Origin of the sequence: Rhizorhapis suberifaciens, assembly GCF_014200045.1 — a bacterium.
Taxonomy (GTDB): domain Bacteria; phylum Pseudomonadota; class Alphaproteobacteria; order Sphingomonadales; family Sphingomonadaceae; genus Rhizorhapis; species Rhizorhapis suberifaciens.
This window is the reverse complement of sequence record NZ_JACHOV010000003.1, coordinates 250,152-307,822: the sequence shown is the minus strand read 5'-3', so window position 1 is coordinate 307,822 and position 57,671 is coordinate 250,152. Positions and strand designations below refer to the sequence as shown.

At 59.6% G+C, this 57,671-nt stretch carries 49 protein-coding genes and 1 tRNA gene (1 of these 50 only partly in view); 28 read left to right on the top strand and 22 right to left on the bottom strand.

Going from position 1 to position 57,671, the window contains the following annotated elements; all coding sequences use genetic code 11:
* Positions 1-335: 335 nt before the first annotated feature.
* From HNQ99_RS05640 to HNQ99_RS05575, 14 genes are all read left to right on the top strand, one after another.
* Complete coding sequence (locus HNQ99_RS05640; protein WP_184474652.1) at positions 336-2,759, top strand: TonB-dependent receptor; 2,424 nt, start codon at positions 336-338, stop codon at positions 2,757-2,759.
* 16 nt (positions 2,760-2,775) lie between these two features.
* Positions 2,776-3,825, top strand: coding sequence for an SMP-30/gluconolactonase/LRE family protein (locus tag HNQ99_RS05635; RefSeq protein ID WP_184474651.1), 1,050 nt, complete (start codon positions 2,776-2,778; stop codon positions 3,823-3,825).
* A 110-nt stretch (positions 3,826-3,935) separates the two neighbouring features.
* Positions 3,936-5,021, top strand: a complete 1,086-nt coding sequence (locus HNQ99_RS05630; protein ID WP_184474650.1) for an SMP-30/gluconolactonase/LRE family protein — start codon at positions 3,936-3,938, stop codon at positions 5,019-5,021.
* A 498-nt stretch (positions 5,022-5,519) separates the two neighbouring features.
* Positions 5,520-6,155 carry a TetR/AcrR family transcriptional regulator gene (locus HNQ99_RS05625; protein WP_184474649.1) on the top strand — a complete coding sequence of 212 codons (636 nt, stop codon included), beginning with the start codon at positions 5,520-5,522 and terminating at the stop codon, positions 6,153-6,155.
* 411 nt (positions 6,156-6,566) lie between these two features.
* Positions 6,567-7,964 (top strand): long-chain-fatty-acid--protein ligase, encoded by a 1,398-nt coding sequence (locus HNQ99_RS05620; protein WP_184474648.1) that lies wholly within the window; start codon positions 6,567-6,569, stop codon positions 7,962-7,964.
* A 23-nt stretch (positions 7,965-7,987) separates the two neighbouring features.
* Positions 7,988-9,496, top strand: coding sequence for an acyl-CoA reductase (locus HNQ99_RS05615; RefSeq protein WP_184474647.1), 1,509 nt, complete (start codon positions 7,988-7,990; stop codon positions 9,494-9,496).
* 163 nt (positions 9,497-9,659) lie between these two features.
* Entirely contained in the window at positions 9,660-12,092 is a 2,433-nt protein-coding gene (locus HNQ99_RS05610) for a TonB-dependent receptor (protein ID WP_184474646.1), read from the top strand.
* A 98-nt stretch (positions 12,093-12,190) separates the two neighbouring features.
* Complete coding sequence (locus HNQ99_RS05605; protein WP_184474645.1) at positions 12,191-12,955, top strand: SDR family NAD(P)-dependent oxidoreductase; 765 nt, start codon at positions 12,191-12,193, stop codon at positions 12,953-12,955.
* A gap of 122 nt (positions 12,956-13,077) precedes the next feature.
* Entirely contained in the window at positions 13,078-14,061 is a 984-nt protein-coding gene (locus HNQ99_RS05600; protein WP_184474644.1) for an LLM class flavin-dependent oxidoreductase, read from the top strand.
* Positions 14,062-14,149: 88 nt separating this feature from the next.
* Complete coding sequence (locus HNQ99_RS05595; protein WP_184474643.1) at positions 14,150-15,064, top strand: TIGR03620 family F420-dependent LLM class oxidoreductase; 915 nt, start codon at positions 14,150-14,152, stop codon at positions 15,062-15,064.
* A gap of 44 nt (positions 15,065-15,108) precedes the next feature.
* Positions 15,109-16,098: an NADP-dependent oxidoreductase gene (locus tag HNQ99_RS05590; protein ID WP_184474642.1), complete on the top strand. Its 990-nt coding sequence runs from the start codon at positions 15,109-15,111 to the stop codon at positions 16,096-16,098.
* A 185-nt stretch (positions 16,099-16,283) separates the two neighbouring features.
* Positions 16,284-18,212 carry a DUF3604 domain-containing protein gene (locus tag HNQ99_RS05585; protein WP_221232580.1) on the top strand — a complete coding sequence of 643 codons (1,929 nt, stop codon included), beginning with the start codon at positions 16,284-16,286 and terminating at the stop codon, positions 18,210-18,212.
* Positions 18,213-18,252: 40 nt separating this feature from the next.
* Positions 18,253-19,161 carry a peptidyl-prolyl cis-trans isomerase gene (locus HNQ99_RS05580; protein ID WP_184474641.1) on the top strand — a complete coding sequence of 303 codons (909 nt, stop codon included), beginning with the start codon at positions 18,253-18,255 and terminating at the stop codon, positions 19,159-19,161.
* Positions 19,158-20,150 (top strand): HupE/UreJ family protein, encoded by a 993-nt coding sequence (locus tag HNQ99_RS05575; protein WP_184474640.1) that lies wholly within the window; start codon positions 19,158-19,160, stop codon positions 20,148-20,150. Before HNQ99_RS05580 ends, HNQ99_RS05575 begins: the two co-directional genes overlap by 4 nt.
* A 180-nt stretch (positions 20,151-20,330) precedes the next feature.
* On the opposite strand, the gene HNQ99_RS05570 is transcribed toward HNQ99_RS05575, so the two are convergent.
* Complete coding sequence (locus HNQ99_RS05570; protein WP_184474639.1) at positions 20,331-21,287, bottom strand: IS630 family transposase; 957 nt, start codon at positions 21,285-21,287, stop codon at positions 20,331-20,333.
* 181 nt (positions 21,288-21,468) lie between these two features.
* Positions 21,469-21,543 (bottom strand) — tRNA-Thr (locus tag HNQ99_RS05565).
* A 125-nt stretch (positions 21,544-21,668) separates the two neighbouring features.
* Here HNQ99_RS05565 and HNQ99_RS16760 point away from each other — a divergent pair.
* The gene (locus HNQ99_RS16760) at positions 21,669-21,794 is read left to right on the top strand and encodes a hypothetical protein (RefSeq protein ID WP_281376768.1); all 126 of its coding nucleotides are present in this window, start codon (positions 21,669-21,671) and stop codon (positions 21,792-21,794) included.
* Between the two features lie 50 nt (positions 21,795-21,844).
* Positions 21,845-24,322: a DNA topoisomerase (ATP-hydrolyzing) subunit B gene (gene gyrB / locus HNQ99_RS05560; protein WP_184474638.1), complete on the top strand. Its 2,478-nt coding sequence runs from the start codon at positions 21,845-21,847 to the stop codon at positions 24,320-24,322.
* Between the two features lie 44 nt (positions 24,323-24,366).
* Here the strand turns inward: gyrB and HNQ99_RS05555 are convergent, their stop codons facing one another.
* The 5 genes from HNQ99_RS05555 to HNQ99_RS05535 form a co-directional block, all read right to left on the bottom strand.
* Positions 24,367-26,106, bottom strand: a complete 1,740-nt coding sequence (locus tag HNQ99_RS05555) for an ATP-binding protein (protein WP_184474637.1) — start codon at positions 26,104-26,106, stop codon at positions 24,367-24,369.
* A complete protein-coding gene (locus tag HNQ99_RS05550) occupies positions 26,106-26,663 on the bottom strand; it encodes a YfiR family protein (RefSeq protein WP_184474636.1) in 558 nt (185 codons plus the stop codon). Before HNQ99_RS05550 ends, HNQ99_RS05555 begins: the two co-directional genes overlap by 1 nt.
* Positions 26,663-28,444, bottom strand: a complete 1,782-nt coding sequence (locus HNQ99_RS05545) for a TonB-dependent receptor plug domain-containing protein (RefSeq protein WP_184474635.1) — start codon at positions 28,442-28,444, stop codon at positions 26,663-26,665. Before HNQ99_RS05545 ends, HNQ99_RS05550 begins: the two co-directional genes overlap by 1 nt.
* 357 nt (positions 28,445-28,801) lie before the next feature.
* The gene (locus tag HNQ99_RS05540; RefSeq protein ID WP_184474634.1) at positions 28,802-29,218 is read right to left on the bottom strand and encodes a DUF6165 family protein; all 417 of its coding nucleotides are present in this window, start codon (positions 29,216-29,218) and stop codon (positions 28,802-28,804) included.
* On the bottom strand, positions 29,218-30,120 hold the full coding sequence (locus HNQ99_RS05535; protein ID WP_184474633.1) for a glycosyltransferase family 9 protein: 903 nt from the start codon (positions 30,118-30,120) through the stop codon (positions 29,218-29,220). Before HNQ99_RS05535 ends, HNQ99_RS05540 begins: the two co-directional genes overlap by 1 nt.
* 149 nt (positions 30,121-30,269) lie before the next feature.
* Here HNQ99_RS05535 and HNQ99_RS05530 point away from each other — a divergent pair, with 149 nt between their 5' ends.
* From HNQ99_RS05530 to nikE, 4 genes are read left to right on the top strand one after another with little or no spacing between them, the layout of a single operon-like run.
* Positions 30,270-31,052: a TIGR04290 family methyltransferase gene (locus HNQ99_RS05530; RefSeq protein WP_184474632.1), complete on the top strand. Its 783-nt coding sequence runs from the start codon at positions 30,270-30,272 to the stop codon at positions 31,050-31,052.
* Positions 31,053-31,079: 27 nt separating this feature from the next.
* Positions 31,080-32,048, top strand: a complete 969-nt coding sequence (locus HNQ99_RS05525; protein ID WP_246414554.1) for an ABC transporter permease — start codon at positions 31,080-31,082, stop codon at positions 32,046-32,048.
* Positions 32,045-32,833: an ABC transporter permease gene (locus HNQ99_RS05520; RefSeq protein WP_184474631.1), complete on the top strand. Its 789-nt coding sequence runs from the start codon at positions 32,045-32,047 to the stop codon at positions 32,831-32,833. Before HNQ99_RS05525 ends, HNQ99_RS05520 begins: the two co-directional genes overlap by 4 nt.
* Positions 32,830-34,401 (top strand): nickel ABC transporter ATP-binding protein NikE, encoded by a 1,572-nt coding sequence (nikE, locus tag HNQ99_RS05515; protein WP_184474630.1) that lies wholly within the window; start codon positions 32,830-32,832, stop codon positions 34,399-34,401. Before HNQ99_RS05520 ends, nikE begins: the two co-directional genes overlap by 4 nt.
* Positions 34,402-34,517: 116 nt before the next feature.
* On the opposite strand, the gene HNQ99_RS05510 is transcribed toward nikE, so the two are convergent.
* From HNQ99_RS05510 to sseA, 4 genes are all read right to left on the bottom strand, one after another.
* The gene (locus HNQ99_RS05510; protein ID WP_184474629.1) at positions 34,518-35,291 is read right to left on the bottom strand and encodes a TorF family putative porin; all 774 of its coding nucleotides are present in this window, start codon (positions 35,289-35,291) and stop codon (positions 34,518-34,520) included.
* A 323-nt stretch (positions 35,292-35,614) separates the two neighbouring features.
* Positions 35,615-36,913: a mechanosensitive ion channel family protein gene (locus HNQ99_RS05505; protein ID WP_184474628.1), complete on the bottom strand. Its 1,299-nt coding sequence runs from the start codon at positions 36,911-36,913 to the stop codon at positions 35,615-35,617.
* Complete coding sequence (metC, locus tag HNQ99_RS05500; protein ID WP_407692302.1) at positions 36,910-38,151, bottom strand: cystathionine beta-lyase; 1,242 nt, start codon at positions 38,149-38,151, stop codon at positions 36,910-36,912. The genes HNQ99_RS05505 and metC overlap by 4 nt, the downstream gene beginning before the upstream one ends.
* Entirely contained in the window at positions 38,139-38,990 is an 852-nt protein-coding gene (sseA, locus tag HNQ99_RS05495; RefSeq protein ID WP_184474626.1) for a 3-mercaptopyruvate sulfurtransferase, read from the bottom strand. Before sseA ends, metC begins: the two co-directional genes overlap by 13 nt.
* Before the next feature lie 272 nt (positions 38,991-39,262).
* Here sseA and queF point away from each other — a divergent pair, with 272 nt between their 5' ends.
* The 3 genes from queF (at position 39,263) to HNQ99_RS05480 (ending at position 43,453) form a co-directional block, all read left to right on the top strand.
* A complete protein-coding gene (gene queF / locus HNQ99_RS05490) occupies positions 39,263-39,709 on the top strand; it encodes a preQ(1) synthase (protein ID WP_184474727.1) in 447 nt (148 codons plus the stop codon).
* 140 nt (positions 39,710-39,849) lie between these two features.
* Positions 39,850-42,129: a glycosyltransferase family 4 protein gene (locus HNQ99_RS05485; RefSeq protein ID WP_184474625.1), complete on the top strand. Its 2,280-nt coding sequence runs from the start codon at positions 39,850-39,852 to the stop codon at positions 42,127-42,129.
* A gap of 40 nt (positions 42,130-42,169) precedes the next feature.
* A complete protein-coding gene (locus HNQ99_RS05480) occupies positions 42,170-43,453 on the top strand; it encodes a glycoside hydrolase family 130 protein (protein ID WP_322790319.1) in 1,284 nt (427 codons plus the stop codon).
* A gap of 1 nt (position 43,454) precedes the next feature.
* Here the strand turns inward: HNQ99_RS05480 and HNQ99_RS05475 are convergent, their stop codons facing one another.
* Positions 43,455-44,135 (bottom strand): YggS family pyridoxal phosphate-dependent enzyme, encoded by a 681-nt coding sequence (locus HNQ99_RS05475; RefSeq protein ID WP_184474623.1) that lies wholly within the window; start codon positions 44,133-44,135, stop codon positions 43,455-43,457.
* 79 nt (positions 44,136-44,214) lie between these two features.
* On the opposite strand from HNQ99_RS05475, the gene HNQ99_RS05470 reads away from it, so the two are divergent.
* Positions 44,215-44,739 (top strand): thiamine phosphate synthase, encoded by a 525-nt coding sequence (locus HNQ99_RS05470; protein WP_246414544.1) that lies wholly within the window; start codon positions 44,215-44,217, stop codon positions 44,737-44,739.
* 107 nt (positions 44,740-44,846) lie between these two features.
* On the opposite strand, the gene HNQ99_RS05465 is transcribed toward HNQ99_RS05470, so the two are convergent.
* The 6 genes from HNQ99_RS05465 to HNQ99_RS05440 all read right to left on the bottom strand — a co-directional run bounded on the left by HNQ99_RS05465 (position 44,847) and on the right by HNQ99_RS05440 (position 50,675).
* Complete coding sequence (locus tag HNQ99_RS05465; RefSeq protein WP_407692303.1) at positions 44,847-45,761, bottom strand: ParB/RepB/Spo0J family partition protein; 915 nt, start codon at positions 45,759-45,761, stop codon at positions 44,847-44,849.
* Positions 45,762-45,766: 5 nt separating this feature from the next.
* A complete protein-coding gene (locus HNQ99_RS05460; RefSeq protein ID WP_184474620.1) occupies positions 45,767-46,549 on the bottom strand; it encodes a ParA family protein in 783 nt (260 codons plus the stop codon).
* Positions 46,546-47,181, bottom strand: coding sequence for a 16S rRNA (guanine(527)-N(7))-methyltransferase RsmG (gene rsmG, locus HNQ99_RS05455; protein ID WP_184474619.1), 636 nt, complete (start codon positions 47,179-47,181; stop codon positions 46,546-46,548). Before rsmG ends, HNQ99_RS05460 begins: the two co-directional genes overlap by 4 nt.
* Positions 47,178-49,028 (bottom strand): tRNA uridine-5-carboxymethylaminomethyl(34) synthesis enzyme MnmG, encoded by a 1,851-nt coding sequence (gene mnmG / locus HNQ99_RS05450; RefSeq protein WP_184474618.1) that lies wholly within the window; start codon positions 49,026-49,028, stop codon positions 47,178-47,180. The genes rsmG and mnmG overlap by 4 nt, the downstream gene beginning before the upstream one ends.
* A gap of 86 nt (positions 49,029-49,114) precedes the next feature.
* Positions 49,115-50,401: a tRNA uridine-5-carboxymethylaminomethyl(34) synthesis GTPase MnmE gene (gene mnmE / locus HNQ99_RS05445; RefSeq protein WP_184474617.1), complete on the bottom strand. Its 1,287-nt coding sequence runs from the start codon at positions 50,399-50,401 to the stop codon at positions 49,115-49,117.
* 25 nt (positions 50,402-50,426) lie between these two features.
* Positions 50,427-50,675, bottom strand: coding sequence for a DUF6489 family protein (locus tag HNQ99_RS05440; protein WP_184474616.1), 249 nt, complete (start codon positions 50,673-50,675; stop codon positions 50,427-50,429).
* A gap of 158 nt (positions 50,676-50,833) precedes the next feature.
* Between HNQ99_RS05440 and HNQ99_RS05435 the strand changes: the two genes are divergently transcribed.
* Positions 50,834-51,535, top strand: a complete 702-nt coding sequence (locus HNQ99_RS05435; RefSeq protein ID WP_184474615.1) for a dienelactone hydrolase family protein — start codon at positions 50,834-50,836, stop codon at positions 51,533-51,535.
* A gap of 5 nt (positions 51,536-51,540) precedes the next feature.
* Positions 51,541-52,515, top strand: coding sequence for a quinone oxidoreductase family protein (locus tag HNQ99_RS05430; protein WP_184474614.1), 975 nt, complete (start codon positions 51,541-51,543; stop codon positions 52,513-52,515).
* 50 nt (positions 52,516-52,565) lie between these two features.
* Here HNQ99_RS05430 and HNQ99_RS05425 read toward each other — a convergent pair whose 3' ends face one another.
* The 4 genes from HNQ99_RS05425 to hemE all read right to left on the bottom strand — a co-directional run bounded on the left by HNQ99_RS05425 (position 52,566) and on the right by hemE (position 56,190).
* Positions 52,566-53,285: a YjbE family putative metal transport protein gene (locus HNQ99_RS05425; RefSeq protein ID WP_184474613.1), complete on the bottom strand. Its 720-nt coding sequence runs from the start codon at positions 53,283-53,285 to the stop codon at positions 52,566-52,568.
* Between the two features lie 23 nt (positions 53,286-53,308).
* Positions 53,309-54,565, bottom strand: coding sequence for a transcription termination factor Rho (rho, locus tag HNQ99_RS05420; protein ID WP_184474612.1), 1,257 nt, complete (start codon positions 54,563-54,565; stop codon positions 53,309-53,311).
* Between the two features lie 153 nt (positions 54,566-54,718).
* Positions 54,719-55,162, bottom strand: a complete 444-nt coding sequence (locus HNQ99_RS05415; RefSeq protein WP_184474611.1) for a CopD family protein — start codon at positions 55,160-55,162, stop codon at positions 54,719-54,721.
* Entirely contained in the window at positions 55,159-56,190 is a 1,032-nt protein-coding gene (gene hemE / locus HNQ99_RS05410) for a uroporphyrinogen decarboxylase (protein WP_184474610.1), read from the bottom strand. Before hemE ends, HNQ99_RS05415 begins: the two co-directional genes overlap by 4 nt.
* 410 nt (positions 56,191-56,600) lie before the next feature.
* Here hemE and HNQ99_RS05405 point away from each other — a divergent pair, with 410 nt between their 5' ends.
* Positions 56,601-57,431 (top strand): pyruvate, water dikinase regulatory protein, encoded by an 831-nt coding sequence (locus HNQ99_RS05405; protein WP_184474609.1) that lies wholly within the window; start codon positions 56,601-56,603, stop codon positions 57,429-57,431.
* Positions 57,431-57,671: the 5' end (the start) of a Maf family protein gene (locus HNQ99_RS05400; RefSeq protein WP_184474608.1), read on the top strand. It continues 353 nt past the right edge of the window; the window shows 241 of its 594 coding nt (coding positions 1-241); the start codon lies at positions 57,431-57,433; the stop codon falls past the right edge of the window. The genes HNQ99_RS05405 and HNQ99_RS05400 overlap by 1 nt, the downstream gene beginning before the upstream one ends.

Here is a 57,671-nt window from a genome sequence, read left to right as displayed (position 1 = left end):
ATCGCCGCCACCGCGTCGAGTTCCGGTCGGTAGACGCCTTTGGCAACGAGTTTGCGTTTCATCCTCTCAATACGAACAGAATTGAACCGCCGCCTCGGCTTTTTGGCTCTGGACGATCCTCGACTTGGCAAAGGGGAGCGCGATTAAAACAGCGGTTCAATTAATCTGCTAGACCGTAGAGCTGCGTCACATATTGTCACTGACTGCCACTGAATAAAGCCAGCGGGACTTCGGATCGCGTCCACTGGTGTAAATATAAACAAGATCAGGCATCGTGGACAAAGCGTGTCCACAGCTTGATTGAAGCGGCACACAGTCGCACTAGGGGAGATGTCATGAAGAACTGGAAGCATGCGGCAGCTGCAACGATCTGCGGGAGCCTGTTCGCATATGCCGCGCCGGCAATCGCTCAGGGCTACACTGTTTCTCAGGGCGATCCGAGCATCGGCGACATCGTGGTGACCGCGCGCAAGCGCCAAGAGTCGCTCATCGACGTGCCCGTCGCGATCACCGCGGTAAGCGGCGCCGAACTGGAAAAGCGCGGCGTCAATTCGATGGATGGCCTCGCCCGCCTCGTGCCCCAGCTGATCGTTGCCGAAAGCGCCACCGGCGGGGGCGGCAGCATTGTGATCCGGGGTATCAGCGGCTCGGACGGCAACCCCTTTGCCGACCAGGCGGTGTCGTTCAACATCGATGGCGTGCAGGTGGCGCGCGCCACCGTTCGCCGCATGGGACAGATGGACATGCAGCAGGTCGAAGTTCTGAAGGGGCCTCAGGCGCTGTTCTATGGCAAGAACAGCCCCGGCGGCGTCATCTCCATCCGCACCGGCGATCCGACGAAGACATTTGAGGGCAAGGCGTCGGTTGGCTATGAGTTCAACGCCCATGAGTGGCGCGGCGAAGGCTATGTCGCCGGTCCGATCACCGAGGATCTCGGCTTTCGCATCGCGGCCTATGGATCGAAGATGCGCGGCTGGGTTCGCAACACCACGCCGCGCAGCGAGATCACCGCGCCCAGGCATCAATATGCGCCAAGGTCCGAGGAATTCCTCGTGCGCGGGACATTGATGTGGGAGCCGACGGACAATTTCGACGCCCGCCTGAAGGTCACCTATGGCGAGATCCATAGCGACGGGTTCACGTCCAATCTCCAGCTTGTGGCATGTCCGGGCGGTGCCCCGCTGTTGCCCCAGGTCGACAATTGCCGCGCCGATGACCAGGTTTCGATCGGCGCTCGGACGGATAACTTCGCCCTGCGCCATCCGCCTTTTGGCGAAAACGATGGCCAGCTGAGAGGGGATAGCAAACAGGCGCTGGTCAGCTACGAAATGAACTATCGCCCGAGCGACGTGTTGACGCTTACCTCGGTGACCGGTTTGTTTTATCAAAAATCCGATGACTTCATTAACGTGACCGCGACCTATTTGCCGGCAAACATGGTGGCATCTCATCCAACGTTGAGCTTCACGGAACTTTCGGAAGAACTTCGCCTCACCAGCAATTTCGACGAGCCTGTCAATTTCATGATCGGCGGTCACTTTCAGACGAGCAAGGCCAAGCAGGCTTTGAGAGCCTTTTTCAACGGAACGGCTTTCACCACGGTGCCGCCGCTCATTCCATTGCCGATCGCGAACAACGTATCCGAGCAGAAAGGCCGCGCCTATTCGGCGTTCATGCAGATGCAGTGGGACATCACCGAGCAGTTCGAACTGTCAGCGGGTGGTCGTTATTCCTACGAGAAGAAAAGTCTGCCGGTCGCCGAAACCGGACTTGCCGTTGATCCGACAACCGGGCTTCTTCTGCCCCGGGTGCCGATCCTCGCCCAGGGTTCCAAAGACAGCTGGAACGACTTCTCGCCCGAAGTCACGCTGTCATACCATCCCGACCGGAACCTGAACATCTACGGCTCCTACAAGCACGGTTTCATCTCCGGCGGCTATAACGGGGGTGCGGCCAACCCAGTCCTCCCCGTCGATTACGACCAGCAGACCGTCAAGGGCTTCGAGGCAGGCGCCAAGGCGTCCCTGCTTGGTGGCGACCTCCGCACGAGCCTGTCGCTCTATACCTATGAGGTAAAAGGCCTGCAGGTCACGATCAGCACGGGCACTGGCTTCCAGGAGCTCAAGAATGTCGGCAAGGTGCGGAGCAAGGGCGGGGAATTCGACTTTTCCTACCGCACGCCGTTGGAGGGGCTGAGCCTGCGCGGCGCCGTGGCCTATAACAAGGCGCGCTACCTGGACTATTTTGCGAACTGCTACCGGGGCCAGACCAAAGCGCTCGGCTGCTCATTCGTGCCCGTTCCAGGGGGCCAGCCGGGGCAGGCGATGTCCGCTGCTCCCGGCCAAAACGGATCTTTGCAGGATCTGGCGGGCGGACAAGTGGTTCGCGCACCGGAATGGACGGGCAATGTCGGCTTTGACTATGACATGCCGGTCGGCGCCGGAATGAAACTGGGCCTTTCGACGAACATGACGTTCAGCGCCAGCTACTTCTCGGACCCGAGCTCCACTCCATATGCACGGGTACCTAATTACCAGCTGTTCGACGCAACGCTGCGCCTTGCAGAGCAGGATGATCGCTGGGAGATCGCGCTGATTGGCCGTAACCTGACCGATGAATATTATTGGGCCAGAGCCAGCGGTGTTCCCTTCACCGGCACGGCGCCGGGCAACGAAACCGGGCCTGCCGTACTGGCCGATTACCAGGGGTCCGTCAGCCGCGGTCGCGAAGTCATGCTGCGCGTATCGACCAGGTTCTGATGGTGAGGACCAGCTGATGGTGAACGCGGCCAAGTTATTGATGATCTCCGCCTGCGCGATTTGCGCAGGCGAAGCTGCGGCACAGGCCCCGTCGAAAGCGGGGCCGACATCCTATCCCACTCTCACCTATTCCACGGCCAGCCGCGCGCCCGCAATCCCGCCGGCCGAGGCCGGTCTCCAGACGATCGTCGCGCAACCCTGGTTCGCCATGACGACCAGCATGCCGGCGTTCGGCGGGATGGATCAGGACCTCTTCATAGAGGGTCCTCTGTTCGATGCGCAGGGCAACCTCCTGTTCGTCGAGGTGCAGGGCGGCCGGATCATGCGGCTTTCGCCCAAGCAGGAGCTGACGATGATCCTGCCGAAGAATGAAGGCCATTCCTCTGGCCTGGCCGTTTTGAAAAACGGCCGTATCCTCGTGGCAGGTGGCGGAGGCAATATAGTCTCGATCCGTCAGGATGGTTCGGACAGGCAGGTCATCGTCGATGCCAGGGCGGGCTACAAGCCCAACGACCTTGCCATGGACAAGGAGGGCGGTTTCTACTTCACCGACTTCAAGGGCAACAATACCGACCGCACAGGTGGGGTCTATCATGTCGCTGCGGACATGAAGACGATCACCCCCATCATGACCCGCATGTCGGAGCCCAACGGGATCGCGATCAGCCCGGACGGCAAGACATTGTGGGTCGGCGAGGTAGGGACCGGGATTCTCCATCGCATCAATCTGGTCACGCCGACGCAGATTGCGCCCGTCGTCGCCACCACCATGCGCTACCATTTCACCGGCGCGACCGTGGATTCGCTGCGAACCGACAGCGACGGCAACGTCTATGCCGCGCTTGCGGGCGAAGGCCGGGTCATGGTGTTCAATCCCAAGGGCGTGCCCATCGGCCAGATACTGATCCCCGACCGCGAACGCGGCGAGTTGCTCTTCACCACCAGCATGGCGATCAAACCCGGCACCCGCGAACTCTATATCCTGTCGAGCGATTATCCCGGCCGCGCGGCCAAGATCCATCGCGCCGGCGCCTTTGCCAAGGCCGCAGCCCCGACCGGCCCCTGAGACGCGATATGCCGTGACGCTTTCGATGCTAAGTTCGCGCTATGAAAACAGTGGTTTTCCATCCTGCGAAAAGCGCGCCCCTGAGATTGAGCGATGGACGGGAGAGTTGCATGAACAAGGTTCAGGCGTTGATAGGCGGATTATTTGTCGGTCTTCTGGGACTGGCCTGGCCCGGCATTGCCGCCAATTCGACCGAGGATAGCTGTCCCCCCTCGGGCGACCTTGAATTCCTGTGTGGGATCCAAAGCCCCGAAGATTTGGCAGCTCTGCCAGGTGGGCGATGGATCATCGCTAGTGGGATGCGTCTTGGAGCCGGGCTTTACCTCGTCGATGGGACGACTAAACAATGGGAGCGGTGGATCGCGCCGGCCGGCGCCAAGGCCCGCGAACCTTTTGACCAATGCAAGGTTCAGCCAGCGGCCGACGATCTGGCAATCCACGGCATCGCCCTTCACCAGCGCGAAGGCGGACATGCGACCCTCTACGCAGTCAACCATGGCGGAACCAATCCAGGCGTCGGGGAAAGGATCGAAGTCTTCGACGTCGACACGGCACGCGGCAAGCCGACCCTGACCTGGGCGGGGTGCCTCCCTTGGTCCGACCAACTGGTCGCCAACGCCGTTGTCGCAGCGTCCGACGGGACCGTTTACGCGACGGTGATGAACCATTCGGGCTATACCATACGGGATTGGTGGACAGGCGTTCCGAAGCGGACCGGAGCCGTCTACAAATGGACCCCCGGCAGCCCCGCGTTCGAACGTATGGCGGGGACCGACCTGGTCGGCAATAACGGCATCGAAGTGTCGGCCGACGGCAAGACAATATATGTCAACAGCAAGAGCGCGATGACCATCGGCGATGGCGCCATTACGTCCTTTACCACCACCAACCCCGCCCGGAAGCTGAGAAGCGTCGAGATCAAGGGCGGCTTGCCTGACAATATTCACTGGGTGGACGGGCGCCTTATCGCCGCCGGAGCGCGGACCGACGCTTGCGCGGCGGCGGCGAACGGCATGCCTTGCACGAAAGGCTATCATGTCGAGGCAGTGGATTCCGAGACGCTGGCAGTGACGTTCCTGCACAAGGCGCCAGCCGATCCGCAATTTTCTGGCGTCTCCTTTGCACTTCCTGTCGGCAAGACCCTCTGGGTCGGCTCGTTTAGCGCCAACAAGCTTGGCTATCGGCCGATGCCATGATGCGGATTGTGTAAGACGGCTCGGCGTCGAAGCACGGTCGTGCTGGTCTACCCTACGACCAGCCGCGCGCCCTTGATCCCGCCGACCGAGGCGGGCCTTCAGACGATCGTTGCCGAACCCCGGTGTAGCATGACGACCAAGACGCCTGGGTTCGGCGGGATGGACGAGAATCTTTTCATGGAGTCCGGTTTCCGGCACCCGCGAGATCTGTACCCTGCCCAGCGATCATGACGGGGCGCCGGGCCAAGATCCATCTGCGCCAGCGCCTTCGCCAAGGCCGCAACCCCGCCCGGACCCTAAACATGCCATGGGACGACGGCCGAGTGCCTACCCGATGGACAATGTGGGTGTCGCCGTAGTATGAAGGCTTAGCGAAAACTGCTGGGGCGAACTTCGACGTGTCGGGTGGTGAATCCGTGACAGATTAACGGCCAACGTAGCCGATGAAGAACGCGCCGGGCCAGAGCTGAGAATGCTGCGGCAAACGGAGCAATAGATATGAGAGGACGCCCCCATGGTTGCGCCGAACGGAATTTATCCGATTCGTTGCTGATGGCTGCCGAAAGTCAGTTGCGCGATAAAAGCCATCTCGATCTGACGTCTCGCGAGATAGCAGAAGCGGCGGGAACGCATGCTGGAATGGTGAACTATTATTTCCAGGGGAAGGACGGACTATTATTGGCGCTGCTTAAGAAAGCCGCCAAGGCCGTTGACCAGCATCTGGCTGAGATGGAAGCCGACATAGAGAGCAACGACGACGATCCTACCGAACGCATCGTGCGCGGCCTCATCGATGCCTATCACCAAAATGTGGCGATCATTCCGTTCGTTTATATTGAGCTGTTCCGCACCGGTACGCCGGTTAGCACGTTCTATTCGGAGCAACGCGAGTTCAATTCGGTTCGTATTGAGAAGATGATACGCAAACTCATCGCCAAAGGCATCTACCGACCGGACCTCGATGCCGTGGCCGCAACCTGGATGCTGTTGGTTCTGGTGATTGGCCCGACAATTCCGATCTGCCCGATGCACCAGCATGGCGCTGCGATCGGATCCTTGTCAACCGAGGTTTGGATCGAGAATATAGTGCGCATGTTGCGCAAGGAACTGCTCGCGAAAGTCACGGAGCGCTAAGGCGCGTTCCAACCCGAGTACATCGGGCCAGCCTCCCCATGCTTTTTTTGCGCGTTTTAGCTTCGCTGGCCAGCGGCTCCGAGTCATCCGATGATTGGCTGGGCCGAACTATTTTTCCATCTGATCCAAAACCGCGCCAAGGTCCGACCAGATTATCTGCCATTGACGTGCTTCAGCCGCTGCGAATGGCAACGCTGATGCTCAATAAGCCCAAATTATCAAAGACTTCCACGTTATTCACGGTCGATTGAACGAGCGACGTGGAAAAGTGAAGCGCGGTTAAAACGGCGGTTCAATTAATCTGCTAGACCGTATGAGCGCTGCGTCACATATTGCCACTGAACAAAGTCTAGGCGTGGCGATCAAAGTCTCGCCGACTGATGTAAGCATCAACAATATTAGGACGGAATCGTGACGGCGACACTCGAGAACTTGTACGAAAATCCGGAAAACTTCGTTCGACTCAGCAGCGATGAGCTTTATGCGCTGGATTATGATGAAGTATCCAAAATTCAGCTTCATCATTTTCAGAAGCGTTTCGAGATGTTGCGGCCGCAATTGAAGGCACTGGACCGGTTGGCCGACGATGTCGAGATCGAATCCATTACCAGCTTCGATGATCTGGCGAGCCTCGGCTTTCCACATACCATGTACAAATCCTATGCCACCGGGGATGTCGACAATGGTCGCTATGACCGCATGACACGCTGGTTGCAGGGGCTGACCACCCACGATCTTTCCGCCGTCAATCTTGACGGCGTCGAGACGCTCGACGACTGGCTCGACGCCATCGAAGCGCAGACGCCGCTCCGCCCGGCCGCGTCATCGGGCACCAGCGGCAAGATATCGCTGTTCCCGCGCAGCACGGTGGAGGTGCCCTTCTTCCTGGAGCATGTCCTGCGCATGTATGGCCCCCATCAAGATATGGTGGCCAGCGGAAAATATCCTTACATCTGCGCCTACCCCGGCCGTAGTGGCCGGCAGGGCACGGCGATCATGCTGGATCTGCTGCGCAACCAGATTTACGGCGGCCGTGACGACATGATCATCACTCTGAGCGACGGTTTCGCCGGCGCCAACGAGTTGTGGCTTGCCGGCAAGCTGCGCCGCGCCGAAGCGCTTGGCGAGAAGCTGGAACTGACCCCGCGCGAACAGGCGCTGGGGAGGGAGATTGCCGCCAAGGCCAAGGACAGCACCAAGCGCTGGGACGACTTCATCGAACGCGCCGTGATCGCCCAAAAGGGCAAGACCGTGATTTACAACGGCTTCTGGGTGCAACTCTACCAGATCGCGCTGGAATGCATCAAACGCGGCGTCAAGGTCGAGTGGGCGCAGGATTCGGTCCTCGTCGCCGGCGGCGGCACGAAGGGCTACACCTTCCCCGAAGACTGGATGGATACGATCCAGAGCGTGTTTCCGTTCAAATATCCGAGCCAGATCCGCGAAGTCTATTCGATGACGGAGACGAACGCGGTATCGTTGCGCTGCGACGAGGGGCATCTCCATCCGCTGCCATGGGGGATTCAGCATGTCTCCGACCCGGAAACGGGGTTGGCTCTGCCACGCAAGGGTGTCCAGAGGGGCCGCATGCTGGTCATGGACCTGCTGGCGAGCACCTATTGGTCGGGCACCGCAACGGGCGACGATGTGACGATCAACTGGGATGGCGGATGCGGTTGTGGACGCAATGGTCCCTATATTCTCAATGAAATCAAGCGCCTCGCCGACACACGCGGCGGCGATGACAAGATCACCTGCGCCAAGACGCCGCAGGCCTTCGATCGACTTGAAGAATTTCTCACGGCCTGACCCGCCAGGACAAGGAATTTGTGATGCTTGAATATACCATCCCGCTCATCATTCGCGGCCGGATCATCGAAGACAATCTGGTGCGGTTCGAAGCACGTCGCGGCGTGGTCGCGTTTGAGACGCCCGACGTCAATAAATATATCGATGAGATTGTTCTGAAAGACCCGTCAAAGATCGGTGATCTTTACGACGTGTCGCTCGAGGAAATCATCGACTATCTGGTCGAGCTTGGTCCCCGCCTTTCGCCGGATACCAACCCCGACATCGCCCAGTCGTTGGACATCGCGGTACACACGTCGGGCCTGAAGCGCGAGCAGCTTTATGGTCAATTTGCGGCGCTGAGCGCGACCCTTAATCGCGAATTCCTGATGGATATCGTCGAACAGAATATTGGGTCCCGTTATCTGGAAGGGTGGGACACATACAGGCTCCATGACCGTGAGATCGCGGTGCGCGCCTTTGGCAGCCGGATCGTTCATCTCAATGCCGGCAATTCACCGCTGCTGACGCTTTTTGCGGTCATCAACGGCTCCATCCTGCGCTGCGACAATATCATCAAGAGCCCGTCTAACGATCCCTTCACCATGTCCGCGATCGTCAAGACCATGATCGAGATGGCGCCCGATCATCCCCTGACACGGCATTTCACCGTCGGCTATTGGAAAGGCGGCGATGTGGAATTCGAAAAGCGTCTTTATGGCGGCGGTGCGATCGACAAAATTGTCGCTTGGGGCGGGATGGCCTCGATGAAGAGCATCCGTGGCTATATTGGGCCGGGCCTCGACCTGATCGCGCTCGATCCCAAGATCAGCGCTTCGATCATCGGCGCCGAAGCGCTGGCTTCGGAAGACTCGATGGACGAGGCGGCGGAAAGACTCGCGATGGATTTCGGGTTCTACAATCAGGAAGGCTGCGTCAGTTCGCGCGTCGCCTATGTCGTCAGCGGCACCGAAGACGACGATATCGATCACCTCAATAAATTCGGCAAGAAAGTGCTTGCCGCGCTCAAGGCGCTGCCGTCCAACCTGAGCACCCCGCATCCCTCATTCGATGCGCATCTGAAGGATGAGATCGATGGCATTCGCTACAGCGATTCCTATCGCGTCTTCGGCTGCAAGGACAATGAAGGCGGCGTGATCGTCTCGCAGACGAACGACCCGGTGGATTTCCGCGACCATCTCGCCTGCCGCGTGGTCAATCTGGTGCCGCTGGACCATGTAGACCAGGCGCTCGACCACATCACCGTCCACACCCAGACGCTCGGCGTCTATCCGGCGTCGCTGAAAACCGAAATCCGGGATCGCTGCCTGCTGCATGGCGCTCAGCGCATAACCGATCTCGGCTGTGCGGTTGCCGAGGGTATGGCGAACCCGCACGATGGGATCGAGTTGCTGCGGCGCATGGCGCGCTGGGGCCTGATGGAAACCTTCACACCCGAGGTGATAAAGACAGGCGCGGGCTTTGCGATCAGCGATGCTCAACGCAACAGTGAAAGCGCTCCTGCCGAAGATTTAATATCAGAAACACATTAAATGCCATAATAATACCGATATCATTACTACTGCATAATATAGAACTATTTCAGTATATTGATTCACGTCAAGCTACCATACGAAGGCTAACTGCTGGATGTCCAAGTAGCCTTGAATAGAAACCAGTAAAAACTGGATCTGACAATGAAGAGGGAGGATTTCAATGAGTATATCGACCAGCAGATCGGCTCTTCTCGTTACATGCGCGCTCGTTGTCGGCGCGCCGAGTATTGCCAATGCACAGCAGGCCGTCCCCATTGCCAAGGCAGAGGCCGTCTCCAAAGGCTCCGGAGATATCATCGTCACCGCACGCAGGCGTGACGAAACGTCGATAGCCGTCCCCGTCGTGCTGACGGCGGTGACGGGTGCGGAACTTCAGCAGCGCGGGATTAACAACCTCGATTCCATTGCCCAGTTGGTTCCCAGCCTGACGCTTTTGGATTCGGGCGGAAGCAGGCAAGGCGGCACAATCGCGATGCGCGGCGTTGCCGGGCCCGATACCAACCCGCTCGGCGATCAGGCGGTATCCTTCAACATCGATGGTGTTCAGGTGGCAAAGTCGTCCGTTCGCCGCTTGGCTGTCATGGACCTGCAGCAGGTCGAGGTGCTCAAGGGGCCGCAGGCACTGTTCTTCGGCAAGAACAGCCCGGGCGGCATCATTTCAATGCGCACGGCTGATCCGACGTCAAATTTCCAGGCCAAGGGATCGGTCGGCTATGAGATCAACGCGCGTGAATGGCGCGGCGACGGCTTTATTTCCAGCCCGCTGACCGACACGCTTGGGGCGCGCCTTGCCTTTTACGGTTCGGACATGCGCGGGTGGGTGAAGAAGATCGTCCCGGCGGACAGCATCCTCCCACCGATCGATCGTTACGGTCCGCGCAGTCGCGAATTCGGGCTACGTGGCACGTTGAAGTTCGATCCGACCGACGCCTTTAGCGCCCGCCTCAAGGTTGCCTATGGCAAGGTCAAGGGCGCAGCTACCAACGACAATGGTCAAATGGTAAATTGCCCATTTGGTACGACGCAGCTGGTCGGAGTGATCAGCGACTGCAAGGCTGACAACCGGATCGCTCGCACCGATAATATCGGCACTCTTTTTACGCCATACGAGCCGCATTTTCGCGACGGCCAGACTTACGCTATTCAGGAGCAGACGCTCGCCGGGCTGGAGCTGAACCACAAGCTCAGGGATACGATCGACCTGACCTCCGTGACCGGCTTCTACAGGAGCACGTTTAAGGACGTCGAGGTTTACGGAGCTTATCCTGTCGTTCCTCTCCTGCAGTTCGGCGTCGCCTTCGGTCTGCCGGACGTGGCGGTTTACGCCGAGCTCAAGAACCGCGAGATTTCCCAGGAAGTTCGGGTGAACAGCCACTTTGACGGGCCGCTGAATTTCACGGTCGGGGGAATCTACTCCGACACTCGGTCGTCGATCTTCACCCATACCATTCTCAACTATAGCGGCCCAACCGAGTTGCTTCACACCTACACGGAACAGCACGGCATCGCCTATTCTGCATTCGGCCAGGCGCGATTTGACTTGACGCCGCAACTCGAGCTGTCGGCGGGCGGACGCTATTCGCATGAAAAGAAGACGCTGGCCGTCACGCTGGCGGATTTCACCCGTGGGCTCAACACTCCGATGTCCCCCTATACACCAGCGGTGGACAATATTTCGTTCAACGATTTCTCGCCGGAGCTCACCGCTACCTACCGACCAACGGACAGGCTGACCGTTTTCGGATCGTACAAGCGCGGCTTTCTGTCGGGTGGTTTCAATGGCAGCGTGGGGAACTCAACCCTACCGCTCAATTATGGTCCGCAAAAGATTCGGGGCTTCGAAGGTGGTGTGAAAGCGTTGTTGTTTGACGGTGCGCTGCGCGTCAATCTCTCGGCGTACACCTATAAAGTGCCCGGCCTTCAGATTACTGCTTTCGATCCGTTCACTGGCATAAACACCATTCGCAACGCCGGCGGGGCGCGGACCAAAGGCATCGACTTCGACATGAACTATCGCAGCCCGATCGAAGGATTGACCTTGAGAGGTGCCATTAGCTACAATAGCGCGCGCTATATCAGCTATTTCGGGCCGTGCTGGCTGGGGCAGTCGCAGGCGCAGGGCTGTAATTACCGCGCAACCGGCAACGGCAATGCCCGCCCGATCCTGCCGGGCGAGAACGGCAACAACCAGAATCTGGCCGGGCGGCAAGTCATCAACGCGCCCGAATGGTCGGGTAACATGAGCGCAAGCTACGAAACGCCGCTTGGGTCGGCGCTGAAACTTGGCCTTTCGGGCGGCGTGACCTTCGCCAGCAGCGTGCCCACCGATGCCACTCTCAACCGCGACGCATATTCACCCAAGCACGCCCTTCTCGATGCGACCTTGCGGATTGCCGACGCCAAGGACGCGTGGGAGTTGGCGCTGATTGGTCAAAATCTGAACAACAAGTTTTACTGGACCAATACACAACCCCAGCAATTCACGGGAGGGGCCTTCGGCACCGCGGCCGGCGGCGCGCGGCCGGATATTTACGCTGTTCCCAATCGGGGGCGGCAGATCATGGTTCGTCTTACCGTCGCCTTCGGGCAATAATCGTTGGCGTTGCGGGGTGCCGGTCAAAACCTGCTTGATCAGGGTTTGATCGGCATCCGGCATCAGGGGTTTTGATTGTACATGGATAGAGGAATAGGATGACCGGTTTACTTGAAAGCAAGACAGCCCTTGTAACCGGCGCATCCGGCGGCATCGGGCGCGCAATTGCTCAGCGTCTGGGCGCCGCTGGCGCCACCGTTGCGGTACATTTCAACAGCGGCGAAGATCGTGCGCGCGAAACGGTCGACTTGATCGAGCAGGCGGGCGGCAAGGCATTCACCCTGCAAGCGGACCTGATGCGCGTCGCCTCCATCGATGCGCTGTTCGATCAACTTGACAGCCAGTTTGCCGACCGGGGGCTTTCGGGCCTCGACATCCTTGTTAACAACGCAGGCAAAGGCAATGGGGCGTCGATCGCGGAGGTCGACGAGGCCCTGTTCGATTCGATCGTGGCGGCCAATATGAAGAGCACTTTCTTCGTCACCAAGGCCGCCTTGCCACGGATCCCCGCAGGGGGCCGGATCATCAGCATCTCTTCGATGGTGTCAGTCACGGCCACGCCGCAGGGCATCGTCTATTCTCTGGCGAAGGCGGCCGTGAATGCCTTTACCCGATCGCTGGCCGCCGAACTCGGCCCACGACACATCAGCGTCAACGCGATCGCGCCGGGCGCGACGGATACAGCGCTTATGGCGCCGATCATGGCAGATCCGGCGATGGCGACATGGATCGAACAGATGACCGCGATGGGCCGCATGGGGCATCCCGACGAGATCGCCGCGGTCGCGTTCTTCCTCGCTTCGCCGGAGGGCGGATGGATAACCGGGCAGACCATTCAGGCGAGCGGCGGAATGCGTCTTTAGGGCATCGGTGATGATCAAGCGCGAGTTGCCTCCAACGGCGCATGCTTTGAGCAAGTAACTTAGTCATTGGAATGTCGGCTTTGACGCATTTATCACCGGCAACACATAATGGGGACGACCTGATGCCAGGCAAAGTGACCTTTGGTTACCACTACGACTTCCGCAATCCGCAGCAGTGGTACAAGCCCTGGGAGCATGTCTACGCAGAGACGATCGATGTTGCCGTCTGGAGCGAGCAGGCCGGTTTCGAGTTCGCGTGGGTGCCCGAGCATCATCTCTTCAGTGACGGCTATATGCCCTCGCCGCTTGTGGCGCTCGCGGCGATCGCCGCGCGCACGAAGACCATCAAGATCGGCACATGGGTTTCGCTCGCCCCGCTGTACCACCCGACACGCTTTGCCTCCGATTGCGCGGTGCTCGACATCCTCGCCAACGGGCGGCTCGAGCTCGGCCTTGGCATCGGCTATCTGCCCCAGGAATATGCGGCGATGGGCGTTGACTTCACCAAGCGTGGCGCCCTTTTCGACGAATGGCTGGAGATCGTCACTCGCCTCTGGGCGGGCGAAACACTCGATTTTGCGGGGAAGCATTATCAGCTGGACGGCGTCCGCATGATGCCGCCGGCCCCGCGCGGCCGTGTCCCGATGTACATCGGCGGCTTTGCCCCGAAGGCGATCGAACGCGCCCTGACCTATGGCGACGGCTATGTCGGCACGCCCGACGGGGCCGACATCTATGTCGAAAAACTGCGTGCGACCGGCAAGGATATCAGCCAGGGCAAGGTGCGGATCGGCGATCTGTTCGCCGTGGTCGCGCACGACCCGGAACAGGCGATGGAGGAACTGGCACCCTATTACTACCACGTCTTGAAAGTCTACGCCGAGTTGGGCGGCGAGGGCATGGAGGCGATGACCCTGGAAGAGTTCAAGACGTCCGGCAGGATGCAAGTCATGACGCCGGAGGCCGCGATCGCCAAGTACAAGGCGATGCAGCAGCGCATGCCGCTAGAGCATGTCTCGATGATCATGCCGCCGGGCATTTCTGCCGAGCGCTTCATACCCTATGCGCAGCTGTTCGCGGACGAGGTATTGCCGGCGTTCAGCTGAACGCGCGTGTTCAGGTGAATATCGAGAGACGGCAGGACGGATTTGACGAAGCGGGTCCGCTCTCGCGCAGTCGTACAGGAGAATGTGAATGAATCTCGGCAAACTTGCAGTTTGGGCCCATATCGATGGACCGATCAGCTTTTTCGAGAATGAAAAGTCTGTCGAAATGGGACAGGCCTCAGCCGAGCGCCTCGCTCGCTTCGCCCGCCATGTCGAGGAACTTGGCTATGACGCGATCTGGATGCCGGGCGGCTTCGGGCGCGACCCGCTGATCGCCTCGTCCTGGCTGCTGGCCAATACAAGCAGGCTGCACGTCGCGACCGGTATCGTCAGCATCTATACGCGCGATCCGATCGCTATGCGCGGCGCGGCCGATGCGCTGAACGAGCAATCGGGGGGACGCTTCATCCTGGGCCTGGGCGTTTCCCATCGCGAGACCGTGGAAGACCGGCGGGGGCATGAATATGGAAAACCCATCCCCACGATGCGGGCCTACCTCGATGCCATCGCTGAGGCGCCCTACATGGCCGCGGCTCCCGCCAAGCCGACCACGATAGTTCTGGCCGGTCTGCGCGAGAAGATGATCGCGCTGAGCGGAGAGCGGGCGCAGGGAACGCATAGCTACCTCGTGACGACCGAACATACCGCGCACGCGCGCGCGATCCTCGGTCCCGATAAGCTGCTCTGCGTGGAGCAGCCGCTGGTGCTGGAGAGCGACCCCGCAAAGGCACGGGCGATCGCTCGCGGCGAGGTTGAATATTATCTTTCGAAGCCGAACTATCAAAACTCCTGGAAGGCCCTCGGATTCAGCGACGAGGATCTTGCCAATGGCGGCTCCGATCACTTCGTTGACTCGATCGTCGGCTGGGGCGACGAGGCTGCGCTGCGCAAGCGCATCGACGAACATCTGAGCGCAGGCGCCACCCAGGTCTGTATCAAGGCGGTGGCGCCGGACGGCGGCACCGACATGCGCCTCCTCGAACTGCTCGCGCCCGGCGTGTAGCTTTTCATCGGGCAGATGACGCAAAATAACATGGAGTAAGGCCTGTGCGTGCAGTTACTGCAGATTTCGTCAACACTTCCGAGTCGCCTCGTATTTCTGAAATAGAGCAGCCACGGATCTCAGAAGACGAAGTACTCGTAAAAGTTGCTTATGCCGGAATGAATGCGGCCGACTGGCAGTATTCACAAGGAATGACGAAGGCCATCCCCGCCGGCAATCTGAATATCATGGGTTTTGAGGCCGCAGGCGTGGTTGCGAGCGTCGGACGTAATGTCACGAACTTCCGTGAAGGAGATCGCGTCATGTTCGCGCGAACTCGCACAACCGGGGAGGCGGGGACTTTTGCCGAATATGTCGCTGTCCCTGCCGATCTGGCACGTCGCGTTCCAGGTGGAACGTCGTTGGCTGATGCCGGGGCGACACCCATTTGCTTCCTGACCTCCTACATCGCACTGTTCGCGGATGATCTGGGCAATGCAAAACCGGGCCAGAAGATATTGGTGCATGGTGGCTCCGGCGGCGTGGGCAGCTTCGCCATTCAGCTTGCGAAATTCGGCGGGCTTTCGGTGGGCGCAACCGGACGGGCCGCCAATCGGGAATATATGACGGAGATGGGCGCCGACTGCGCCATCGACTACACCGATCCAGCGAAGGGCATCGTGGCCCAAACGCGGGAATGGGCCCCGGATGGGGTCGATATCGTGTTCGATGCCGTACGGCAAAATACCCTGCCTGACGCGCTCGACGCATTGAAGCCGGGCGGGACACTGGTCAGCATATCGACCGGGCTGGACCAGAGCAATCTGGACGAGCAGATGCGTACGTCGCAAGCGCTCGGGTTTCGGCACGTGCGCTGCTTCGCCCATTGGCCGGAACGGGTTGGAAAAGTGCCGTTGGTCGAGATTCTGGAACGCCGCGGCATTCGCATTCCTCCGGTCGAGGTGGTGGAGCTCGCCGACCTCCAGTCCGCGATAGAGCGGCTGAAGGGTGGACATAACCGGGGAAAACTCGTGTTGAAGATGGCAAGCGAATGACCTTCGCGGCACGCGACAAGGCTGTTCCCATGAATGTTCTGATTTGTAGCGGATGTTGACGGTTTATGATCTTCGCATAGGAGCGGCCCCCTATTAAGATGCTGGGCCTACAGAAGCAGGGCAAGGAGCTTCATCACTAATGATGGCATCCCCGAGCGCCAGTTTTGGAATGGGAGGAAATACTCATGGTCCAACGCAAGTCAGCTGTGATGTACGGCGCGTGGGTCGCCTGTGCGACCATTTCTGCTGGACTGTTGCTTGCCGGTGGGAAGGCGCTGCTGGCGGAACCAAGCGGCGGCAAAATCGGCGGAACGGCTGCCATCTCGTCAGACCCCGCTACACGGCCTTATTCACCGCCCGTACGTTTCGCTAACGAGGATACGAACCTTTATTGGGGTAATACGCATCTCCACACCAACAATTCCATGGACGGTGTCATTCTGGGCGAGGCTACCACCACTCCGGAGGAGGCCTTCCGATTTGCGATGGGTCAGGAAATCGTCTCCGCAAGCGGTATGCCCGCCAAACTCCGTCACCCCCTTGATTTCCTCGTCGTGTCCGATCACGCTGAGCATCTCGGTGTACTTCCCAGACTCGCCAAAGCGGATAGCGCGACGATCGATTGGCAACCGGGCCGGCAATGGAGCGAATTCCTGCATTCCGGCGACCCCAAGAAAATATTCAGCATTTATTCACAGTTTCATTCAGCGGTCAAAGTGCCCGCCGAGTTGACACAGTCAATATGGCAGGATGTTGCAAAGACCGCAGACCGGTTCAATGATCCGGGCCGCTTCACGGCCTTTATCGGCTATGAATGGTCGTCGACGCCATCGGGCGACAATCTGCATCGCAACGTCATCTTTCGCGACGGTGCGGCCAAGGCCACGCAAATGCTGCCTTTCTCCGCGCTCGACAGCACGGATCCGGAAAAACTCTGGGCGTTCCTGAGGGCGTATGAGGCCAAAACCGGCGGCGAGGTGCTGGCGATCCCGCATAATGGGAACATCAGCAACGGGCGCATGTTCGCACCCGAGACCTTCACCGGTCAGCCGCTTACAGCTGCCTATGCACGCGAACGCGCGCGGTGGGAGCCGGTCGTCGAAGTCACCCAGCTGAAAGGCACGAGCGAAGCGCATTCCACCCTGTCCCCAACCGACGAATTCGCCAATTTTGAAATCTGGGATCTCGGCAATTTCACTGCGACCGCGAAGCAGCCCTGGATGCTGCCCTATGAATATGCACGCCCGGCCTTGAAATCTGGCCTACAGTTCGAGCAGAAACTGGGGGTGAATCCATTCAAGTTCGGGCTGGTCGGCGGCACCGACCAGCATAATGGGCTCACCACTACAAGCGAGGACAATTTCATAGGACAGTTCCGCAATTCCGAGCCATCGGCTGACCGGTACAGCCGCGCCATGGCTCCGGTGAAGAATGTCCGTGAAAATTGGCGGCTGGGCGCGTCGGGTCTTACGGCGGTATGGGCAAAGGAGAACACGCGTGAGGCGATCTTTGATGCCATGAAGCGGCGGGAGGTCTATGCGACCACCGGTTCGCGGATACAATTGCGTGTCTTTGGCGGGTGGAACTTCGCGAAATCCGACGTGCAGCGGCCCGATTATGCCCATATCGGTTATGAGAAGGGTGTGCCGATGGGCGGCGACCTGATACGCCACGCCAAGGCCAAGGCCCCGAGCTTCATGATCGCGGCCGCCAAGGACCCCGACGAAGCCAATCTCGACCGGATCCAGGTGATCAAGGGATGGCTTGACGCAAGAGGCCAGGCACATGAAAAAATATATGACGTCGCTCTGTCGGATGGCCGCAAGGTGAATCCGAGGACCGGTAAGGCGCCGCCGGTGGGCAGCACGGTCGATGTGGTCAATGCAACCTACACCAACAGCATCGGCGCGCCCGAACTGGCCACCGTCTGGAGCGATCCGGATTTCGATCCCGGCCAGCGCGCCTTCTATTATGTGCGGGTGCTGGAAATCCCCAAGCCGCGCTGGACCGCCTATGACGCCAAGTTCTTCAAGATCAAAATGCCCGCCAACATACCGATGACCGTGCAGGATCGCGCCTTCAGCTCGCCCATCTGGTACAATCCCGGAAGATGAGCGAAATAGAGCGCCGACCGTTCGGTACACAGCGATAGATATGGCTTATATCATCAACCGTTTGCGCCGCGAACCGCTCGTCTGGTTCCTGGTTGCCGGGGTCATGCTCTTTGGCCTCCATGCCGTGGTCAGCCAGGGCGACGACGATGCAGCTTCGCGGGTGATCCGAGTCGATCGGAATGGCCTGCTCCAATTCATGCAATTGCGCGCGCGCTCGTTCAACGATCGCGGTGCCACGGCAATGCTCGGCCAGATGGCGCCCGAAGAGGTGTCCTCCCTCGTTGACGACATGGTGCGTGAGGAGGCGAAGTATCTTGAGGCGCTGCGGCTCGGACTCGACAAGGACGACTATGTCATGCGTCGTCGGCTGACCCAGTCACTGGAATATGTGGCTGATGGGGCTGGGGCTGACCAGCCGCCTCAGCAGGAGCCTGCGCTGAAGCACTACTACGAAGCAAACCGGGCGCGCTACACCGCTGAACCGTCCATCACCTTTTCCCATATTTTCTTCAGCGCCGATGCGCATGGCTGGGACGGTGCCGAGCGCATGGCCAGGCAGGCGCAAGGCGGATTGAACGCCGGACCTGATACATCGGCAGCTCTTGCGGGAGACCGCTACCTGTATCTGAAGGACTATTCCGAGCGGAATCCCGACCTGATCGAAAGCCATTTCGGCAAGGCGTTCGCACGGAACCTCTTCACACTGAAGGCGGACGAAAAGCACTGGCAGGGCCCCCTCCGCTCGGAACAGGGATACCATCTTGTCAGGATCGTCGCCAAGGACGAGGGCCGCAGCCTGTCGTTCGCGGAGGCAAAGCCGATGGTAGCCGAAGATGCGGCGAAGGACGCAGCGCAGGGGCGGCGCGATGCTTTCGTCGAAGCCTTGCTGAAGCAATTCAGGGTGGACGTCAGCCGCGATGTTCAGAAGCTGATGACACCGGCGAAATGAAAGCGATACACGCGCTGCTGGCGCTCGCCTGCCTGATCTGCATGACCGGGATCGCTCGTGCGCATGACGCCTTCCCCCTGCTGTTGACCGTGCGGCAAGCGGGCGAGCAGCTTTACACGGTCGGCCTGACGCTGCCGCCCTCCATTTCCGGCCGTCTTGCGCCTGAGCTGCGCATGCCGCCGACGTGCAAGCGCCTTGCCGGACAAAGCGCCGGTGCCGGCCCTGCACTCTTCAAATGTGCGCAAGGCCTTGGGGGACGGGAAGTTCGGCTCGCATATGCCGGCTCAGTACCATCTGTTCCCACGCTCGTAAGAATCAGCTGGCAATCGGGCGAGACGCGCTCGTTGGTTCTGGCGCCGGGGCGGACAGACGTTATTCTGCCGCAACCCGAGAGCGCAGCAGGGGTGGCGCAGCAATATTTGGGCCTCGGAGTCGAACATATCCTGTCGGGATATGATCATCTATTGTTCCTCGTCTGCCTGTTGTGGCTGGCGGGCACGCCGCGCCGGATCCTCGTGACGATAACCGGATTCACGCTGGCCCACTCGGTCACGCTGGCGCTTTCGGCGCTGGGCGTCCTGTATGTGCCCGTTCCACCGGTCGAAGCGTCAATCGCGCTCAGCATCGTCTTTGTTGCGCGAGAGATTTTCAAGGGGCGCCGCGACACATTGAGTTGGCGCTATCCTATCGCCGTATCGAGCAGCTTCGGCCTGCTTCATGGTCTCGGCTTTGCCGCGGTGCTTGAGCAGATCGGCTTGCCCCAAACCGAGATCGTTACTGGTCTTCTGTTTTTCAACCTGGGCGTAGAGGTTGGTCAGCTGCTCTTCGTCGGTACTTTATTCGGGCTTTATCTGGCGCTTCGCCATCTGCGCTCCCGATGGGTCCACGACATCGGCAATAATGACCGCTTCCGCCACACATCCTCCATTGTTGTTGGCGTGCTCGCCTCCTACTGGCTGGTTGAACGAACCGCGGGCTTCTTCTCGTGAGAAACGCGCGATCGCCCGCAATACGCGCGAAACGCAGCTCTAGGCTACCAAGCCCCCCCTCGACCAACCTTGGCAAATCGTTGGAGAGCAATCTTAGCCCATATGTTGGCGGGATGGATATCATCACGCCGAAGCCCGCGCCTCAATCCCCTGCGGAGCATGCGCTAGAGCATCGTGCGATTAATCTGCAACATAACCGGCTTCTTTGAGGTAATTCCAGCATTCGTCGGGCGAGTAGAGTTCGCAGATTGAGCCGACGGCCTGCCATAAGGCGTCGATGGTCCGGGCCTTGGCTTTTCGCAGGTGAGCCTTGAGCTTGGCGAAGGCCATTTCTATGGGATTGAGGTCTGGGCTGTAGGGCGGCAGGAACAGGAACCACGCGCCGCGTTCCTTGAGGATGGCAGGGGCTTTCTCGCTTTTGTGGCTGGAGAGATTGTCGAGGATGACCATGTCGCCAGGCTTCAGCGTCGGGTCGAGTTGGGTCTCGACATAGGCCTCGAAGATACGCCGGTTCATAGGGCAGTCGATTACCCAGGGCGCGGTCAGGCCGTCATGGCGTAGTGCGGCGATGAAGGTCTGGGTTCCCCAGTGGCCGAAGGGAGCCTTCATCCTCAACCGCTGGCCACGGCGCGCCCGGCCCCGCAAACGGGTCATCTTGGTGGTTGTCCCGGTCTCATCGATGAAGACAAGCCGTTCCGGGCGTTTCTTCATCCACGGTTGGCGATGGCCGCGCCACACCCGCCGCGCGCGGGCGATGTCAGCGCGATCGGTTTCGCTGGCCAGCAGCGTTTTTTTAACGATAAAGCCCTGCCGGATCAGCAGCCGCGACAGCGAGGCAGGGTGGGCTTTCACCCCCCGCTCGGCCAAGAGCCGCGCTGCCAGTTCAGGCATCGTTATCTCCCCATCGGCATCCACCCAGCCCACCAGCGTCGCAACATGGGCTCCAAGCGGTCCGCTGCCCCCCGGCCGCCCCTGCCGGGCAGGCGCCAGTGAACCCGTCCTCGCCTTACGTTGCGCCAGGCGAACCGCAGTCGCCGCGCTCACCCCAAAACGCCGCGCCGCCGCACGGCATGATTGCCCATGCGCAATCTCGCCCACAATCCGTACCCGAAGATCAACCGAACTGCTCTTGCCCATGATCCACCTCCAAAAACGGTGGATCACAAAATTCAGCAAATGGGAATCCCACCCGATTCAGATTTCATGCTCGACGCTCTAGACTTCGCTGCGAACTGCTTCCGTGGCGCTTCCGTGGTGGAAATGAATGCTCTTTGAACCCTCAAATGGGCTCCATAACCTGCTGTATTATCGTCAAAAATGGTGCTGCCGGTGAGGATTGAACTCACGACCTCAGCCTTACCAAGGATGCGCTCTACCACTGAGCTACGGCAGCATAGTCATTTTCGCGCGCCCGATTCCCCCTTGAGAGCGGACGTTGGAAGCGGGCTATGGTCATAGAGCGTCGGCCTTGTCAAGGCGACTTGCCGAGAAGCCGGAAGAATCGCTATCTCCAGGCGCATGAGCAAAAATGACGAGGAACGTGAAAAGCGGCTGGCGGAACAGCTGCGCGAGAATCTGCGCCGGCGCAAGGCACAGTCGCGCGACGTGAAAAAGGACAGCAAAGGCTCGATGCCGGAGGAATGATTTCCCGTCTTGGGACTTGGGTTTTCCCATAGTCTTGCTATAGGCTTTCCATGACCGACGAACCGCAGAAGAACAGCTATGGCGCCGACAGCATCAAGGTCCTTAAAGGGCTGGACGCTGTCCGCAAACGTCCCGGAATGTATATCGGTGACACCGACGATGGTTCTGGCCTCCATCACATGGTTTTCGAGGTGTCGGACAACGCCATAGATGAGGCGCTGGCTGGGCATTGCGACCGGATCGACATCACGCTTAACCCCGATGGATCGGTGAGCGTCACGGACAATGGCCGCGGCATTCCGACCGATATCCACAAGGAGGAAGGCGTGTCGGCGGCCGAGGTTATCATGACCCAGCTTCATGCCGGCGGCAAGTTCGAGAATACCTCGGACGATAATGCCTACAAGGTATCGGGCGGCCTGCACGGCGTGGGCGTTTCCGTGGTGAACGCGTTATCGGAATGGCTGGACCTCACCATCTGGCGCGACGGCAAGGAGCATTATATGCGCTTTGCCTTTGGCGATGCGGTGGCCCCATTGAAAATCGTGGGGGACACCGACCGCAAGGGGACTTGCGTCACATTTTTCCCTTCACCTGCGACCTTCAAAATCACTGAGTTCGATTTCGAGAAGCTGGAGCACCGCTATCGCGAGCTGGCGTTCTTGAATTCGGGCGTCCGCCTGTTCCTCACCGATGCGCGGCATGAGGAGCAAAAGACGGTCGAGCTTTATTATGAAGGCGGCATCGCGGCGTTCGTGAAATGGCTTGACCGCAACAAGCAGCCGCTAATGCCGGATCCGATCGCGATCACGGGGCAGCGCGACGATATCGGCATCGATGTCGCGCTGGAATGGAACGACAGCTATTATGAAAATGTGCTGTGCTTCACCAATAACATCCCGCAGCGGGATGGCGGCACCCACCTGGCGGCCTTCCGCGCGGCGCTGACGCGGACGCTCAACAATTATGCGGACAAGTCGGGGCAGCTCAAGAAGGAGAAGGTCTCGCTTACCGGCGATGACATGCGCGAGGGGCTGACCGCCATCGTGTCCGTGAAGCTCCCCGATCCCAAGTTCAGCAGCCAGACCAAGGACAAGCTGGTCAGCTCCGAAGTACGCCAGCCGCTTGAAAGCCTGATGGCGGACAAGATGGCGGAGTGGCTGGAGGAAAATCCCGCCCATGCCAAATCGATCATCGCCAAGGTCATTGACGCGGCCGCTGCGCGCGAAGCGGCGCGTAAGGCGAGGGAATTGACGCGCCGCAAGGGCGTCATGGATATCGCCTCGCTGCCCGGCAAGCTTGCCGACTGCCAGGAGCGCGACCCTTCCAAATGCGAACTGTTCCTGGTGGAGGGCGACTCGGCAGGCGGCTCGGCAAAGCAGGGGCGCGACCGGCTGTATCAGGCTATCCTGCCTCTTAAGGGCAAGATCCTGAATGTGGAGCGGGCGCGTTTTGACCGAATGCTCTCATCCAAGGAAATCGGCACCCTTATCCAGGCGATGGGCACCGGCATTCGCGACGATTTCAACGTCGAAAAGCTGCGCTATCACAAGATCGTGATCATGACCGACGCAGACGTGGACGGAGCGCATATTCGTACGCTGCTCCTGACCTTCTTCTATCGGCAAATGCCGCAGATCATCGAGAATGGTCACCTCTATATCGCCCAGCCGCCGCTCTACAAAGCGGCTCGCGGCCGTTCAGAAGTCTATCTGAAGGACGAATCCGCGCTGGACCAGTATCTGGTCGACAATGGTGTCGAAGCCATGCGCCTGGATACCGCAGAAGGCCCGCGCTCCGGTCAGGATCTACGCAGCCTTGTCGACCATGCCCGCCGCATGCGTGTGTTGATGCGCTATGTTCCACGGCGCTATGATTCCACCATCATCGAGGCGCTTGCCCTGGGTGGCGCTCTCGCGCCTGAGCTCGACCGGGCGGCGCGCAATGAAAAGCTTCAGACCGCCATCCGCTGGATGGAGGTCAACGACGAAGAGGGCAAGTGGACCGGCCGCATGTCCGAAGAGGGCGGCTTCCATTTTGAGCGCTTGTGGCGGGGGGTCACCGACCATCATTTGATCGAGGCCACGTTCCTGGGCAGCGCCGAAGCACGCAAGCTTCATGCGCTGGCGACCGAACAGGCGGGAAGCTATCTCACTGCCAGCCGCTTGATCACGGCGAAAACCGCCGCGGTACAGGCCGCTTCTAATGAGGATGGCGAGGAAGAAACGCCTGCCGCCGTAACCTCAAAGGGCGCTTTGGTTACACGTCCGTCCGAACTGCTTGAAGCGATCCTGCAGGCGGGCCGCAAAGGATTGTCGATCCAGCGCTACAAGGGGCTGGGAGAGATGAACGCGGAACAGCTGTGGGAAACGACGCTCGACCCGACCAATCGATCGATGCTGCGTGTCGAAATCGAACAGGCGGATGTAGCGGACGAGATTTTCACGCGACTGATGGGCGACATCGTCGAACCCCGCCGCGAGTTCATCCAGGACAATGCCTTGAGCGTCGCTAATCTGGACGTTTGATGTCGGTCGGGTGCTTTCGTCCGAAGCGCTCGATCGATACGGGATTACTGTCTCTCCGGCAGGGCTTTTTCGAGCGTCGCCGCCAATGCCTCCAACCGGTAAGGCTTGCATATCAGGGGATAGCCCTCGGCTCCGGCGGATACGATCCGGTCACTATAGCCGGTCGTTAAGACAACTGGCAGCCGAGGGTGCCGCTGCTTCAGCTTTGCGGCCAGTTCAAGTCCCGTCATTCCCGGCATGACGACATCGGTGAAAACAAGATCGAACGCCGTATCATCCTGGGCGCATTCCATAGCTTCCACACCGTTTCTGGCCCGCACAACGGCGTAGCCGAGCTCATCCAGAAGCGTTTCGGCAAAATTCCCGACCTCCTCATTGTCCTCAACCAGGAGAATGCGGCCGGTGCCTTTAACGGTGTTTAGTTCATTCCCCTGATGTTGCTCAACGCTGGGAAGCCGTGTGCTTGCCGGAAACAGCATAGATATGGCGGTGCCCTTGTCTGGCTCACTTGTCAGTTTCACGGTTCCACCCGACTGCGCAGTAAAGCCATAGACCTGGCTGAGACCCAGGCCAGTGCCTTTGCCGACGGTCTTTGTCGTGAAAAAGGGTTCGAACACGCGGTCCCGCAGTTCCGGGTCGATGCCGCGGCCCGTGTCCTGGATGGTGACCGCCACCGCCCGGCCTTCGCCGCCCATTGCCTCGTCTTTCTCGACATTATTGGTGCAAATGGTGATGGTGCCCCCATCGGGCATGGCGTCCCGGGCGTTGACGAATATGTTGAGCAACGCCACCTCCAGCTGGCCCGGATCCACCTCTATCGGACTGAGCTGTTGATCCAGACGAGCGCTGATCGTGATACCGGCTCCCAAGGTGTTTTCCAGCATGGTCATCATGTTGTGGATGCGTTGATTGAGATCAACGGCTTCGGGTCGGAGCGGCTGACGGCGGGCAAAGGCAAGCAACTGGCCGGTCAGGAGCGCCGCACGCGTCGCCGCTTCCATGATCGCATTGGCAAAGCGCAGCCTTTTGTCCTCCTTCAATTCCGGTCGGCGCAACAGGTCGGCCGATCCCTGGATCACGGTCAGGAGATTATTGAAGTCATGCGCTATTCCCCCGGTCAGCTGGCCCAGTGCTTGCATCTTCTGCGCCTGCCGCAACTGTTCTTCCGTGCGGCCACGCTCCTCGATTTCCAGTTCAAGCTGCCGATTTGTCTTTGCCAGCGACACAGTCTGCTGTTCGAGCGCGCGGTTGGCCCGGCGCAAAGCATATTGGCCATAGCCCAATACCCCAAGGACAAGGGACGTCATCAGTACAAGAAGCGCCACCATCGCATAACGACTGAGCCTGCGCGACAGGGGATCGATCGTGCCGCCAAGGTATATCGACCCTATTTGCGTGCCCCCGCGCGTAACCGGCGTGGTGACCGCTACCATTCCTTCAGAAGTCGCCACTTTGGACAAACTGGTAGGCAAGGACGCCGTAGCGCGGTGATAGCCCGCAAATAGCAGGCCTTTGCCGTCATATATTCCGGCCATTTGAACCTGCGGGTTGGCACCCAGAGCTTGCACCGCTTCCTGAGCTGCAAGCCTGTCGTTGAAATCCAGCGCCGCGGTTACGCTGGCCGCCAATATCTCAGCCTGCACATGGGCTGCGCGTTCCTGTTCCTGACGATAGGTACGTTCGTTCTGGTAGATGATCCACAAGCCCGCCAGCAGCAGGAATGCCACGGCCAGCGGGACAGCAATGGAAAAGTCCCTCCCCGGTTTTTTGGACGATCCGGGCATTATGCTCGCCCTCTCTGTCTGACGCTGACGGCCAAGCTAAGCAGCCTGGCGCTGATCCCCAGATTGTTCGCGGCTGCCAAGGCGTCGTCGATATGGAAACGCACGCGTCCGTCCTTCAGAACAAAATGAACTATGCCCCGATCATTCCCAAACCGGGCGTCGGTGACGGTCAGGATCGGCTGCCCCTTCAATGCGTCCAGCATCGCGGTCGCGCTTTCCGTCGCCGAACCCCCAAGAAAGGCAATATGGCATCCCCCTGCGTCTGCTACGCTTTTTAGCCTGCTCACCTCAACCACATGCTGGCCGATACGTTCACTGGCTGCTGCCTCATCAAGGTTCTGCCCAAAATTGTTGCGGCCGATAATGCACAAACGAATGGGATCGTCAGCCGCTCCCAACGCTCCCGGAGGCCAATTCACATAGGCCGCGAATTTGGGCAGGAATGCCGCCTTGACTTTCGTTTCCAACTGCGTGGACTGCGCGCTGACGGTCTGCTGCGGCAGGGTCAGCGCCAACGCAAGGCCGATTACGGATCGAGTGAAGAAATATCGGGCCATCAGAAATTTAACCTGACGCCGGCGGAAACGGTGCGCGCCACCAATTGTCCCCGGTCGGTATCGCCGCTCTGGTCACGCAGCCGATGGAACAGGTTGGCCCCTGTGGCGAAAAGCTCGATGCGGTTGCCGAGATGCCAGGCCGCCCTTATGTCAGCATCGACATAGCCCGCGGTTCTTGGCGCCGGCAGGCTGTCAACGCCGCGCATCATCAGGTCGATTTCGACACGTTCGCCCAGGTTCATCTGTGAACGCAGCATCGCATGAAAGTCCGGATCGTTGCCCAGCGATATGCCATTTTCAATGTCCACATGACCAGGCTTTAAATGAAAGTCCTTGTGAAGCGTGGAAATCCCCGCGCTCAGCCGCCACCATGAAAATAGCTGCTGGCTGCCCCAGGCCTCAATTCCATAGCTGTTGCCTTTAAGTCCGTTGTCCAGCCTCAACGGCAACAATGTGACCGGGTGGAGTTCGGTTGTGCGGAGACTGTCATATAGATTGTAGAAAACGGAGATGGAAATGCTCCCGCCCTGCCAGGGCTGCCCGCGATAGCCCGCTTCGAAAGCGGTGAGCTTTTCGGACCTGAAGGTTCCATTTTCAAGGAAGATGGGGTGTATCAGGTCGCGGTCGATGCGCGAGGGCGTCCGAATTCCGCGAGACGCCGCCGCCCAGAACAGCGCCTTTTCATTGGGCTTCCATGCCACCCGAACATTAGGTAAAATCTCCACTCCGGTGAACGATGTCCGTTCCAGCTTGACGCCTCCGGTAAAGGTGACGCTGCCGAGCGTCCAGCTGTCTTGCGCGAACAGATTGCCCACCCATAACCGTTTGCGATCCGGATCAAGAACAAAGGGGTTTAGCGTGTTTATAAAAAGGTCGTGGGTGGTGCGAATGCCCGCCCCCCAGACAATGTCGTGTGATCCAAGCGCAACATGGTGCTGCGCGGACACATCGAAGGTTTCCAGGCCATCGCGAACGCCTGTAACACGGCGGTCGACCTTGTCGTAATAAGCCTGGACCTGGAATGTGGAGGCCTCTCCGCTTCGGTGGACCCAGCGGGCAAGCACATTATGGCCGGTGTCCCGACCCTCGTCGGTCGGATCCTGGCTGAAGTCATTGTAGAAATAGTCGCCTTGGAGCGTCAGGTCGTCCGCACCCCCGCCCCAGTCGGCCCGAAACCCGGTCCTGATCCCTTTATAGCCATCCGGCCCATCCGGCGCCGCACCACCGAGAAGGCCTTCACGGTCGGAACCTGTTGCGTAAATGCGGAACGCGCCCCCGTCACCAAAGGCCGCTCCATAACGAACCGCGGCAGAACGCTCGCGCGATCCTGCTGTGGCCCGGATCAGGCCCCCTTGCGTGTCCAAGGCGCTCTTGCTGGTGACATTGATGACGCCATTGACCGCATTTGGCCCCCATAACGTCCCGCCGGGCCCGCTGATTACCTCGATCCGGTCGACATCTTCCAGCATCGGTTCGCGCAGGTCCCAGAAAATACCGGCATGAAGCGGAGAATAGATCGTCCGGCCATCGATGAGGCCCAGCAGCTTGTTCGACGTTTCAAAACCGCTGAAGCCGCGCGCACTGATCGAATATTGATGAGCATCGATCCGCTGGACCAGCAAATTGGGCGCAAGCTGTAACGCTTCGGGCAAGGAGGTGGCCCCGGAACGGCGAATGTCGTCATTACTGATGACGTAAATCGCTCCCGTCGCATCGCTCAACGGCTGCGCAAATTTCGCTGCGGAGGTTACCTCCACCTGCGCAAGCTCCTCAATAGACATTCGTTGAAGCTCGATAGGTAATTCGGCATCCGCCGGACCGGCCAGCATAATTCCGAAAGTCGTAGCCCCTATAGCTCCACTATAGAGGATTTTCCGTTGTTTTGCGAGCATTTCAGCATCAGCCCCTGAACCAATGCCCCACAGTTCTGTACTGTGCATTTATATTATGAAAGGTCAATACAGGATTAGTTCAAAGCCCAGACCGAATGCCGCTCAAATATTGATTTTCTGCTGTTTAATATTTTTCGGATTCAGTACAAAAGGATCCACAATACGTCCTTTCTTGCAAATTAACCTTTGCACTATAGTATCTATTCCCTAGCAGAAAAAGGCAATGGACAATGCTCGCCTACTCCATCAGCCCTCAGAATATTTAACGCCCATCGAAGCGTAGCTCTTTTCCTCGACAAGTTCTGACTCAAGAACTGCATTGATCTCCCGCTTTAAAACCGCACGCTGGTCATTCATCTTGTAAACCGATCGCGCCAGACAAAGGAAGCTGGGCCCGAAATCGCCCTCCAACTCCCTCCCGCGGATCGCATCCTCGGTTTCCCAGAGCATTTCGTTCACCTTTTTCAGGCTTTGCACCAATAATCCAATCGGTCTTCGGTACATCGCCTCAGCCGCGACGTCTTGCAGCAGGCGCAATTCCTTCGCGACGTTGTTCCTGGCTTCCGGTTCACAAATCCTGGCCTGCTTGATTTCAAGGATCGTGATCTTGTCGAGCAGTTCGCCCCATGAAACGGGGACAACCGGGCAGGCTGGACTTTCCATTACCTGCTCCGTTCCATTTCGCGCGCTCCGGTGGGATGGGCCTGCAGGTCCCGTTCCACCTGCGCCACGACCGACAACCAGTCTCCGGGCGACGGCTGGGCATATATGCGCAGCGAAGGATACCATGCGCTTCGACCGGCTTGCGGAGACCAGCGCCAGTCCGGCTCATGCTTAAGGAGCAGCCAGGTCGGCTTGTTCATCGCTCCCGCCAAATGGGCGATCATGGTGTCGACTGTCACCACCAGTTCCACGCCTGCGACAAGCGCGGCGGTGATGGGAAGGTCATGCGGGCAACCCTCCGGCATGATCATTAGCAGATTTGTTGGTTTGGTGACGAGGTTCAAACATCGCTGCCGATTGCATATGGACAGAAACAATTCGGGTGGAATGGATCGCTCCTTGTCCCACTCCCCCGCTTCAAGGCACAAGCCGATCGTGCCGCCAGGCAGCGGGGCCGGAGCGAAGTGCAAATAAGGCGGCGGCAATTTGGACGGCGGTGCGCGCAGCGCGAATGCGAGCTCCGTGATTTCAATATCGCAGTCAGACTCCGGCGCGGGATCGGAACGATTAAATGCAATAAGCCGATCGATACCGCTCAGTTGCTCGAACAGATGAAGCAGCCGGGCCTCAACTTCCACCGTGACTGATGCGGCGTGTTTGCCGAGCAGTGGAAGATATCGCGCGAATTGGATGGTGTCGCCCAGGCCGTGATAGCATCGCACCAATATATGCTGTCCATCGATCGGTCGTCCGTCCCACACCCAGCGCAAGTGAAAGGGCTGGGACGTGTCGTTCCGGGTCCGGGGATTACTCTGCCGCAATGCTTGTTCGCATATCTCCCAGGCGAGCTCATACTGCTCCTCCCGCATCGCGCCGATCCATCGCTGTTTCAGCTGAGACATGCGTCTTCATCGTGCCGCACGACCATTTGTTCCGGCAAAGGACACTGCGTTCCCGATTTTTGTACGCGCCGTCCTCCAGTCGGCGGGAAACGGAACAGCCGGCAAGGGCGTTCGTTTCGGGACAGGTCGGTCCTGTTGGGAGAGCTTAGATGAACTTGGCCAAATGGAGCGTCGGACGCACGGCTAACTCCCCATTGCGCGCTAGGATCGAAGCACTCGCTCCCTGGTTCCATAATATGAATTTGGGCGGGATCTGGACCGCCCCGGATCACTTTCTGGGCAATTATCCGGCTCAGAAATTTTCCCGTTTCGCCAACAAGCTGCCGGCCGATCTACGCGGCAAGAGCGTGCTCGATATTGGCTGCAATGCCGGCTTTTATTCCATTGAGATGAAGCGTCGCGGCGCTGAACGGGTACTCGGCATCGATTCGGACGACCGCTATCTTGATCAGGCCAAATTGGCCAGCCAGGCGCTCGGCCATGAGGGGATCGAGTTTCGGAAGCTGGATGTCTACGACGTGGGGACGCTCGGCGAGCGCTTCGATCTGGTGATCTTCATGGGGGTGCTATACCATTTGCGCCACCCGCTTCTCGCGCTCGACCTTATCCATGAGCATGTCGCAAATGACCTGCTGCTGTTTCAATCGATGCTGCGCGGCTCCCCCAACATATTGCCGCTCGACGACGATTATGACTTTAAAGAGACTGAGCTGTTTCATGAAAGCGGCTATCCCAAGCTGCATTTCGTAGAGCGCCGATATGCCGGCGACTGGACGAACTGGTGGATTCCCAACCGCGCCTGCGTGGAAGCAATGCTGCGGTCCTCGGGTTTCGCAATCGACGAGCGGATAGAAGATGAAGTCTATCTTTGCCGCCACACGGATCGTCCATACAGCCAACTGGACGGCGCTCATCGCGCCATTCGCTTATAAGCCTGCGCCGCGTGCCTGTGAGCGGACATGGAATTGCCGGATGACGGACCGGGGAATTTCCGCCATGACTGCGCCATGCTCGCGCTTCTGCTTCGACGGCTGTTCACTGCCATTCCTACCTTGCTGTGCGTCGTCCTTTTTTCCTTTCTGCTGATGCGCGTAGCCCCAGGCGGGCCATTCGATGGCGAGCGGCCGCTGGATCCCGGCACGAGAGCCGCGCTTCAGGCGGCCTATGGGTTTGACCGGCCGCTATATGAGCAGGCCTGGATCTATGTCGGCCGCCTGCTCCACGGAGACTTTGGACCTAGCCTTGTCTATCGCGACTTTACGGTGACCGAGTTGGTGCGGCAGGGGCTTCCTGTATCGCTGACCCTGGGTGGACTGGCGCTCATGCTGGCGCTTCTGATCGGCGTTGTGCTGGGCCTTTTTGCTGCAATTCGTGCCGGGGGCTGGCGCGACGAGGTGCTGATGCTATGCGCCACATTGGCGACCGCGCTTCCCACCTTCGTGACCGGACCGCTGCTTGCGCTGATCTTTGGGCTCTGGGCGGGTTGGCTTCCGGTCTCCGGCCTGGGCGAGGGGGAGCTTTCCTATCTGGTGCTGCCTGTGTTTGCCTTGGCCCTGCCCGTTGCGGGCGCAATTGCGAAGCTGACGCGGGCTGGGCTGGCCACCGCCCTGTCTCAGGACCACATCCGCACTGCCCGCGCTCGGGGTATTGCTCCTGCGACCATATTGTTCCGTCACGCCCTGCGCCCGGCCTTGGTTCCCGTTGCAAGCTATCTGGGCCCTGCCGCGGCTGGCCTGCTTACGGGCGCAGTGGTCGTCGAAACCGTGTTCGCACTGCCGGGGCTTGGCCGCTATTTTGTGCAGGGCGCGCTCAATCGGGATTACCCGCTCGTGCTGGGCGTGGTGACCCTTTATGCCGGCTTGATCATCCTCTTCAATCTTGCCGCCGACCTCATATATGGCTGGCTCGATCCGCGGATGCGCGGATGAGGCAGGGCGCCTTTCCTCTGGCCATCATGGCCCTTCTCATCATCGCTTCGATCGCGGTTCCTCCCTTTCTTGCCTGGAGCCATGACGCCATCGATTGGAACGGTCTTCGCCTGCCTCCACTGAGCGGCAATCATTGGCTTGGAACCGACAGCGTCGGGCGGGACCGGTTGGCAAGGCTGCTGATCGGAACCCGTCTCAGCCTGGCGGTGGCCCTGGCGGCAGCGCTGGTGGCATTGCTGATCGGCGCTGCCTGGGGCGCGATTGCGGGCTGGTGCGGTGGGCGGGTCGACGAAGCCATGATGCGCGTCGTGGACGCGCTCTATGCCCTTCCCTTCATGTTTGTGGTGATCCTGCTGATGCTATTGTTCGGCCGTTCGATCCTGCTGGTCTTTCTGGGCATTGGCGCGGTCGAGTGGCTGACGATGGCGCGGATCGTCCGTGGGCAGGTGATGGCGCTGAAAGAACGCCCGTTCATACTTGCTGCGCGGGCGGCGGGGGCGTCGCCGCTTCGGATCCTGGTTGGGCATATGGTTCCCAATGTCGCCGGGGTCGCGATCGCCTATTTGCTCCTTACGGTGCCGCAGGTGGTGATGGTGGAAAGTTTCCTTTCCTTTCTAGGTCTTGGTGTACAGGAACCGCTGACTTCGCTCGGCATATTGGTGAAGGAGGGCGCCGATGAGATGGACATTGCCCCCTTCGCCCTGCTGCTGCCGGGCGGCGTGCTGGTGACGATCCTGCTGTGCCTGACCTATGCGGGTGAGCGGCTGAGAGACCGGTTCGCATGAGCCTTTATGAGGTGCGCGATCTGGCGGTCGAGATAAGTGGAACGCGGCTGGTAACGGGCTTGTCCTTCACCGTCGCGCCGGGGGAATGCATCGCCCTCGTAGGCGCATCGGGATCGGGCAAGAGCCTTAGCTGCATGACGCCCTTCGGCTTGTCGCCCGGCGCGGCCCATGGCTCCGCCTTGCTTGAAGGCGAGCAGCTTGTCGGGGCGAGCGAGAAGGAACTGCGACGATTGCGGAGCCGTAAAGTCGGCTTCGTCTTTCAACAGCCGCTGACCGCCCTGACCCCGCATCTGAGCGTCGGCCGCCAGCTTACCGAAGCAGCAATGCAGGCGGGCGCGGATCGGCCCAGCCGCAAGGCGCTTGCGGCCATGCTGGACCGCGTCGGGCTTTCGAGACCCGACGAACGGTTGGACCAATATCCCCATCGTCTTTCCGGCGGCGAAAGGCAGCGCGTCCTCATCGCCGCCGCCATTGCGCATCGGCCCAGGCTGCTTGTCGCGGACGAGCCGACCAGCGCGCTCGATTCCGTGCTGCGAGCGGACATCATGGCACTGCTCGACCGGCTGCGTAAGGAAGAGGGGGTGGGCCTGCTGCTGGTCAGCCATGACCTTGGATCGGTGGCAGCGCATGCCGATCAACTGGTCGTGATGGAGGCAGGACGTGCGGTGGAAGGCGGGGCTGCCCGACAGGTGATCGAACATCCTGTCGAAACCTACACAAAACGCCTGCTTGCCGCGACGCCCCGGCTGGACGAACCTGCTCCGGACCTGTCTCCGACAGGGGCGCCAGTTCTGCAAGCCCGCGACCTGTCGGTCGGCTTTCGTCGGCCGGGCTGGCGGCGGGGAAGGATTCAGGCCGTGGATGGCGTCAACCTGACGATCCACAAGGGCGAAGCGCTGGCGCTGGTTGGCGGATCAGGGTCCGGAAAGTCGACTCTCGCGCGCGCTATTGGCGGTTTGGGTCCTTTGGACAAGGGGTCGCTGTCATGGAAGGGGCAACCCCTTGCAAGCTCTCGCCATCGCAGCCTGGCGGAACGGCGCTTCATCCAGCCGGTATTTCAGGACCCGCTGGCCAGCCTCGATCCCCATTGGAAAGTTGCCGATATCATTGCCGAGCCCCTTCGACATCTGCGTCCCGACCTGTTGCCGGGCGAGCGGACGGCAAAGGTCGAGACTGTCCTTACGCGGGTTGGCCTCGACGCAGCTATTGCCGGGCGGCTCCCACGCTCCCTTTCGGGAGGACAGGCGCAGCGCGTGGCGATCGCGCGCGCGCTGGCGGCGGAACCGGATATGCTGTTGCTGGACGAAGCGACCTCGGCGCTCGACGTTCTAAGTAGCGGCGAAATCCTGGCCTTGCTGGCACAGTTGCAGCGAGAAGCCGGGCTCTCGCTCCTCTTCGTGACGCATGATCTGGCCGCGGCGCGACGGCTCTGCCATCGCATTGCCGTCATGGAGGCCGGCCGGATCGTGGAGGAAGGCATATTGGCCGATGTCATAGGCCGGCCCGCCCATGCGGTGACGCAAGGGCTGGTCCGCGCCGCATCCTGGAATATGCCCAACGGTCATTGATCGTTCGTCCGACACCCGACCGGCTGTTCGGTTAGGCAGACATTATTCCAGCGCGGAAAAGAAAAGGGGCCGCAACCTTGCGGTGCGGCCCCCCTCCAGTTTGCCTGTTTATTCGATCAGAAGCTTGCACCGACCGAGAAAACGATACCGGCGTCCGAACCAATGGCGTTCGCGCCAGGGCTACCGAAAGGACCGCCGAAAGCGTCGTTCTTGATGTCGGTGTCGACATAGGAAACGCCGAAGGTCAGAGCCTTGTAGCTGGCTTCCGCGCCAACCGACCAATCCCAGTAATTGCCGCTGAGCGCGCCGGTAAGACCCGTGCTTGCCAACGCCCCGTCGGTGTAACCAACATGGCCCTTCAGCTTGAAGGGGGTGCCGGGAATGGCGGTGTTCGCGTCGGTATAGACATAGATGTTGTCGTCATCACCAAGAGCATTCTGGCCCTCAAAGGCATAAGCAACGCCAACCTTCGCGTTGACCGGACCAACAGCGCCCGACAGCGAGAAATAAGGTTCAAAGAAGTCCGTCGCTACATCGCCATCCTTGGGATAGTAATAATAGAGAAGGCCGAGATCGGCGGTCAGACCAGGGATCACTTCGCGGCTGTAACCAGCGTAGAAGTCCAGTTCGGTGTTCAGATCGGACGCGCCTGCAACCAGGTCAATGCTCGAACCCCAAACGCCTGCATAGAGGCCGCTTTCGTGGGTGACGTTGATCGTGCCCTGGATCGCTGCTTCTTCACCGGTCTGCGAAACGCCACGGAAGCGGTAGTCGGACACGACGGTTGCGCCGCCGGTGATGGTGATGCCGTCGGCGTCGTCCTGTGCGAAAGCAGGCGTGGCAACGGTGGCGAGAAGAACGGCCGACAGGCCGAGAATGGATTTACGCATCTGTATTCCCCTTCGTTAATTCGAGGCTATCCTTCCAGCGTTCCGGCATCTACCTCTCTGCCGATCATGCCGGCGGGGCAGTGTTGCCATCGAACGCGGGGCCCTCCCTGCACCCAGGTACCGCAGCGCACAACCGAAAATGAGCATATGCAGCACTTTCCGCTGCACCTTGTTGCCCACTTGCAACAATTACTGCAAACCTGGGCAAAATAAGGCGAAATCAAGGCGGAAGCTCCCCGAAGCCGTCCATCAAGCTGAATTTTCGCTGAATATCGGTGGCATTTTGGTCGCACCCCGGGCCAAAAAGATTCCGGCCTGCGGAATCAAACTTGCTGCGGAGGCTGCTCCCCTGTGCGGTCGGGCATGCTGCGGATATGGATGTCATGCTGCTGGAAGGGGACCTGGATCTCATGTTCCTGAAACAAATCCCACAGCCGTCCAAGGACGTCCGATTTTACGCCCCCGATGCCGCTTTCGGGATCGCTTATCCAGACGAGGATTTCGTGCTCCACACTGCTTTGTCCAAAGGCGGTGAGCCAGACATTGGGCTTGGGCGTGCGCAGCACCCGGGGTGAATCCGTGGCCGCCTGCAGCATCAATTTCTGGGCAAGCTTGATATCGCAGCTATAAGCAACGCCGACAGGGATGCGAACACGGACGTTCCGGTCAGAGTAGGACCAGTTTTCCACCTCCTGCGTCATCAGATTTTCATTCGGGATGAGATGTTCCTTACCGTCCCGTGTGATGATCGACACGGCCCGCACGCCGATCTTGTTGACCGCGCCGATGCTGTCGCCAATGACGATGACGTCCCCCGGCTTGATCGACCGGTCCATCAAAAGAATGATCCCGGCGATCAGATTGCCGAATGTCTTTTGCAGACCAAAGCCCACCGCCAGCCCAAGCGCGCCGGAGAATACGGCAAAGGTGGTCAAATCAATGCCGGCTATATCGATGCCGATAAAGAAAGCCGCTACCACAAGGGCAATCGCGGCCAGTTTCTGGGCCAGCAGACTTTGGGTGGGATCGAGGTCCCTCACGCGCGAAATGCTGTGCCCGACCACCCGGTTTGCGAGGCGTACGCCTGCGAACAGCGCCACGATTGTGATCAAGAGGGTAAGGACGCTAAGCAGCGAAAAGCGACGCTGGCCCGCGTTGAACCCGATCCGCTCCAGCGCATCGGTCAAGGGCACGAAGCCGCCGACATTGCTGGAGATGATCGCCACCAGCACCAATAGCGCCACGGGCAGGCTGATCCAGCGGGGCATGTGAAGCCCGCGCAAGAGGTGCGACACAAGCATGGCGGTAGCAACCGCCAAAAAAACGCCAAGCACAAAGGCCGCATGATCGGTCCAGGGCCACAAATTGGCGGCAAGCGCGAGCAGCAAGGCGGCGAGGCTATAGCGGAGCAGCGGCGCCATACGGCGTCCAAGCCCCTCCCCATGCACCCCCGCCTTTTCCATCCATAGCTGCTGCAGTCGAGGACAGGCCCAACGGGCGAACAGCCAGGCCGCTATCATGATCGCAATCGCTATGCCGGCGCTGATGGCAGCTTCAATCGATGCCTGCCCTTGCGGAAGGGAAAGGCCCCACCCCGCCAGCAGGGCGTGGGGTGGCGTCATGACTGCTCCCGAAAGCGCGCGAGTCCAGCGGCTAGGTCAGCGATCAAATCATCGGGATGCTCGATGCCGATATGAAGCCGCACCAGCGGTCCTTCGGTAGCCCATCGGGTGGCGGTGCGGTAATTTTGCGGGTCGGTGGGAAGCGCCAGGCTTTCATAGCCACCCCAGCTGTAACCGAGCCCGAAATGTTCCAGACCATCGAGCATCGCCACTCGCCCGGCATCGCTGCCGCCCTTCAGCACGAAGGAGAAAAGGCCGCTGGCCCCGGTGAAGTCGCGTTTCCAGATCTCATGGCCAGGACATCCGGGCAGAGCCGGGTGAAGCACGCGGGCGACCTCCGGCTGCTGTTCCAGCCATTTGGCCACGGCCAGCCCCCCTGCCTGGTGCTGCGCCAATCGCACGGCCAGCGTCCGCAGGCCCCTTGCCGCGAGATAGCAATCGTCGGGGCTGGCGGTTTGCCCGAACGCATAGGCAGTCTTGCGAAGCGCCGGCCAGACGGCAGGCGCCGCCGTTACTGAACCGAGCATCAAATCGCTATGTCCCGCTATATATTTGGTGCAGGCCAATATGGACAGATCGACCCCATGGCCCATTGCCTTGAAATAAAGCGGCGTCGCCCAGCTATTGTCGATCAGCGTCACGATGCCGCGTTGCTTGGCCACGCCTACGATAGCCGGCACGTCCTGAACCTCGAACGTAAGGCTCCCCGGGCTTTCCAAGAAGATGGCGCGCGTGCGATCCGTCACCAGCGCGCCGATATCGCCGCCGATCAGCGGATCATAATAAAGCGTGTCGATGCCCATGGGGCGCAGGATATTGTCGCAAAAGGCGCGGGTCGGATCATAGGCGCTGTCCACCATCAGCAACTCGTCCCCGGGCTTCAGCACCGCCAGCAGCGCGCAGGCGATCGCCGCGACGCCCGAAGGATAGAGCATCGTCCCTTCCGCCCCCGGTTCCAATTCCGTCAAGGCGTCCGCGAACGACCAGTTGGTTGGCGTCCCCCGCCGGCCGTAGAACAGCCGTTCATGGGTATCATGCACGCGCGCGCGCATGTCGGCCACGCTGTCATAAAGGATCGTCGATGCGCGCCAAACGGGCGGGTTGACGATCCCGCCCGTGCCCGAAGGATCGTTGGTCCATTCCGGACGACGCCCGGCCTGCACCAGCCGGGTCGCGTCGTCGCGCCTGTCCTTTTGCCCGCCGTCCTTGTTCTTGCCGTCTTTGCCTATGCTACGCACGCCGCTCCAGTTGCCTTCTGCGTGGCGGGATCGGTCCCCCATTCGGCCCAGCTCCCGTCATAAAGGGCAATGTCCTTCTTGCCGAGCAACCGGGCTGCAAAGGCGACGATCGTCGCGGTCATTCCCGACCCACAGGTCGTAACCATCGGCTTTTCCATGTCAACGCCGGCCGCGTCAAAGGCGGCCTGCAGTTCTTCGCCCTTCTTGTAGGTCCCGTCGGCGTTGAAAAGTTGGCCATAGGGCAGGTTCTTGGACCCCGGAATATGGCCGGGGGCGCTGCCGGGGCGCGGATCGCGTTCCGCGCCGGTAAAGCGCGCGGCGGAGCGGGCGTCGACAACTTCCTCCGCGCCGCTGCCGATGTTCGCCGCCACCTCATCCTTGGTGCGGATCGCTTTTTCGTCCTTCCAGACCGTGAAATGGCGGTGGCGAAGCGTCTCCTTGCCCTGTGTCAGCGGGCGGCCCTCGGCCTTCCACTTGGCAAGTCCGCCGTCCAGAATCGCCACCTCATAAGCGCCGAAAGCCGTCAGCATGAACCACGCACGGGCCGCGCTTTTAATGGGACTGTCGTCGTAAAGCACGATGCGGCTGCCATCGCCCAGACCCAGGGACTGCATTCGACTGGCAAATTTCTCGGCCGGCGGGAACATGTTGGCGTAGGGGCTATGGTTGTCGATCAGATTGGCAAGGTCCATGAAAACGGCACCGGGAATATGGCCCGCCTCATATTCCTCCAACGCATTGCGGGGATCATCCGGCATATATTGGGTGGCGTCGACAACCCGCAGGTCGGACGCGCCAACTTGTCCGGCAAGCCACTCGGTCGAAACAAGCAAATCCATCCATCATCTCCCGCCAGGAAAAAGCGTCGAAATAAGCCGGGGAGGAAAATAAGCCTCTTTTCGGGCCTTACATGATGATCCGCCAACCGATTCTCGATTGCAAGCGATTTAGTGGCGATCATGTCCGCTACTGCAAAACCGGCGAGGCGAGCGCCTGTGCAAAAACTTTCCCGCCGATGCAGGAACATGGTTCTCCCTCGGCGAGCCTTCAACTGGTCAAAATCTCCGGCAACCTCTATATCTGGCGCTTACCTCGGCAAAAAGACGGATGCATGACGCTAAAACATCTCGGCCAGACCAGTTCCCTGCCGGCATCGCCCGAAGAGGCGGTGCTCGACTATGTCTCCAATCCGCGGCCCGGCAAGCCCTATCTGGTCCGCTTCACCGCGCCCGAATTCACCTCGCTTTGTCCAGTGACCGGGCAGCCCGATTTCGCGCATCTGGTGATCGACTATGCCCCTGCGCAAACCATTGTCGAATCGAAGTCGTTGAAGCTGTTCCTGGGCGCGTTTCGCAATCATGCCGCGTTCCATGAAGACTGCACGGTTGGGATCGGCGAACGGCTTTTTGCGGAATTGCGTCCGCTCTGGTTGCGGATCGGGGGCTATTGGTATCCGCGCGGCGGCATCCCGATCGATGTGTTCTGGCAGTCGGGCGAACCGCCGCTGGGTCTTTGGCTGCCCCCTCAGGATGTCCCCGGCTATCGCGGCCGGGGCTGAACCGGACGCGAATTTGGCCCCGCTGGCAGTATTTTTCTTGCTGCACCGCACAAGACGCGCAACTATTTTTCCAATCGATTCGTTACGAAAGGAGGCCTTAGGCCCCTCAACGAGATAGTTGCGTTTGCGAAGGATTAGAGATGAATGAGTTCACCTCACTAAGCCAATCTTTTGCCGGCGTGCCGGACCATATAGCGATCATCGGAAACAGCGTGCCCCGCCGTTGCGGGATCGCCACCTTTACCACAGACACGGTCAATGCGCTTCGGGCGCGCTTCCCCGGAATGCGGATCGACCTTTACGCCATGGATGACGGCCGGGACGACCTCGCCTATCCCGCAGGCATCAACACCATCTCCCAATTCGACCCCAGCAGCTATGTCGCCGCCGCGCAGGCCATTGAGGCGAGCGAGGCGAAGGCGATCTGGCTTCAACATGAATATGGAATCTTTGGCGGTGTGGCGGGGGACATGCTGTTGAAGATCCTGCATCGGACCGATGTGCCGTTGCTCACGACGCTGCATACCGTGCTGGAACGTCCCGACCCCGACCAGCGTCGGGTGCTTGATGCGGTCATCCGCCGCTCGGCCAAGCTCATTGTCATGTCCCAAAAGGGCTATGACATCTTGCTTCGGGTCCATGCGGTTCCTGCGCACACGATGGAAATCATTCCTCATGGGGTGCCGGATCGGCCCTATGTCGAACCGGACAGCATGAAGCCTGCATTCGGCTTTGAAGGGCGCAAAATCTTGCTGACCTTTGGGCTGATCGCGCCCGACAAGGGGATCGACCATATGATCCGCGCGATGCCGGCGATCGTCGAACAGCATCCTGACGCTCTTTATGTGGTGCTTGGGGCGACCCATCCCAATGTCCTGCGTCGCGATGGCGAGGCACTGCGTGAGGCGCTTCAGGCCTCGACAGAAAAACTGGGCGTTGCCGATCATGTGCGCTTCGTAAACACCTATGTCGGCCTGGGGGACTTGCTGGATTATCTGCAGGCCGCCGACGTCTATGTCACGCCCTACAATAATCCCGCCCAAATCACCTCGGGCACGCTTTCCTATGCCATAGGCTTGGGCAAGCCGGTGGTGTCCACGCCTTATGTCCACGCGACCGAGATATTGGACAAAGGACATGGCATATTGGTCGGGTTCCACGATAGCGACGCCATGGCGCGGGAAATCAATGCGTTGCTTTCGGACGATAACAGCCGGGCGGCGCTGGCCGCGAAGGCTTATGCGTGCGGCCGCACGATGCTTTGGTCAAAGCTCGCGCAGCGCGCTGCGCTCCTTTTGGGCGGGCTTGGAAATGCTCCGCTGACAAAGATAGCCCCGGCAACCCGCTTCCAGCCGCTGCCCCCTAATCTCAGCGCTGTGATCCGTATGACGGACGCGACGGGTATGTTGCAGCACAGCATCTATTCCGTGCCTGATAGGACCCATGGCTACTGCCTGGACGACAATGCACGCGCCCTGATCCTGATGAGCAGAATGCCTGCCATGGATGAAGGCGAACGGGATCGGCTAACCAGCATCTACGCCTCATTCGTTCAGCATGCCTGGAACGCAGAGCGTGCGCGGTTCCGTAATTTCATGCGCTTCGACCGTAGCTGGATCGAGGAAGAAGGGTCGGAGGACAGCTTCGGACGAGCGGTCTGGGCCATCGGCGCCACCGCCCTTGAGGCACCGGCAGCAAAGCACCGCGACTGGGCTTGCGCCTTGTTCGACAAGATCGCAGGCCCCGCCCGCGACCTTGGCGCCCCCCGGGCCCAGGCCTTCGTCATGCTGGGCGCCGCAGCCATGCAGGCGGCCCAGCCTGGCCATGCCCTGTCGCGGCAGTTGCTGGAAGAATTTGGCGAAGAGCTTCTCTCCATGCTCCACGAATCCCGCCGGCCTGATTGGGCCTGGTTCGAAGCGGTTCTGGCCTATGACAATGCCCGCCTTCCAGAAACCCTCCTTCGCGCGGGTAAGGCCCTGGGAAGGAGCGATTTTCTGGAATGCGGCCTCACCACATTGGAATGGATCGTCGGCCAGCAAACCGCCCCAGAAGGCCATTTCCGCGCTGTCGGTACGGACAGCTTCGGCCGCGAATATCAATCGCCCCTGCCCTTCGACCAGCAGCCACTGGAAGCGCAGGCGACAATCGATGCCTGTGCGGCGGCTTTCGAGGTAACCGGCAATTCACGCTGGAGCCTTGAGGCGGAGAAAGCCTATCAATGGTTCCTCGGTCGAAACGACCTGGATATCCCGTTGAGCAGCCGGGATGACGGCGGCTGCTATGACGGGCTCATGCCCACCGGCGTCAATCGCAATCAGGGCGCGGAATCGGTTTTGGCGCTGCAGCTGGCATCCTGCGCTATTTTCCGTCTTTCCCAAGGCGGCGTGGACGTGGCACATAGGGCCGGCGTCGCCGCCTAAGGCGATGCTAAAAAACCCGAAGTGCTTGGGGGGTCGCACGGTGCTGAGCATCCATAACCATTTTCTTCGTCTCTATGCCGATCCATCGCGCGTGGTGGTCCGGCCGTTTCACCTTGCCTGGCAAGCCAACGGTTCCGCACCTAGCCGTACCGAGCGCTTGGTGCGCGAAGTGCTGGATATGGACGAACGCACCGCGCAGGCGCAACTGGCCGCGGTGCTGAAGGATTTTGAGGAACGTCATTGGCAGACACGGCGCGTCTTCATGACCCGTTATGAAGAAATTGCTGCTCAGCTTCCTATCGACAGCAGTAAAATCAGTGAGGAAAGACGCCAGTTGATCGGCGCCTATTTCTGTCACGAATATAGCTATGCCGCAGCAGCCCTGATGAACCCCAGCGTCGTGCCCCATCATGATCAAAGCGGAATGCCGGAAGGATCGCAACGCATCATCATGTCGCTACGGGCAGTAGGCGAAGGCCATATAAGTTCGGTGGTATTCCGGGAGGGCATTATCACGCAGGACGCGGAATTGCGCCTTGCTCCTCAGCCCCCTTTTGCCACCGCCACGGACGCGCATTCCGACGAGGACAAATCCCTGCACGGTCCCGTCACGGTTTACCGTCACGAAGATGCCACGCTTTCGGGGACGGTGATCTTCCCCATCACCCGAGCCCAGGCCAATGGGCTGGAGGACCTTCGTCTGGTCCAATTCACCCATGACGACGGCTCGCTGGAATGGCTTGGCTCCTATACCGCCTATAGCGGCCGCGAAATTCAATCCGAACTGCTGCGCACCCGTGATTTTCGCAGTTTCGATCTGGTGCCGATGTCGGGTTCTGCCTCCCGTAACAAAGGAATTGCCCTCTTCCCTCGGACGGTGGGCGGTGAATATCTGGCCATCGGTCGCCAGGATGGCGAGAATGTCTTTCTGCTGAAATCCGACTGCCTCGACCATTGGGGCGAGGGTCAGAAGCTGCTTGAGCCGGTATATCCGTGGGAATTGGTGCAGATGGGCAATTGCGGATCGCCCATTGAACTGGACGATGGCTGGCTGCTGCTCACCCATGGCGTCGGCGCCATGCGTAAATATTCCATTGGCGCGGTTTTGCTCGACAAGCAGGATCCGTCAAAGGTGCTGGCGCGCAGCCGGGAGCCGATCCTGTCCGCCGCGCATCAGGACCGCGAAGGCTATGTGCCCAATGTGGTCTATACTTGCGGCGCGATGAAACATGGCGACCTCCTGTTCCTGCCCTATGGTGTCGCCGACAGCTCCGTCGCCTTCGCGTTCGTCCCGATTGCGAAGATGCTTTCCCTGATGGATTGAGCTAAATTGACCGAGCGCCGAACAAGGCCGATCCAATGCGAACATGGGTCGCGCCCAGCATAACCGCCGTTTCGAAATCGCCTGACATTCCCATGCTGAGGCCGCCAAGCCCCTGATCGCGCGCAATTTTGCTCAAAAGCGCAAAATAGGGCGCGGCTTCCACATCCGCTGGAGGAACACACATCAGGCCGGCCACGGGCAGATCCATCCGACCGGCTTCGCTGAGAAGGGCTTCAACATCCGCTATGACGCAGCCGCCCTTTTGCGGTTCGTCGCCGATATTAACCTGAATGAAGCAGTCGGGCCTCCGCCCGCTCTTGTCCATCGCACGAACAAGGGCGGTGACAAGCGATAACCGGTCCACCGAATGAATCGTATCGAACAGGTCGACGGCTTCCGCTGCCTTGTTCGATTGCAATTGCCCCACCAGATGGAGCGAAAGGTCAGGATAGGTTTCTTTCAAGACTGGCCATTTCGCCTGGGCCTCCTGAACCCGGTTTTCCCCGAACAACCGATGTCCCGCCAGGATGAGAGGTTCGATTTCCGGCCGCTCATAGGTTTTTGATACCGCGATCAGCGCGACATCATCGCTCTTCCGGCCCGCATCACGTGCGGCCCGAGCGATCCGCTGCTTCACCTCGCTCAGCCGCGCGGCGGCATCTTCCTTGCTTTCACCTGTCATGGCGGCTGCTATAGGCGGAGAGATGCAATGCTTCCAGTCCCGACATGGCAGTAAGAGACCCCTCCCCCGCCTTTGGCTGATGACGGATGAGCGCGTCCCCGAAGTGCATTTGCTGAGCGCCATCAAACGCCTGCCGAGGGAAAGCGGCGTCGTGTTACGCCACTATGGCCTCGCCAACAACGAACGGCGTCGTCTGTTCGATCAAGTGCAGGCCATCGCCGTTCGCCGCCGCCTGGTCGTAATTCTCGCAGGCGCCGCCGGTCAGGCAAAGGCGTGGGGTGCGGACGGTTTTCATGGACGGATTCCTCGCGGCTCGACACGCGGAAGGCTACTGCACAGCGCTCCGGTTCATGATTTGCGGGAAATCCGTTGCGCCGAACGATTAGGGGCAAATCTGCTGTTTCTGTCGCCGGTCTTTCCGACCCGCTCTCACCCGGATGCAAGGCCGCTGGGCAGATTGCGGTTTGGCATTCTCGCCCGTTCTACCAAGCTTCCCCTGATAGCGCTGGGCGGAATGGATGCTGCACGGGCCAGAATATTGCGCCCCCGGGGTGCTTATGGCTGGGCCGCTATCGATGCGCTGACGAGCGTTGGCAACGACTGAATTAGAGCCTGATCATTTTTGCTTGAACCGTTCGTCCCCAGCATAGTCGAGGGGGCTCGACACGAACGGGGTCATCAATTTCAGATGAACATGCCCAGCTGACCGCTTCAAATACCCTCGCCACTCAAGCGAAGACAGATCATGTCGAGCTGGTCCAGGTTGGAATAGCTGAGAGACAGCGTGCCCTTTCCGGCTTTGTGACTGATGTGGACGTGCAGTCCCAAAAGGTCAGCCAGATGCTGTTCGAGCGAGGCGATGTCGGCATCGTCGCTGCTGCCCGGCTTGGTGGCAGAGCTTTTTGACGTCCGGCCAGGTTTGGCCTTGCTGGCCAGCTTTTCGGTTTCGCGGACGGAAAGGCCATCATCGGTGACTTTCCGCGCCAATGCCTCGCAATCGGGCGCGCCAATCAGCGCACGTGCATGGCCCATGCTGAGTTCGCCACGCACCACCATCTGCTGGACCGGATTGGGCAGGTCGAGCAGTCGCATCAGATTGGCGACATGGCTGCGTGATTTGCCGACGAGCCGGCCAAGCGCATCCTGGCCATGGCCGAATTCAGCGATCAGCTTGCGATAAGCCTCCGCCTCCTCAATGGGATTCAGCTCTTCGCGTTGAATATTCTCGATGATCGCGATTTCGAGCGTTTCGGCGTCGTTGAAATCCCGGACCAGCGCGGGAATCCGGTGCAGTTGCGCCCGCTGCGCGGCACGCCAGCGCCGCTCGCCTGCAACGATTTGATAACCCCGGCCCTGTGGACGGACGATTATCGGCTGAATCACGCCGCGTCGCGCTATGCTTTCGGCAAGCTCGTCCAGCGCGGCGGAATCGAAATGACGTCTTGGCTGTTCCGGATGGGGTGAGATCAGCGAAACGTCGATGCTCTGAACCGAGCGCGACGAATTTGACTGAGGAGCCCCAACCGGTTCTTCGCGGGTGATGTCGCCCAACAAAGCGTTGAGTCCCCGGCCCAGGCTGGGTGCCCGGCGTTGTGGCTTTGCCGCCTTTTCCGCGGTGTCGTCCATATCGCTCATGCCGCAATATCCTGAGCCGGCAAGCGACCGATCAGTTCGCGCGCCAATTGCATATAAGCCTCCGAACCCGAGCAGCGATAATCATAAAGCAGCGCCGGGACCCCATGACTGGGGGCCTCTGAAAGTCGCACATTCCGGGGAATCACGGTATCGAACACCACATCGCCCAGGCATGCGCGGACATCGTCCGACACCTGTTCCGTCAGGCGGTTGCGCCGATCATACATGGTGAGGGCCACGCCCATGATCGACAGGGTGCGGTTAAAGCGGCCCCGAATCCTCTCGACCGTCTGCAGCAATTGGCTGAGCCCCTCAAGCGCGAAAAACTCACATTGCAGCGGCACGAGCAGTGCATTGGCGGCGACCATGGCGTTGACGGTGAGCAGGCCCAGCGAGGGCGGGCAATCAATAAGACAGATATCCCAGCGGCCCTTGGGGGCTTGGTCTAACGCGTTGCCCAACCGGTGAGCCCGGTCTTCAAAGTCGATGAGTTCAATCTCCGCACCCGACAGGTCCTGGGTAGATGGGATCACGTCCAGCAGCGGAACCCGCGACGGAATGACCGACTCATCAAGGCCGCATTCGCCCGTGAGCAGATGATAGCTTGACCAATTGCGTTCCGACTGGCCGATGCCCAGGCCGGTGGATGCGTTTCCCTGCGGATCGAGATCGATCAACAGCGTCTTCCACCCAGTGGCGGCCAGCGCGGTGGCGAGGTTGATGGCGGTCGTCGTCTTGCCCACCCCGCCCTTTTGGTTCGCAACTGCCAAGCGAGTCATTTCTTGCCCCTTTTCCGGACTGACCGGCCCACCAAGATAGCGCTTTCCGGATCAGTGACGCTTTGTTCCACGTGGAACACCCCCTGCCATGCGGGGCGCACCTGCTCTAACTCATTCTTGCAATTTTTGCCCTTGGGCAAAAGCCAAATCGTTCCATCATCCGAAAATCTGACGGCTTTTTCGAGCAATCGGTCGAGCGGAGCGAAGGCGCGAGCGGATATGACCGAAACCGGGACAGTGTTTTGCATCGCTTCAAGCTGACAGCCGTGCACTTGGGCATTGGTCAGATCAAACTTCTCCAGCATCGCTTTGAGAAAGGCGATGCGTCCCCGTCGGGATTCGACCAGCCCCACTTTCCAGTCCGACAGGATAGCGATTACGATCCCTGGCAGGCCGGGTCCCGAACCCAGATCGAGCCAGCTTCCGCCATCATTGACCGGAGCGTGGAGGAGGAGTTGAGCGCTATCGACGACATGGCGGCTCCACACATGTTCAGCCGTCGACGTGGCGATCAGATTCTGCTGCTTGCTCTCTTCCAACAGATCACCGACAAAGCCGTCCAGCCGTTCCCATGTTTCACGTGAAACAGCAAAACGATCCGCCAGCCAAGCCTTGGCCTCTTCTTCGGTCACGCGGCCTTCCGCCGTGCGTGAACTAGAATGGCTGCAAGAGCGGCCGGGGTCACACCGCGCATGCGGCCGGCAGCGGCCAGCGTTTCCGGCCGCGCCGCTTCAAGTCGCTCTACCATCTCGGCAGAGAGCCCAGCGACGGCGCGATAATCAAGAGACGCCGGAATCGTCACTCCCTCATTGGCGCGCAATTCCCTGATCTCCGATTCCTGCCGCTCCAGATAAGGGGCGTAATGCGCGTCCTCAAAAAGTTCCTCGCGCAGGTCGGGGGGCATATCCTGCAAGCTTGGGGCCATGGCGAAAAGTTGCGCTGGCCCAACTTCGGGAAAGCGAGCCCACTCGAACAGTGAACGGCGGGTGCCATCCTGACGCACTGCGCAGCCGCGCTTGGCCATTTCCGAAGCGGTTACTTGCTCGGCCAGCCGCGTCTCTGCCTTTGAGCGCGCGGCGCAGCGGTTGCGGAACCATGCCGCACGCTCCGCGCCGATGACATTATGCCCCAACCCCAGACCTGTAAGGCGCGTCGAAGCATTGTCTGCCCGCAGACGCAGGCGATATTCCGCGCGAGCTGTCAACATGCGATAAGGCTCCGTCACCCCCTGCAGAGTCAGATCATCGATCATCACGCCAATATAGCTGCTCACCCGATCCAGGATCAGCGGCTCTTCATCGCGCGCAAAGGCGGCTGCGTTGATACCTGCGATAAGTCCTTGGGCGGCGGCCTCCTCATAGCCGGTGGTGCCATTAATCTGTCCGGCACAATAAAGACCCGGCAGTGCGCGAACCGCCATGGTGGCGTCGAGCGCGCGCGGGTCGATATGATCATATTCAACTGCATAGCCAGGAACCACGATTTCGGCTTGCTCCAGTCCGTCCATTGTGCGGACCATTGCGAGCTGCACATCCGCGGGAAGCGAGGTGCTGATGCCATTGGGATAGACAAGATGATCGTCGAGGCCTTCGGGCTCCAGAAAGATCTGATGACCATCACGGTCGCCAAAGCGAAAGATCTTATCCTCGATGGACGGGCAATAGCGGGGGCCTCGTCCCTCAATCGCACCACTGAACAGCGGTGATCGGCTCAGTCCCGATCGAATGATCTCATGGGTGCGCTCATTGGTTCGTGTGATCGCGCAAAAGACTTGTGGCAGCGGACGCCGCTCCGACAGGGCCGACATCGTCCAACTCGCCGGGTCGGAAGGTTGTTCTTCCAGCCCGGCCCAGTTAATCGTCCGGCCATCGATGCGAGGTGGGGTCCCCGTCTTGAGACGGCCAATGGGGAGTCCGGCATCGCGAAGCTGTTGGCCGAGCGACACGGCCGCGCGCTCGCCGGTCCGCCCCCCTTGACTGACCTCCTCGCCCCGGAACAGTTTGCCGTTGAGGAACGTGCCCGTCGCAAGGACGACCGCGCCGGCCGATAACAATATGCCATCGGCAAGCCGCAAGCCCACGACTTGCTCCCCCTGTATCTCCAGCGCCGCCGCCTCCGCTTCGACGATCTCGAGATTTAACTCGGCATCGAGCAGCGCATGGATCGCCGCCTTGTAACGCTTGCGGTCGGCTTGAATGCGCGGGCCCTGAACCGCTGCGCCCTTGCTGCTGTTGAGCATGCGATAATGAATAGCAGCCGCGTCGGCGGCACGGCCGATGAGCCCGTCAAGCGCATCGACTTCCCGGACCAGATGACCCTTGCCCAGTCCACCGATGGCGGGATTGCAAGACATCGCGCCGATGGTTTTCCGCGCGAAGCTGACAAGCGCCGTGTGCGCACCCTTGCGCGCAGCAGCCGCGGCGGCCTCACAGCCAGCGTGGCCGCCCCCGACCACGATCACATCATAGCTTGTCTGCATAGGGCGGCTCATAGCCGGTTTCGGTTTAAGGGTCAAAAGCTGTTGATGTTCCACGTGGAACATAATGCAGAAGCATCGCCCCAACGCTACTTGCCGATGCAAAAACTACCAAACAGCGCATCCAACATATCCTCCGTCCCCGCCCTGCCCGTCACGGCATCCAGAGCAAGCCGGGCCGCACGAAGATGTTCGGCAAGGATAAGATAATCGCCACTCCCCGCCGCACCGCAAACTTCATCATAAACTTTGCGAAGCGCATCCCGCTGCCGCTTGTTAAGCGCATACTCGCCATCGCGCGGCAACAATGTCCTCGCCCGTTCGATCAGCAAGAAACGAAGTTCTTCCATACCGAGACCGCTGACCGCCGAAACTCTGATACCCTCGTCCTCTCCACCTCCCAAATCGCATTTGGGCGAAAGGCGGATGACCCGGGCATTGTCAGGACAGTCACCCGGCCGACCCAGCCACAAGACGACGTCCGCCTCATCCATAGCTCGTCGCGCCAAGCCGATGCCAATGCCTTCAATTTCGTCGGTGCCTTCGCCTCGAAGGCCTGCGGTGTCGGTAAAAACAAAAGGCACTCCGGCAATCGACACAGGAACTTCGATCCGGTCCCGCGTAGTTCCAGCGATGGGAGATACGATAGCGGCCTCACGTCCGACCAGCGCATTGAGAAGCGTCGACTTCCCCGCGTTGGGCGGTCCTGCGAGCACCACCCGCACACCGTCCTTCAACCGTTCGGCTTGAGGGCGGGCCAACTCCACCTCCAGTAGATCCCGAAGCGCGGTAAGCATGGCGCTCACCCGCTCCACCGCGCCTACGGGCACATCATCCTCGTCCGAAAAATCCAGCTCTGCCTCAACGAGCGCTGAGATCCTTAGAAGCTCTGTCTGCCATAATGCAACGCGCCGGGAAAAATGCCCCTCCGCCATGGCGATTGCACTTCGCCGCTGCGTCTCCGTCTCCGCGAACAGGAGATCAGCCAGACCCTCTGCTTCATTGAGATCGATACGGCCACTTTCAAACGCACGGCGGGTATATTCGCCGGGCTGGGCTTCACGCAATCCATCGCATTGAGCCAGGGTAGCAAGCACCGCGTGAACAACCGCTCTCCCCCCATGTAAATGCAGTTCAGCGAGGTCCTCTCCCGTGGCGCTGGCGGGCCCTGGAAACCAGAGCACGAGCGCCTGGTCGAGATCGACGCCGCTCTTTGGATCCCTCAATTTCCGCAGGCTCGCGTGACGAGGAGGCGGCAACTTTCCCGAAACCGCAGTGATCGCAGTTGCCGTCATCGGGCCGCTGATCCTGACCACGGCAATCGCGGCCGGAGGAAGTCCGCTTGAAAGAGCAAAGATGGTGGCGCGCGCAGTCATGTCGGCGTCATCACCCAGCGCTTGGTCACTTGGAGGATTTCTCCTGACCGCCGCCCATACCGATGCTCATCATTTGCTGAAACAAGCGCATGCCAGCGTCTCCCATCGGCGAAAAGCTCCTGAACAGATTTTCCATTTGTTCGACGCTATTCGTCCCGTTTATCGCCTCCATCATCGTCTGAACATATTTTTCATGGATGGGCGCCACATCGGGCAGGCCCAGGAAACTGCGCGCCTCCTGCGGAGTGCATTCTACATTTAGGGTGACATTCATGCGTTTCACTCCGACCCGATTAATAAGCTCTTCATGACGGAAGATGAGACAGAATACCAGTTTTTCGCGCCTTGGTAAGGTTTGAACTATCATACTGGCATGACATAGTAGCCTCGAGCCACCAGCGGGCGCGATTCTACAACAGGAAAGGATCCGAGATGAGCGAAATGACCTCCATCCCCACACTGGAAAAAGACCAAAGCTTCAACTGCTATGTTGCCCGACCAGCTGGAGAACCTAAGGCCGCCATTGTCGTCATCCAGGAGATATTCGGGGTAAATCCGGGAATCCGCGCTAAATGCGACGTCTGGGCGGACCAGGGATATATCGCTTATGCGCCCGACCTATTCTGGCAAATCGAACCTGGCATTGAACTTGATCCAGATATCCCAGAGGAAATGAACCGGGCGCTGGGATTGTTCGGACAGTTCGATCAGGACGCAGGCGTACGCGATATCGAAGCGACAATTCATGCCGCCCGCAGGGAACTAGGTAATCAGGCCAAGGTCGGCTGCGTAGGATATTGCCTGGGCGGAAGGTTGGCATTCATGACCGCCGCACGAACGGATATCAGTTGCTCCGTTGCTTATTATGGCGTGGGCCTCGACAATTTATTGCGGGAATCGCATGCGATCGCACATCCCGTCATGCTGCATATCGCCGGCACCGACCATTTCGTACCGCCGGAGCAGCAGAAGGCTGTCCATGAAGGGCTGGACGCCCATCCCAAGGTGACCATCTACGATTATCCCGGTTTGGACCATGGTTTTGCCGCCGCAATGGGGCAGCGACGTCATGAAGAGGGGGCGCAACTGGCCGACAAACGCACAGCCGAGTTTTTTGCGCAGCATTTGGAATAAAATTCATGGCATGGCGGCTGATCATTCGTTCCACTGGAGGGCCGGAGGTTATGGAGCGGGAGGATTTCGATCCGCCCGCCCCTCTTTTCGGTGAGGTTTTGATCGCTCAGGAAGCGGTCGGATTAAACTTCATCGACACCTATGTGCGAACAGGACTCTACCCGGCTTCGCTTCCCACTGGCCTTGGTGTCGAAGCGGCGGGGACGGTCGAAGCGGTGGGAGAAGGTGTCCAGACCCTGCGGCCAGGAGATAGAGTGGCCTATTGCGGCGGCAGTCATGGGAGCTATGCCACGCACAGGATCATGCCGGCCGTCCGGGTGCTGAAATTGCCGGAGAGCGTCTCTTGCGAAGTTGCGGCGGCGATCATGCTAAAGGGCATGACCGCCTGCTTTCTGGCTGAAGATTGCGCGAAGATGGAAGCAGGGCAGACAGCCTTGGTCCATGCTGCAGCCGGAGGGGTTGGTTCGCTACTCGTCCCTTGGCTGCGCGATATGGGCGTCATCGTGATCGCCCATAGCGGGTCCAGTGAAAAGGCCGCCAAGGCGCAGGCTTCTGGGGCCACCCATAGTCTGCATATGCCTTACGAGGAACTGGCAGAGACGGTGCGCGAACTTACCGGCCAAAAGGGAGTCGACGCGGTGTTCGACGGTGTAGGCAAAACCGGATGGTTTCCATCGATAAAATCTTTGAAGCGACGGGGATTAATGGTGAGCTTTGGCAATGCATCGGGACCCGTACCGCCGATCGACCTCCTCGATCTGAGCCGTGCGGGATCGCTATTCCTGACGCGGCCGACCCTGTTCGACTATATCGCTGAAGATTCAGAATATCACCATATGGGTGATCGCCTGTTCGACCGCATTGCGCGCGATGTGGTGCGCGCCGATATCGGCCGGCGTTTTGCGTTGGGTGAAGCAGCGGACGCACATAGGGCATTGGAAAGCCGGATGACGGTTGGCTCTACGGTGCTGCTCATATAGTCAGCAGCTACGAATGCTCAAGGAAGCCAGCCCCCGGGTCTCCAAATTGCTTACGCCAGCAGCGTCAATATGCCCACTTGATGATCGACAAAGCCGTCATAGATCATTTTCACGGCTACATAAACGATGATCGCAAGCCCACCATAGGCTATCCAGCGATAGCGCTCGATATATCGGGCGATGAGATTGGCCGCAAGGCCCATCAGAGCGACCGACAATAGCAGACCAATGATCAGGATTCCGGGGTGATTGCGCGCAGCTCCAGCAACAGCAAGGACGTTGTCCAGGCTCATCGATACGTCGGCCAACGCTACGGCCCAGGCCGCGCCAGCGAAGCTTTTGGCGGGACGGAGACCGCTATGACCCTCTCCGCTTTCCGGTAATCCGCCGCTTTGCCCTGTCTCACGCAGCTCGCGCCACATCTTCCATGCCACCCACAGTAGGAGCAGCCCACCCGCGAGGATAAGGCCGACGATCCCGAGAAGCAGGCTGACCATGAGCGCAAAGAAAATGCGCAGCACAAGTGCCGCAATTATTCCGATCAGGATAACACGGCGACGCTGTTCCGCAGGTAGGCCCGCTGCAAGCGCACCCACGACAATAGCGTTGTCGCCTGCCAGCACCAGGTCGATCATCAGCACCTGGCCGAATGCGCCGAAGGCAGCTGGATTATCCAGATTGGTGAAATCATGAACAATCGCTGCCCAGATTTCTGCGGGCGATCCGACACCTGACGCGGCGGCGGCGCTGGCTGCGAGGAAGGCAAACATGGGGGACCTAATGCTCTAGTGGCTTATTGGTTCATGCTGTCGAAGAAATCTTCGTTGGTCTTGCTGTCCTTCATCTTGTCCAGCAGGAATTCCATGGCGTCGATCGTACCCATCTGCATGAGTATGCGACGAAGGACCCACATCTTCGAAAGCTTGTCCTTTTCGACCAGCAGCTCTTCTTTGCGGGTGCCGGACTTGCCGACGTCGAGCGACGGGAAAATGCGCTTGTCGGAGACCTTGCGGTCAAGAACGATTTCGCTGTTACCGGTGCCCTTGAACTCTTCGAAAATAACTTCGTCCATGCGGCTGCCGGTATCGATTAAGGCTGTTGCAATGATGGAAAGCGAACCGCCCTCCTCAATGTTACGCGCGGCGCCGAAGAATCGCTTGGGACGCTGCAAGGCGTTGGCGTCGACACCACCGGTCAGCACCTTGCCGGAGCTGGGCACAACGGTGTTATATGCGCGTCCAAGGCGAGTGATTGAGTCGAGCAGGATGACGACGTCCTTCTTGTGCTCGACAAGACGCTTGGCCTTTTCGATCACCATTTCAGCCACCTGAACGTGGCGTGACGCAGGTTCGTCAAAGGTCGAGCTTATCACTTCGCCTTTCACGCTGCGCTGCATGTCGGTCACTTCCTCCGGCCGCTCGTCGATAAGCAGCACCAGAAGATAGACTTCGGGGTGATTGTCCGTGATCGCCTTGGCGATGTTCTGCAGCAGAACGGTCTTACCGGTGCGCGGTGGTGCGACGATCAAGGCGCGCTGACCCTTGCCCTGGGGGGCGATGATATCGATCACACGGGCCGACTTATCCTTGACCGTGGGATCGAGCGTATCGAGGCGCAGCTTCTCATCAGGATAAAGCGGCGTCAAATTGTCGAAGTTGACGCGGTGGCGGACCACCTCCGGATCGTCGAAATTCACCGCGGTCAGCTTGGTCAGGGCGAAATAGCGCTCACCATCCTTGGGACCACGTACTTCGCCTTCCACCGTGTCACCAGTGCGCAGACCGAATTTGCGAACCTGATTGGGCGAGACATAGATGTCGTCGGGACCAGCGAGATAATTTGCTTCAGGTGAGCGGAGAAAGCCGAAACCGTCGGGAAGGACCTCGATGGTGCCAAGCCCCATGATCTGTTCGCCATTTTCAGCCTCAGCTTTCAGAATGGCGAACATCAAGTCTTGCTTGCGGAGGGTTGACGCGCCCTCCACGCCCAGTTCCTCGGCCATGGACACGAGATCAGCAGGAGTTTTTCGCTTAAGCTCTTTCAAATGCATGTATGTATTTCCGGGAACAGGAATGTTTGGAGGGCCGGATCGCGCTATTTGGAAAGGGATTCTCGTGCACGAACGGCAAAGAAGATAAAGCGTACGTTACGACGCTGTTCCGCTTTAGTCAACGGGGTTTACAGGAGAGAGATCAAAAGCGGATCAGAATGGGCGAACAATGGCCAGCACTACGATGACGGCCGCCAGGATGCCCGGAGCTTCGTTCCACATGCGCAACCTGCGGTCGTCGAACGGGCGCAGGCCCTGTGCCAGCTTCTTCGAATAGCCGACCGCCCAACCATGGTAGGCCGATAAAATCAGCACGAACAAAAATTTGATTTGGAACCAGCCTTGTGGCCAGGCGCCGGTATTGAAGGCCAGCATGAGGCCGAATATCCACACCAAGACAAGGGAAGGATTGAGGATGATCTGGCGCAGCCGCGCTTCGCGACCGATCCATTTCGTCTCCTCTGGCGATCCCGGCACGCATTCCTGGTGATAAATGAAAAAACGGGGCATCATGAACAGGGCGGACATCAAAAATATGACGAATATGATGTGCCCGGCCAGAACCCAGGGATAAGCGGCGCCAAGAAAACCGGTCATGAGCGCTCCTTGCGGATGAGGGTCAGCAGCGTTTCGACATGATCGAGCGGCGTGTCAGGCAATATGCCATGGCCGAGATTGAAAATATGCGGCCTATCCCTGAATGCGGACAGGATGTTGGCCACGCCCTTCTCCAGCGCTTCACCGCCCGCAATCAACGCCAGCGGATCGAGATTCCCTTGCACTGGCAAATGTTTGGGGAGGACTGCATTGGCCCAATGCGGATCTACTGTCTCGTCGAGCCCGACCGCATCGACACCCGTACCTTCTGCATAGGCGACCAGCTTTGCCCCGGCCCCCTTGGGAAAGCCGATGATGGGAGTGCCGGGACACCGTTCACGCAGACGATCCACAATGGCGCGGTTGGGTGCAATCACCCATCTTTGAAATTCAAGCGGCGAGAGGCTGCCTGACCAGCTGTCGAACAGCTGCACCGCCTCCACCCCAGCCTCTATCTGTCCCTCAAGATAGATGACGCTAAGATCCACAATGGAATCGATGATCGCTCCAAACCGCACTGGGTCGGCATAAGCCATGCGCCGGGCAAGACTATGGTCCTTGCTGCCCTGACCCGCCACCATATAGGTCGCCACGGTCCAGGGGCTGCCAGCAAAGCCCAGAAAGGTGGTTTCAGGGGACAGGCCGGCCTTTACAAGCCGGACCGTCTCATAGATCGGCTCCAGCCGTTCCCTACGCGGCGTCAAGGCTGCAAGACCCGCTTCGGCCAACGGCGGCGCCAAGCGAGGCCCCTCCCCCGCCTCGAACCAGAGGTCCTGTCCAAGCGCATAGGGTATGATCAATATATCGGAAAACAGGATGGAACCGTCAAAGCCGAACCGTTTCAAGGGTTGGAGCGTAACTTCCGCCGCCGCCGGACTGTCATAGACAAGTTCGAGAAACCCACCCTTTTCTGCGCGCAATTCACGATATTCAGGCAGGTAACGACCGGCCTGCCGCATCAGCCAGACAGGAGGGATGTCCTTTTTCTCACCATTCAGGACCGAAAGCAATTTCTTGGGCTTGGTCAAACATCATTCCCTTCAAGCGCATCGCGTGCGGTCCTGACAGGCCCCGCATAACCGCCTTGGCCAGCGTGCGATCCCCTACCGGACCACGATCGCTAAGCCAAGGGGGCCAGCGCTCTATGTCCTTCCCAATAACTCTTAAGAATGATTCAAAGTAGATGAGGATAGTAGGGGCGTGGAGAGCGGGATTTATCGGCCATGCCCATGCTCGCCAACAGCTTGACTCGCGTTGAAGATCGACTTTGGCAGGAGTCCTTCTCTCTGTGCCCGATATCCACAGGCTGTGGATGGAAAATGCAGCCTGTTGGCACCCTGTGGATGAATTTTCGGGTAGCGAGGATGGAATCCGTCTCTGATGACCACGGAACGACTATCCCTTGCTTTATCCACAGCCAGTCCACAAAGATGCCCGAATGACACGGCTGCACCTTCATCTTCTCTCGGACTCCACGGGTGAGACATTGGAGAATATCGCCAAGGCGGCAATTGCGCAGTTCGATAATGTGGAAACGATCCGGCACTTTTGGCCCATGGTGCGTTCCGAAGTGCATCTCGAAAGGATATTGGAGGAGATTTCCCAGAATCCGGGACTGGTGCTGTTCACCCTCGCCAATCAGCCGCTCCGGCGAAAGCTTGAAAATCGCTGCCGGGCTCTGGGTCTGCCGGTGGTGGCGGCGCTGGATCCGGTGACCGACGCCATGTCCAATATATTGGGGCAGGAGACGCGCAACCGCACCGGCCGCAAATATATCATGGACGAAGCCTATTTTGCGCGGATCGATGCTATCCAGTTCACCATTGCCCATGATGACGGGGTGAACTGGGAAAATTGGGAGGAGGCCGATATCGTGCTGGTGGCGGTATCGCGCGCGTCCAAAACCCCAACGTCGATCTATCTCGCCAATCGGGGGTATAAAACGGCAAACATCCCGATCGTACCGGAATCCCCGCCGCCGCAATCGCTTTTCAACCTGAAACATCCACTGATCGTGGGGCTTACCACCAGTGCCGAACGACTGATTCAGGTGCGGCGCAACCGGCTGCTGTCCTTGAACCAGATGCCAGAGACGACCTATGTCGACCAGGAGAAGGTCAAGGAGGAAGTGACCTATGCCCGGCGGATGTTCGCGGATAATGGCTGGCCGGTGATCGATGTGACGCGCCGATCGATCGAAGAAACCGCTGCCGCGATCATCAACATCTATAATGAGCGGCTTGTGGCGCAGGTGGAGGGACGTGACTAATGATCATCCTTGCATCTGAAAGCGCCAGCCGCCGGGAGATGTTGAAAGCTGCCGGCGTGCCGCACGAAGCCATGGCCGCGGGCGTCGACGAGGAGGCCGCCAAAGCCGCCCTGCGTGCCGAGGGCCTCAATGCTCGCAGCCTGGCGGACGCCTTGGCGGAGCTTAAATCCTTGCGTGTTTCCCGACGGGTTCCGGGCGCGTTGGTGCTTGGATGTGACCAGACCTTAAGCCTTGAATCGG

Excerpts from the sequence above, each read along its gene's own strand:
- HNQ99_RS05605 (WP_184474645.1), top strand. The coding sequence starts at position 12,191 with ATGACCGGTTTACTTGAAAGCAAGACAGCCCTTGTAACCGGCGCATCC.
- HNQ99_RS05405 (WP_184474609.1), top strand. The coding sequence starts at position 56,601 with ATGACACGGCTGCACCTTCATCTTCTCTCGGACTCCACGGGTGAGACA.
- HNQ99_RS16760 (WP_281376768.1), top strand. The coding sequence starts at position 21,669 with ATGAGCAAAAATGACGAGGAACGTGAAAAGCGGCTGGCGGAACAGCTG.
- HNQ99_RS05425 (WP_184474613.1), bottom strand. The coding sequence starts at position 53,285 with ATGTTTGCCTTCCTCGCAGCCAGCGCCGCCGCCGCGTCAGGTGTCGGA.
- HNQ99_RS05610 (WP_184474646.1), top strand. The coding sequence starts at position 9,660 with ATGAGTATATCGACCAGCAGATCGGCTCTTCTCGTTACATGCGCGCTC.
- HNQ99_RS05580 (WP_184474641.1), top strand. The coding sequence starts at position 18,253 with ATGGCTTATATCATCAACCGTTTGCGCCGCGAACCGCTCGTCTGGTTC.
- mnmE (WP_184474617.1), bottom strand. The coding sequence starts at position 50,401 with ATGACTGCGCGCGCCACCATCTTTGCTCTTTCAAGCGGACTTCCTCCG.
- nikE (WP_184474630.1), top strand. The coding sequence starts at position 32,830 with ATGAGCCTTTATGAGGTGCGCGATCTGGCGGTCGAGATAAGTGGAACG.
- HNQ99_RS05615 (WP_184474647.1), top strand. The coding sequence starts at position 7,988 with ATGCTTGAATATACCATCCCGCTCATCATTCGCGGCCGGATCATCGAA.
- HNQ99_RS05520 (WP_184474631.1), top strand. The coding sequence starts at position 32,045 with ATGAGGCAGGGCGCCTTTCCTCTGGCCATCATGGCCCTTCTCATCATC.
- HNQ99_RS05505 (WP_184474628.1), bottom strand. The coding sequence starts at position 36,913 with ATGACGCCACCCCACGCCCTGCTGGCGGGGTGGGGCCTTTCCCTTCCG.
- rho (WP_184474612.1), bottom strand. The coding sequence starts at position 54,565 with ATGCATTTGAAAGAGCTTAAGCGAAAAACTCCTGCTGATCTCGTGTCC.
- queF (WP_184474727.1), top strand. The coding sequence starts at position 39,263 with ATGACGCTAAAACATCTCGGCCAGACCAGTTCCCTGCCGGCATCGCCC.
- sseA (WP_184474626.1), bottom strand. The coding sequence starts at position 38,990 with ATGGATTTGCTTGTTTCGACCGAGTGGCTTGCCGGACAAGTTGGCGCG.
- HNQ99_RS05545 (WP_184474635.1), bottom strand. The coding sequence starts at position 28,444 with ATGTCTATTGAGGAGCTTGCGCAGGTGGAGGTAACCTCCGCAGCGAAA.
- HNQ99_RS05535 (WP_184474633.1), bottom strand. The coding sequence starts at position 30,120 with ATGTCTCAGCTGAAACAGCGATGGATCGGCGCGATGCGGGAGGAGCAG.
- HNQ99_RS05510 (WP_184474629.1), bottom strand. The coding sequence starts at position 35,291 with ATGCGTAAATCCATTCTCGGCCTGTCGGCCGTTCTTCTCGCCACCGTT.
- HNQ99_RS05460 (WP_184474620.1), bottom strand. The coding sequence starts at position 46,549 with ATGACTCGCTTGGCAGTTGCGAACCAAAAGGGCGGGGTGGGCAAGACG.
- HNQ99_RS05600 (WP_184474644.1), top strand. The coding sequence starts at position 13,078 with ATGCCAGGCAAAGTGACCTTTGGTTACCACTACGACTTCCGCAATCCG.
- HNQ99_RS05440 (WP_184474616.1), bottom strand. The coding sequence starts at position 50,675 with ATGAATGTCACCCTAAATGTAGAATGCACTCCGCAGGAGGCGCGCAGT.
- HNQ99_RS05570 (WP_184474639.1), bottom strand. The coding sequence starts at position 21,287 with ATGGGCAAGAGCAGTTCGGTTGATCTTCGGGTACGGATTGTGGGCGAG.
- gyrB (WP_184474638.1), top strand. The coding sequence starts at position 21,845 with ATGACCGACGAACCGCAGAAGAACAGCTATGGCGCCGACAGCATCAAG.
- HNQ99_RS05550 (WP_184474636.1), bottom strand. The coding sequence starts at position 26,663 with ATGGCCCGATATTTCTTCACTCGATCCGTAATCGGCCTTGCGTTGGCG.
- HNQ99_RS05430 (WP_184474614.1), top strand. The coding sequence starts at position 51,541 with ATGGCATGGCGGCTGATCATTCGTTCCACTGGAGGGCCGGAGGTTATG.
- HNQ99_RS05625 (WP_184474649.1), top strand. The coding sequence starts at position 5,520 with ATGAGAGGACGCCCCCATGGTTGCGCCGAACGGAATTTATCCGATTCG.
- mnmG (WP_184474618.1), bottom strand. The coding sequence starts at position 49,028 with ATGCAGACAAGCTATGATGTGATCGTGGTCGGGGGCGGCCACGCTGGC.
- HNQ99_RS05585 (WP_221232580.1), top strand. The coding sequence starts at position 16,284 with ATGGTCCAACGCAAGTCAGCTGTGATGTACGGCGCGTGGGTCGCCTGT.
- HNQ99_RS05470 (WP_246414544.1), top strand. The coding sequence starts at position 44,215 with ATGACGGATGAGCGCGTCCCCGAAGTGCATTTGCTGAGCGCCATCAAA.
- HNQ99_RS05435 (WP_184474615.1), top strand. The coding sequence starts at position 50,834 with ATGAGCGAAATGACCTCCATCCCCACACTGGAAAAAGACCAAAGCTTC.
- HNQ99_RS05525 (WP_246414554.1), top strand. The coding sequence starts at position 31,080 with ATGGAATTGCCGGATGACGGACCGGGGAATTTCCGCCATGACTGCGCC.
- HNQ99_RS05640 (WP_184474652.1), top strand. The coding sequence starts at position 336 with ATGAAGAACTGGAAGCATGCGGCAGCTGCAACGATCTGCGGGAGCCTG.
- HNQ99_RS05485 (WP_184474625.1), top strand. The coding sequence starts at position 39,850 with ATGAATGAGTTCACCTCACTAAGCCAATCTTTTGCCGGCGTGCCGGAC.
- HNQ99_RS05475 (WP_184474623.1), bottom strand. The coding sequence starts at position 44,135 with ATGACAGGTGAAAGCAAGGAAGATGCCGCCGCGCGGCTGAGCGAGGTG.
- HNQ99_RS05540 (WP_184474634.1), bottom strand. The coding sequence starts at position 29,218 with ATGGAAAGTCCAGCCTGCCCGGTTGTCCCCGTTTCATGGGGCGAACTG.
- HNQ99_RS05530 (WP_184474632.1), top strand. The coding sequence starts at position 30,270 with ATGAACTTGGCCAAATGGAGCGTCGGACGCACGGCTAACTCCCCATTG.
- HNQ99_RS05555 (WP_184474637.1), bottom strand. The coding sequence starts at position 26,106 with ATGCCCGGATCGTCCAAAAAACCGGGGAGGGACTTTTCCATTGCTGTC.
- HNQ99_RS05595 (WP_184474643.1), top strand. The coding sequence starts at position 14,150 with ATGAATCTCGGCAAACTTGCAGTTTGGGCCCATATCGATGGACCGATC.
- HNQ99_RS05635 (WP_184474651.1), top strand. The coding sequence starts at position 2,776 with ATGGTGAACGCGGCCAAGTTATTGATGATCTCCGCCTGCGCGATTTGC.
- HNQ99_RS05630 (WP_184474650.1), top strand. The coding sequence starts at position 3,936 with ATGAACAAGGTTCAGGCGTTGATAGGCGGATTATTTGTCGGTCTTCTG.
- HNQ99_RS05465 (WP_407692303.1), bottom strand. The coding sequence starts at position 45,761 with ATGGACGACACCGCGGAAAAGGCGGCAAAGCCACAACGCCGGGCACCC.
- HNQ99_RS05415 (WP_184474611.1), bottom strand. The coding sequence starts at position 55,162 with ATGACCGGTTTTCTTGGCGCCGCTTATCCCTGGGTTCTGGCCGGGCAC.
- HNQ99_RS05575 (WP_184474640.1), top strand. The coding sequence starts at position 19,158 with ATGAAAGCGATACACGCGCTGCTGGCGCTCGCCTGCCTGATCTGCATG.